Here is a 57671-nt window from a genome sequence, read left to right as displayed (position 1 = left end):
AAACGATCCCTTCTCTTTTACTCGGATCACTATTTTTCGGCCTTCCGTATCGATCTCGACACTCCCCTGACCAATTTCCTGACGTAAAACGGCTGCAAACTCGACCGCTTCTGCCTTCGCCTGCGCCTCGGCTTGCGCTTCGAGTTGTTCTAGAATTTGCTGTAGTTGATCGGTGGTTTCCCCTTCAAGCTTATCCTGAATCTCCGATTCGCCTTCTTTGGTTCTCACATCAAGTGATTGCAAATCATTATTAAGCGTCATTTGCCGCACTTCATTCAACGGCGTAGGCTCTGGTCGACCTGGGCTAAACTCCTGCGCGATAATACTGGTGCCTTTGGGAATATCCTCTACCTTAACTTGATTCTGTACGCCAAAGGCTTCACGCATAGAGCCTGCTAACTGCTTAAACTTCAATACATCCATTTCGGAAAACGATAACAGCAGTACGAAAAAGCACATCAACAGTGACATTAGGTCGGCAAACGTCGCCAACCAACCGGGTAAACCTGCAGGACAGGGAGGGCATTCGAGTTCTTCATCGCTCATCCGTGTATCCCTCTTTAGCCTTGCTCAGCTGCGACTGCTCGCTTAGATTCCGGTAAGTAATTACGTAACATCTGCTCGATAACACGCGGATTCTGACCGGCCTGAATAGCCAGCAAGCTATCGATGATCAGCGCCTGATTAAGGGCCTCTTCATCCTTGCGGATAGAGAGTTTATCGGCAATCGGTAACGCAATCATGGTGGCAATCATCGCCCCATAGAGGGTGGTTAGTAGCGCCACCGCCATCGCCGGACCGATTGATTTCGGATCTGACATATTCGACAGCATCTGTACGAGACCAACCAACGTGCCGATCATGCCCATCGCCGGTGCGACATCGCCCATTGAGCTAAACACGCTAATGCCGGTCTGATGACGATCATTGGTGAGCTTCATCTCTTTATTCAGCAGTGTTTTGACAATATCGGGGTCATGACCATCCACCAATAACTGAATGCCGCGCTGCATAAAATCGCTGCTGACCTGTTTATCTTCCAAGGAGAGCAAGCCGCCTTTACGCGCAGCATCAGCCAGATCAACGGCCTCAGTAATAATGTCCTCTGGGCTGACGGATTTAAACAGAAAAGCCTTGGCGGCAATCTTCCCAACCCCAAGAAACTGACCCAGTGTAAACTTCATCAGCACCACCAGCAGCATGCCACCAATAACAATCAGTAACGACGGTATGTTGAAAAATACACCTGGATCTCCGCCTAGCACCATAGCGGCAATAACAATACCTAATGAACCAATCAAGCCAACCAGTGTTGCTAAATCCACACAAATCCCCTTTACGTATCCGTCATATCAGCAGTCACAGAGACTGATTAGCCTCTTGTTATCGCCCATGTAGCGGTAAAACTTTAACCGGATAATAGCAAAATTTTAACTCGGTTCCCCCTATATCACTCGGTTTAGAGTACAATTTATTCGCTTGTTTGACCCTGACCGGCATGGCCGGTAACTTGTCGCCTTTAAAATGGCTCAAATCGCCGACGGTAAGCTTTATGTGTGCAAAGAAAAAAACACCTGATTTTGAAACTTCTCTCGCTCAACTGGAGAGCATGGTTAACCAACTGGAACAAGGAGAGCTGTCCTTAGAACAGTCGCTGCAAACTTTCGAGCAGGGCGTTCGCCTCACGCGCGACTGTCAATCGATTCTCGCCGATGCTGAGCAAAAGGTGCAGATATTGATTCAACAGAACGGCGAATTACAAGCGACGCCCTTTAGCCTATCTGAGGAATAAGCGGATGGATGCTAAGCCGCTGTTACAGCAATATCAGCGCCGCGTCGAACACCGCTTGCAAACGGTGTTAAGCCGCTCTGGTGATGCGGAGAAAGTCCGTCAGGCAATGCAATACTCACTGTTTAATGGCGGAAAGCGTGTGCGGCCCGTATTAGTGTATATGGCTAATCAGTTACTCAATGGTTCGCTAGAACATGCCGATGCCGCCGCTTGTGCGATCGAGTGTATTCACAGTTATTCGCTGGTGCATGATGATCTGCCGGCCATGGATGATGATGCTTTACGTCGTGGAAAACCCACCTGCCATATTGCCTTTGATGAGGCGACCGCCATTCTTGCGGGTGATGGTTTACACGCGTTGGCGTTCCAACTGTTAGCCGATGAGCACTCACTGCCGGCAGAGATTAATCTGAAAATGCTCAGAACCTTAGCCTTCAATAGCGGTTATCAGGGTATGGTAGGCGGTCAATCTATCGATCTCTGTAATGAAGGTAAACAGATCAATATTGAACAACTCGAGCGGATGCACCGACATAAAACCGGCGCACTGATCAACGCTAGTATCGAGCTAGGCGCATTATCCAGCACGCGCGCCACGGATGCCGATCTGCAAGCCCTGAATACCTACTCCCGTGCGATTGGTCTGGCGTTTCAGGTAAAAGATGACATTCTTGATATCGAAAGTAATACCGAGATACTGGGCAAACCTCAGGGTTCCGATCTATTGCATGAAAAGTCTACTTACCCGGCACTGTTAGGGATGGCGGGTGCCAAACAAAAACTAGACCAGCTCAACCAGCAGGCTCACGCCAGTATCGAATATTTTAACGCGGCCGCCGCACCACTGCATTGGCTGGCCGACTACATTGTTGAGCGCCAGTATTGATCACTATGCTTTATGCCCTACCGGAAACCCGTCCGGACACGCCGTTACTCGACAGTATTAACTCACCCGCCGACCTGCGGAGCCTCACAACGAAACAACTGCCAATACTGGCCGAGCAATTACGCGCCTTTTTCCTCTTTGCCGTCGGTCAGACCGGTGGACATTTTGGCGCCGGCTTAGGTGTGACGGAACTGACTATCGCTCTGCATTACCTGCTCAACACGCCCGATGATCATCTGATTTGGGATGTAGGCCATCAAAGTTATCCCCATAAAATTCTCACGGGTCGCCGCGAAGCTCTACTGACTATTCGACAGCGAGATGGACTAGCCCCCTTTCCTCGAATCAAAGAGAGCGTCTACGATAGTTTTGGTACGGGTCACTCCAGCACCTCCATCAGTGCCGCGCTGGGGATGGCCCTAGCCGACCGACTACAAGGCTTAACCCATAAAACGGTTGCCGTTATCGGTGACGGTGCGATGACCGCCGGTATGGCCTTTGAAGCGCTCAATCATGCGGCACATACGCATGCCGATCTGCTGGTGATTCTGAATGACAATGATATGTCAATTTCACGCAATGAAGGCGGCCTGGCCACCTACTTAGCGAAAAACTTAAAAGATAGCATGGGCGCCACTTCCGCCTCGCTCTTTGAAGCACTCAATTTCCATTATAACGGTCCGATTGATGGCCATGATTTCAACCAGTTATTGCCGGCTTTAGAGCACGCATTAAACAGTTCAGGCCCGCAGTTTCTGCATATTACGACGATTAAAGGCAAAGGCTTTGCCGCGGCAGAAAAAGATCCGGTGGGCTATCACGCGATTACCAAAATCGAACCTATCACTCAGGCTGCGGCGCATCAGCCGACCCCAAAAGCGAAACAAGTAAATTACGCCAATATCTTCGGTCGCTGGATCTGCAATCTGGCCGAGCACGATGCTCGCACCATCGCGATCACACCCGCGATGAGCGAAGGCTCCGATCTTATCGAGTTTTCTCAACGCTTTAATGATCGCTTCTTTGATGTCGCCATTGCCGAACAACACGCTATCACATTGGCTGCCGGAATGGCCTATCGTCAGATGAAACCCGTTGTCGCCATCTACTCCACCTTTTTACAACGGGGTTATGATCAGCTCATTCACGATGTCGCGATTCAAAATCTCGATATCCTCTTTGCCTTGGATCGCGCTGGGCTGGTCGGCGAAGATGGTGCAACCCATGCCGGCAGCTTTGATATCAGCTACCTACGCTGTATTCCCGATATGGTCATCATGACCCCGGCTGATGAACAAGAGCTAGTGAATCTATTACAAACCGGCTATGAACACGCGGGACCAGCAGCCGTTCGCTATCCCCGAGGCAAAGGCCCTGGTAGAGCCGTCAGCACACCTAGCAAGATTCCGTTAGGTAGGGCTCGAGTGTTACGTCAGGGCGTGCAGGGAGTCATCTTAAACTTCGGTCCCTTACTGCAGGAAGCGGAGAGCGCCGCGACACAGCTAAATCTATCATTAGTGGATATGCGATTTGTTAAACCGCTTGATCAGGCGTTGATCGATCAGTTGGTATTAAACCACCCGCTGTTGATTACACTCGAGGATCATGTGATAGCCGGTGGAGCTGGGGCTGCCGTCGGCGAGTATCTCAATGCTCAGCAATACAGCAATTCGCTACTTAACCTTGGCATCCCTGATCGCTGGATCGAACATGCGACCCGTGCCGAGCAATTAACTGAGTGTGGTTTAGATAGTCAAGGGATCGTCGCCGCCATCGCGCAACGTCTAGCGATATTGCCCTCGTAAACGCTTGCCTAACCTAACACCCAGGCAGCCAGCCAATCACTAGCAGACACAAAAAAACCGGCTTCAAGAGCCGGTTTTTTTAACTGTTGGATTCGTCGTCAGGCGCTTCACTTTGAAAGTGATGTTCCGTCATCAGGTGACCGAGCTTACCCATCTTCGTTGCTAAGTAATGTTCGTTATGACGATTTTTACCCACTTGTAAAGGCACTCGAGCGGCGACTTTTAAGCCGTACTGTTGCAACGCTTTCACCTTACGGGGGTTATTTGTCATCAGTTTAACGCTATCGATACCAAGATGAGCCAACATTTTCTCGCACATGCTGTAATCACGCATATCTGCGGCAAACCCTAGCTTCTCGTTTGCTTCAACGGTATCAGCCCCGCCATCCTGTAGATGATAGGCTTTAATCTTATTCAGTAGACCGATACCTCGGCCTTCCTGACGGAGGTAGAGCAACACTCCGCAGCCCTCTTCGGTAATCCGCTTCATCGCTTCCTGCAACTGAAAGCCGCAATCACAACGCAATGAAAACAATGCGTCTCCCGTTAAGCATTCAGAATGAATACGCGCGAGAACCGGTTCTCCTGAACTGAGGTCACCATAGGTCAGCGCCACATGTTCTTTTCCCGAAGCTAGGTCTTCAAACCCAACCATTGTAAAAACCCCCCAAGGGGTCGGCAGCTTAGACGATGCGACATACTTGACTGACACTGAGGTATTCCTTCGAAAAATAAGGCGGCTATTTTAGCAGTGATACGCCGTTTGACATACCCCTGTAATGGGGGCAAAAACAGATTATTAAAGGTATCCGCGATGAATTTAAGCTTGTAGTTGAAGATTCACCTGTCGCGGCAACATCACTTGCACCTCGAGGCCGCCTAGTTGCGCCGAAGATCCCAGCATAAATCGGCCCTGATACTGACGCACAATCTCACTAATAATACTCATTCCCAAGCCATGCCCATTGGTCGATTCATCTAGCCGCTCGCCTCGATTCATCAGCCGTTGACGCGTATCGGCAGCAATGCCAGGGCCATCATCTTCAATAATCAACTCCAGACAATGTTCATCCATATGCGCTTTAATACGAATACGACTGTTCGCCCATTTACTCGCGTTATCCAACACATTACCCATGAGTTCAACCAAGTCGTCCCGTTCGCCGGGGAAATAGCTTTTCGCACTAATATCGAGTTCAAACACCAAGGCTTTTTCCCGATAGATCGCTTTGAGCGTGCGAATCAGTTTCTCCAACTCATCACCGACATAGATCCGCTGTCCGGGTAAGGCCGCCCCAGCAATCCGCGCACGAGTCAGCTCTCGCTCGATCATCTCCCGTAGACGCTGCGACTGTTCTTTAATGCTCAAGCCCTCATCGACTCCCTGCTCCAGCAGGTTATCGATATGCCGATCAATCACTGTCAGAGGCGTTTTTGCGGCATGAGCCAAATTACCCACCGCATTGCGCGAGCGTTGCAGCCGTAACTCCATATTCTGAACCAAATAGTTAATTTCGGTAACTAATGGCTCGATTTCAGCGGTATGCGTGACTGATAATTGCCGAACATCGCCTGTTTTAAGCCGCTGAACATCCTCTTTAACGTCGGTGAGCGCCGCTAACCCACGACGGATAATAACAATCTGCAGTATCAGCAGAATCATTAAGCCGATAATACCCAGGCCAGCCAACAACCAACCCAACTGCTTCAGCGATGCTTCAATTCGGCTAATATCTTCAGCCAGCACCACCTGAATCTCACGGCCCTGTTTCATGAAGGTTTTGGCGTATACCAACGTCGGCTTATCATTCTGTTGAATCAGCCGAATATTCTCCTGACCGATATTCTGCCCCTCTTCGGTCGGGATTTGACCGTCCCACAGCGAGCGGGAGAAAAACCACTGATCATCAACGGCCACCTGAAAATAATGCCCCGACATCGGCTGCTGATACACCGACGAGGTGTTATCAACATTAATACGCCAACCCGCATCAACATCCATCTCGACGGCACGTAACACCGTATAGGCATCACTGGATAGCCGAGTCGCCACAAAATCATAGGCCATCTGTCGCAGAAACCAACTTTGCCCCACCCAAAATAACGTAAACAGCAGCAACGTCACCACAATAAAATTAACATTGAGACGGGATTGAATCGATTTCAACGGGCGGCTCCGAACACGTAACCCTGACCCCGTTTAGTCGAAATCATGTCATGACCAATTTTTTTGCGCAGCATCTTGATATAAGCTTCCACTACATTACTGTCGTTTTCTGCGCCATCATCATACATATGTTCCACTAATTGCAGTTTCGACAAGACTCGCCTAGGGTTATGCATCATATAACGTAATAAACGGAATTCGGTGCCAGTCAAGGCGACCTCCGCGCCATCCCGAATCACCGATTGCGTCTTTTCATCCAGCGTCAAACCCGAAGCTTCTAGCTGTGCGCTGATCTGTTGATTCGCACGTCGTAACAGGGCGGCCATACGTGCCAATAACTCTTCCGTATGAAAGGGTTTCGGCAGATAATCATCGGCACCGGCATCAAAACCATCCACCCGTTCCTGCCATGCACTGCGGGCCGTTAACACCAACACGGGGATATTATTCTTCGCCGCACGCCAGTGACGTAAGACCTCTAAGCCGGAGCGATCGGGCAAACCAAGATCCAAAATGACCAGATCATAGATATCCTCCTTACCCATAATCTCACCATCAATACCATTGACGGCGAGATCTACCGCATAACCCTGCTTAGCCAGCGATGTTTTTAGCTCAGGCCCTAATGCCGCATCATCTTCAACCAATAAAATACGCATCAACTTATCCTTCCTGTCTACTATTGAGAATAGCAGGGTCAACCACCTGACCGTCACGTGCATCAACGTAGAGCATACTCACCATGCCATCTTTAGCAGCAATCTCCATCTCGTAAATATAGACAGATCCTTTCTGTAACAGCTGAGTCTCGATAATTTTTCCCTCGGATAACGTGCTAACCAAGCGCATTAACTCACTCATAGAGAGAATCTCACCCGCTTCAACGAGCATCCGACAAACCTCGACATCGAGTTTTTTGATACCGAAGTCTTCGCTATATAACGGTGTAGAAGCTAACAACAATAAAAATATAATCTTTCTGATCATCGCTTTCATAATATCTCCACTGTTAATACCGCTAGGCTCTGCGTGTTAATCGATAGCTAATTAGGTTGATCACGCGCGATTGCTGAGCCTATTTATCGACTCGATAGCCGATGATGACGCGCTACGGCAACATACTTTTAGCCCAGCAATAGGCCTACCTTAATAACAAGGTAAAAAGATTAACAGGGGTGTCTGAACTCAAACTGAAAAGCATTGCCGCTCACCGATGGGCAGGCGACAGCAACGGCAGGTGTCTAGAGGAAAACAACCAACAACTGTAACACGGCTAGCGCCATCAACCCGGCCAGCACATCATCGAGCATAATACCTAAGCCACCGGCCACTTGTTTATCGGCCCAGCTAATAGGCCAAGGCTTGAGAATATCAAACACGCGAAACAGCACAAAACCGATCACAATCCAGAGCCAACCAGGTGGCGCGGCAAACATCGTAATCCAGTAACCGACAAACTCATCCCAGACAATCCCGCCGTGATCATGCACGCCCATGTCCGTCGAGGTTTTACCACACAGATAGATACCCACCACAAAACTCAGCAGCAGAACGGCCGCATACCCTACCAGCGATAACGGCTGCAGCAGCAAAAACAGTGGAATAGCGGCTAGCGTCCCAGCAGTGCCTGGGGCCCAAGGTGATGCCCCGCTGCCCAAACCAAAGGCCAAGAAGTGGATCGGATTTCGCCATACCGAGGGCGGCGCCTGATTCATCGGCTTATACCTTATGTTTATTAATAAAATGATTATAACCCTGAGGCTCTACCGGCCACACGCGCCCCCCCTCAGAGAATAAAATACCGGGCTTAGCTGAAATTTGCCCAATACAGGTCACCCCCACACGATGATCCCTTAACGCCCAACTCAGCTTCGGCTCAAGTATCGCGGGAACGGTAAAACAGAGTTCGAAATCTTCTCCGCCGGTCAATGCCCACTCTCGGGATTGCGCTGCACCCACCCATTGATGCAATTCCGCTGAAATGGGTAGCTCATCGGGATTAATCATCGCGCCAACATTACTCGCCTCTAGGATGTGATTCAGATCGGCCAATAAACCGTCGGAAACATCAATGGCCGCCGTCGCGTATTCCGCAATTAGCAGGGCGGTATCAATACGCGGCTCGGGTGTATAGAAGCGATGCTGAAGATAGGGTACCTGTGCGCCATGAATATTTTTCAACTGCGTTTCAAGCCCCCCTTTCGAATCCCCCAATGTCCCTGTGACAAAGATCCGATCTCCCGGACGGGCGCCGCTGCGCAACAACGCTTTACCTGGATGAGTCCAGCCATGCACTTGAATGCTCAGGGTTAATGGACCGCGAGTGGTATCCCCACCTATCAGTTGCACGCCATATTGACGCGCCAACTCGGCGAGACGAACACTAAACGCCTGCAACCAGATTGAATCGGTGCTCGGCAGCGTTAGCGCTAAGGTGAAAAAAGCGGGGGTTGCCGCCATCGCAGCCAGATCACTGAGTGCGGCCCCGAATAATCGCGAGGCCACTTTATCCCCACTGGTACCCGCCAAAAAATGGACGCCTTCAACCATGGTATCAATTGAAAGCACCAAGTCTCGATTCGCAGGCGGCGCGATCACGGCGCAATCATCACCCACGGCGAGCCGTACCGAGCCCGACTGATCATACCCTAGATCAGAGAAGTATCGCCGAATCAGCTCAAACTCGCCGCTCACCATGAGTCAATTAACGTCCGCGTTTCTTGGCGTTAATCTCTGTCATACGAACCCGGGCAGCCAGCTTATCCAAGATGCCGTTAACATACTTATGACTTTCCGTAGCGCCGAAAATTTTGGCCAGATCAACGCTTTCGTTAATCACGACTTTGTACGGCACGACAATGCGATGAATCAGTTCAAAGCTACCGATCCGCAGTACCGCACGCTCGATAGGATCAAGATCATCTAACGAGCGATCAAGAAACGGCTCATAGGCACGATCTAAATCCGCACGATTGGCCGGCACACCGTGCAACAACTCGCTGAAAAGATCGAGATCAGTACCAGACATATCATTATCCATGCGGAACTGCAGCTCAATATCGGTAACCGAGTTACCCGACATCTCCCATTGATACAAGGCCTGCAAAGCAAAGCTACGAGCCGCACGACGCATCTCAGTATGAGATAACTTTTTCTGTTTTTTAGGCGTACCAGTGTCGCTCATCTTAAACCTCAAGCTGACGTAGCAAGCTAACCATTTCCAGCGCAGACAACGCCGCTTCTGCACCTTTATTGCCGGCTTTAGTGCCAGAACGTTCAATCGCTTGTTCGATAGAGTTAACCGTCAGAATACCGTTAGCCACGGGAATACCATATTCCAAGCCAACCTGAGCGACCCCTTTAGAACTTTCACCGGAAACATATTCAAAATGCGGTGTACCGCCACGAATAACGGCCCCTAAGGCAATAATGGCATCATCTTTCTTCTGTTCGGCGACCTTCTGTACCGCCAGCGGGATTTCAAATGCACCCGGCACCCGCACCACGCGGATATTTTCAGACGCAACACCGTGTCGCTTCAACGTATCAATAGCACCTTCCAACAGACTCTCAACCACAAAGCTGTTAAAACGACCCACAACAATCGCGTATTGACCATTTCCGGTCAAAAAATCACCTTCAATATACTGCACTGACATATTCTTTACTCTTCGCAAGCAATGTAATCGACAATCTCCAGATCAAAACCTGAGATTGCATTAAATTTCATGGGTGAACTCAGCACCCGCATTTTTCCAACACCCAGTTCTCGTAGAATCTGAGAGCCCGTTCCAACCGTGAGATAAGACCCCGATGCACTAATATTATGCTGACGGATCTTCTTCCCATTGTTCAGCATCTGATTCAAGGCATCACCTAAATCGATCCTAACGCCGGTATCGAGCAACAGCACGACACCCTTCCCTTCGTTGGCCACTTTTTTCAGCGCCCGACGCATTGTCCATTTCAACTCTTCTTCTGGTGCCGCCCCGACGACATCACGGAGGACTTCGGTACGTAAATGAACACGCACAGGTGTCGGCTCTGCTGGGGTAATATCACCCAACGTCAACGCCATATGTGTGCATCCCTGAATTTCGTCACGGAAAGTCACATAATTAAAATCACCAAACTCAGTCGCCAGAACACCTTCACTATCACGTATAACAGTATGTTCATTGATCGTACGATAATGAATCAAATCGGCAATCGTACCAATTTTCAGATCATGCTTTTCAGCAAATTTTTCTAGATCAGGACGACGCGCCATAGAACCGTCATCATTCATCACTTCAACAATCGCCGCCGCTGGAGTTAAGCCCGCTAAGCGAGCCAAGTCGCAGCCCGCTTCGGTGTGACCGGCACGGCTTAAAACACCGCCCGGATCGGCCATTAGCGGAAAGATATGCCCAGGTTGAACAATATCTTCCGGCTTAGCGCTCTCACGTACAGCCGTACGCACGGTATGCGCACGATCGGCCGCAGAGATACCGGTGGTAACACCTTCAGCGGCTTCAATAGAGAGGGTAAAGTTAGTCGCAAATGCAGCGCCATTTGACTGCACCATCAACGGTAACTTCAATTGCTGACAGCGCTCTCGCGTTAACGTTAAACAGATCAATCCTCGGGCATGGGTCGCCATAAAGTTGATATCTTCAGTACGCACCATCTCGGCAGCAATCACCAGATCGCCTTCATTTTCCCGGTCTTCGTCATCCATCAGGATAACCATTTTGCCCTGACGAATATCATCGATCAGCTCTTGGGGAGTATTCAATTCCATTAAACTAAAGCCTCTATAGCCGTATTAGCGGCGGTTCAGGAAACCCGCGGATGCGAGGGTAGCCATACTCACCCCACCAACGGCTTCCGTTGTATTAATATCAGTAGCATCGCTGTAATTAATCAGACGCTCCATGTAGCGAGCGATGATATCAACTTCCAAATGTACTTTTTGGCCAGACTGATAGCTGGCTATTATCGTTTCTTGTGCGGTATGCGGCACAATATTCAGATCAAACACTTGACCATCGACCGCATTAGCCGTCAAGCTGACGCCATCCACGGTAATTGAGCCCTTTGCCGCGATATAGCGAGCAATCACTTGCGGCGCTCGAATTTGGTAACGCACGGAACGAGCATCCGACTCAATCGAGATCACCTCACCCAAGCCATCCACATGCCCCGTCACAATGTGCCCGCCAAACCGAGTGGTCGGCTGCATCGCCTTTTCTAAATTAACTCGCTGGCCCGGCATCAGGCTCGGAAACCGCGTATGTACCAGTGTTTCACGCGACACATCCGCCCAAAAACCATCGCCCGGTAGTGCCACCGCCGTTAAACAAACACCATTAACCGCAATACTGTCACCGAGTTTTACATCGGACAGATCTAGATCACCGGTACGGATATACAGACGCAGATCGCCCTGCACCTCTTCGGCGGCGGCCACAACCCCGACCGCCTCAATAATTCCGGTAAACATCGTTATTTCTCCTGCCGAGGAATCAATGTCAGGCGAAGATCATCGCCCAACACTCGACTATCAATCAGCTTAAGCGGCTTCTGTTGACTCATTTTATCTAGCGGCAACAGAAACATAGGACGCGCATTACTCCCGAGCAACGTCATTGCCTGATATAGCACTAACTCATCCACCAAGCCTTGTGCCATAAAAGCACCGGCTAGGGTAGCCCCTGTTTCGACTAACACTTCGTTACATTCTCGGTGCGCCAACTCTTGCAGCAGTTTCGGCAGATCAATCGCACCATTGATAGCCGGAAGCTTCAACCACTCAACCGCATCATACGCCGCGATAAAGTCCGGCGCATCAACACAGCTAACAATCAATGTGCGTCCCGGCAATCCTAACAGTTTTGCCTGTTCAGGCAGCCGCGCAGAACTATCCAGTACCACCCGCAATGGTTGACGACGAGCAACCTCAGCAGCATGCTCCAGCCCTAATTCGGCGGCGCGCACCGTTAATGAGGCATCATCGCTAATAATGGAAGCAACACCACTCACCACAGCCGAGCTTCGAGCGCGTAAACGTTGTACATCCTGACGCGCCAACGGCCCTGTAATCCACTGACTTTCACCGGATGCCATCGCCGTACGACCATCCAAACTAGCCGCCATTTTAAGCCGCACCAAGGGAATTCCGGTTGCCATACGCTTAATAAAACCCGGATTCAATTGCCGACACTGAGCTTCCATCAAACCACAACGCACCTTGATACCGGCTTGCTGTAGTTTTTTGAGGCCATTACCCGACACCCGAGGATTAGGGTCCACCATGCCAACCACAACCTCAGCAACATCGGCATTAATCAAGGCCTCCGCACAGGGCGGAGTTTTACCAAAGTGACTACAGGGCTCCAACGTCACATAGGCGGTACAGCCCTTGGCCTGCCCAGCCGCATTACGCAGTGCATTAACTTCGGCATGGCCCTCACCCGCTTTACGATGATACCCTTCTGCAATCAGTTTACCATCTTTAACCAGAACACAACCCACACGTGGATTCGGTTCTGTCGTATAAAGCCCCTGCCAAGCGATACTCACGGCTCGGGACATGTAGGTGTGATCTGCAGCGCTCCAGTCGGTCATCCTAATTACTTTGCCTTAACGGCATCCTCTTTCTGTTCTGACAAGCGATCAATCTCTTCTTTAAACTCATTGATATCTTGAAAACTACGATACACCGAAGCAAATCGCACATACGCTACTTGATCCAATTTACGTAATTCATGCATCACCTCTTCACCCACCGTCCGAGAAGGCAGTTCACGCTCACCGGTGGCCCGTAATCGTTGTTTAATACGGCTAATGCAGGCTTCGATCTCTTCAACGCTAACCGGACGCTTTTCCACCGCACGCTGAATACCGGCACGCAGTTTATCTTCATCATAAGGCTGACGAGTACCATCGGCCTTAATCAGACGGGGCATCAACAGTTCAGCGGCTTCATAGGTAGTGAATCGTTCATGACAGGTGATACATTCACGTCGACGGCGAATCTGCTGCCCTTCTGCTACCAAGCGGGAATCAACCACTTTGGTTTCATGTGCATAGCAGAACGGACAGTACATATATCATCCTCAAAGAGCGGGGCTATTATCAGCCTAAAAAGAGCATTTATCATGCTTATATAAACGTTTTCATGCTTCAATTTAACAACGTTTATATAAACAACCGGGGCGCACAAGGCGCCCCGATAGGGGAACTAATCAATCACTCAGCCTATTGTAACGATTTACTTATAAACCGGAAAGCGAGCGCAGATATCCAAAACATTCTGTTTGACGGTGTTAATCACTGCATCATCATCGATGTTATCCAGCACATCGCAAATCCACTGAGTTAGTTGTTCTGCTTCAGCTTCTTTAAAACCACGACGGGTGATCGCCGGCGTACCGATACGTAGACCCGAGGTCACAAACGGCGAGCGAGGATCATTAGGCACAGAGTTTTTATTAACGGTAATATTAGCCCGACCCAAAGCGGCATCAGCATCTTTACCGGTATACTCTTTATCGATCAAGTCAACCAAGAAAAGGTGATCATCGGTACCGTCAGAAACGATTTTAATACCCCGTTCTTTAAACACTTTCGCCATGCTCTGAGCGTTTTTAACCACCTGAGCTTGATACGCTTTCCAATCGTCCTGCATCGCTTCTTTGAAGCAAACCGCTTTAGCAGCAATCACATGCATCAATGGGCCACCCTGAGATTCAGGGAAGACAGCAAAGTTGAGCTTTTTCTGCAGATCTTCATCTGCATTTGCCGACAGAATCAGGCCGCCACGAGGACCACCCAATGTCTTATGCGTTGTCGTGGTGACAACATCAGCGACAGGGACGGGGCTAGGATAAACACCCGCAGCCACCAAGCCGGCCACATGTGCCATATCCACAAACAGGTAAGCACCCACTTTATCGGCGATATCACGGAAACGCTGCCAATCAACCACGCGAGAATAAGCTGAGAAGCCCGCTACGATCATTTTCGGTTTGTGTTCCAGCGCTAGACGCTCAACTTCAGCATAATCGATTTCGCCCGTGTCAGCATTTAAACCATACTGAACAGCATTGTAGATACGCCCAGAAAAGCTCACGGCTGAACCGTGAGTCAAGTGACCACCATGGGCCAAGCTCATACCTAACACGGTATCACCTGGCTGACACAAGGCCATATAAACCGCGGCATTGGCTTGCGAGCCAGAGTGCGGCTGAACATTGGCATAGGTTGCATCAAACAGTTGTTTAGCACGATCAATCGCTAACTGCTCAACCACATCGACATGCTCGCAGCCGCCATAGTAACGTTTGCCAGGATAACCTTCCGCGTATTTATTGGTCAGCTCAGAGCCCTGTGCTTCCATTACTCGTGGGCTGGTATAGTTTTCAGAAGCAATCAGCTCGATATGCTCTTCCTGACGCTTGGCTTCAGCCTGCATCGCAGCATACAGATCTGGATCAAAACCAGCGATAGTCATCTCTTTGCTAAACATTAGCGGTCCCCAAAGTTGAGATTTGCAGCGGCCCAACGATCGCGCCACAACAGCAGCAATTTTCTGGGCCTTGGAAAAGCGGCACATTATAGTCGAATTTATATACAAAGCGTACTTGAAAGTAATGCAGTTCACCGAGAATTTCGCTCATAATATACAGATTGCGGCTCTGCGCAGCGGGTTACAGCGCATTCAGTGATGATGGCGTGACTAATCGATCGTCATCGATGACATTAATAACCGTCGATAGCCGCCTTTTGAGCTATTTTAAAATCACTCCATCACGACAAAAAACTATTTTCTCTAGCCTCTCAACGCAGCCTTTATGAGAGACGCCAACTCGACCGTTCATCCCCCGCTCGGCTCCAGCGCCTCGCGCTTTAAAATACTCGGCGATCGCAGATGAAATTCGCAATAAAGTCTGTGTGAGGCTAAGATATGCGCAGTTTTGAGATAACAGTTAACAGGTTGTGTAATGGCTCAGTACGTTTACAGCATGAATCGGGTCGGCAAAGTTGTGCCACCCAAGCGTGAAATATTAAAAGATATCTCCCTCTCCTTCTTTCCCGGCGCCAAGATTGGCGTTTTGGGTCTGAACGGCTCGGGTAAATCCTCCCTGCTAAAAATCATGGCCGGGCTTGATAAAGAATACCTCGGTGAAGCACGGCCGATGCCGGGCATCAAGGTGGGCTACTTGCCACAAGAGCCTCAATTAGACGACAGTAAAACGGTACGTGAAGTCGTGGAAGAAGCGGTCGCCGATGTCAAAGAAGCGTTGGACGGTTTGGAAGCGGTTTATGCCGCCTACGCTGAACCCGATGCCGATTTTGACGAGTTAGCCAAACAGCAGGCTCGCTTTGAAGATCTCATCGCCGCCAAAGATGGCCACAATCTCGACACCATGTTAGAACGCGCCGCCGATGCGATGCGTCTACCACCTTGGGATGCCGACATTAAAAACCTCTCTGGGGGTGAACGACGTCGTGTAGCGCTGTGTCGCTTGCTACTCGACAAACCCGATATGTTGCTACTGGATGAGCCTACCAACCATTTGGATGCCGAATCGATCGCTTGGATTGAACGCTTCTTACAGGAATATCCCGGTACCGTCGTGGCGATTACACACGACCGCTATTTCTTAGATAACGCTGCCGGCTGGATTCTGGAACTCGATCGTGGTCGCGGCATTCCGTACGAAGGCAATTATTCTAGCTGGCTAGAGCAGAAAGATAAGCGCCTAGAGATGGAGTCGAAACAGGAAGCGGCTCACCATAAAGCCGTGAATGCCGAATTGGAATGGGTACGACAGGGACAGAAAGGCCGTCAAGCCAAATCTAAAGCGCGTTTACGTCAGTTCGAAGAGATGAACTCTCGCGAATTCCAAACCCGTAACGAAACCTCTGAAATCTACATTCCACCGGGGCCACGTCTGGGTGAGAAAGTCATTGAACTACATCATGTGTCCAAGTCATTTGGCGACAAGATGCTGTTTGAAGATCTATCGCTGACGATTCCTCAAGGCGCCATTGTCGGCATTATCGGCGGTAACGGTGCCGGTAAATCGACCCTCTTCAAGATGATTACGGGGTTAGAAAAACCCGATTCAGGCAGCATTGAAATCGGTGACACAGTTAAACTGGCGTATGTTGATCAAAGCCGTGATCTGGCGGGCAATAAAACCGTCTGGGAAGAGATCTCCGAAGGGCAAGACAACATTGTGGTCGGTAACTACACCACCTCGTCCCGCGCTTACTGTGGCCGTTTTAACTTTAAGGGCGCCGATCAGCAGAAATTTGTCAAAGACCTATCCGGCGGTGAACGTAACCGGTTGCATATGGCGAAACTGCTCAAGGAAGGCGGCAATGTGCTGTTACTCGATGAGCCGACCAACGATCTCGATGTCGAAACGCTACGGGCACTCGAAGAAGCCTTACTGGCCTTCCCGGGTTGCGCCGTGGTCATCTCTCACGACCGTTGGTTCCTCGACCGTGTCTGCACCCATATGCTGGCTTACGAAGGTGATTCGAAGGTTGAGTTCTTCGAGGGTAATTACACCGAATACGCTGAAGATTATAAGAAACGTTATGGCAAAGATCATCAGCCAGAACGGATCAAATATAAGCGTATCGCGAAATAAGCATCATTGCTTATCCCGCTATCTGAAACCGGCCTAGGCCGGTTTTTTTATGTTTGCCACAGCGTAAAGCAATTGATGTTCTCTGTAGAAAAGATATTCTTAAGCGATAGGCGGCTCGCAGCTGCGAGGCAGGAGAACAGCATGACTGAAGAACGGCGACACTTTCAACGCATTACATTTGATGCCGCTTGTGAAATTAAAACCGCCGATAATCACTGGCCGGTAGAACTGATTGATATCTCATTTCAGGGCGCCCTGACCTCAATGATTACCTCCACACCAGTACACCTCGGCGATACGGCAGAACTTATCATTCATCTATCTGATGACATTGTGATTCGTATGTCCGTGATATTGCGCCATCATTTAGGTGATCATTTAGGCTTTGAAGCCCAGAGCATCGATATCGACAGCCTTGCACATTTACGTCGACTGGTTGAACTCAATCTCGGCTCCGAAGCATTACTCGAACGGGAGCTAGAACAGCTAACGGCTAAAGCCTAATTCACTCACAGTGCATCCAACGCTTCCGATAGCTGACTCACGCCCACCACGGTCATCCCCTCTGGGGAGCGCTTTGGCACATTCGCCTTGGGCACTATCGCTCGACGAAAGCCGTGCTTAGCGGCTTCTTTAATCCGTTCTTGGCCATTCGGTACGGGACGTATCTCGCCAGACAACCCCACCTCACCGAAGGCAATCAGCTCTTGTGGCAACGCTCGATCTCGAAAGCTCGATACCACCGATAATAATAACGCCAAATCAGCACTGGTTTCTAACACCTTGACGCCGCCGACCACGTTTACAAAAACATCCTGATCACCGGTTTGTAGGCCTCCATGACGGTTCAATACCGCTAACAGCATGGCCAATCGATTCTGCTCTAGCCCCACCGCTATGCGTCGTGGGTTATTCACATGGCTCTGATCCACCAGCGCTTGTACTTCTACCAAGAGTGGCCGAGTGCCTTCCCACACCACCATCACCAAGCTACCGGGACTGGGTTTATCGCCACGACTTAAAAAGATCGAACTGGGGTTTTTTACCTCTTTTAAACCCTGCTCTAACATGGCAAACACGCCGAGCTCATTCACCGCGCCAAAACGGTTTTTATGACTACGCAGAGTGCGAAAACGGCCATCGCTATCGCCTTCCAACTGTAACGAGCAATCGATCATATGCTCCAGCACTTTAGGCCCGGCCAATGAACCATCTTTGGTCACATGGCCCACCAGAAATAGCACCGTGCCCGTTTGTTTCGCAAACCGTGTCAGGTAAGCCGCCGCCTCTCGCACCTGAGAGACACTACCCGGCGCCGATTGCACATCATCGACATGCATCACCTGAATCGAATCCACCACCAGCACTTTCGGCTTAAGCTGTTCAGCAATGGTGCAGATCTGTTCCACACTGGTTTCCGAGAGCATCTTTAAATTGGTCGTCGTCAAGCCTAAACGCTGCGCCCGCAGTGCCACCTGCTGCAAGGATTCCTCCCCAGTCACATATAACGCGGGCATCTGCTGCGCTAAGTGACACATGGTCTGCAATAACAGCGTACTCTTACCTGCCCCCGGATGACCACCGATCAAAATCGCCGAGCCAGGTACCAGTCCGCCACCCAACACCCGATCGAGCTCGCCTGAGCCCGAGGCAAAACGCGGCATATCTGCGAGATTCACCTCCGAGAGATCCTGTACTTTGGCTAGACTGCCTGCACCCGCATATCCCTCAAACCGAGCCCCTCGGGTTGCACTGGGTTTAGCACTACTGAGACGCACTTCTGTCAGGGTATTCCACGCATGGCAGGCACTGCATTGCCCCTGCCATTTAGAATAATCTGCGCCGCAATCATTGCAGACATACGCACTCTTTGCCTTAGCCATCGGGCTCTCCTCTCAAATCAATCCACGCATTCTAGCGGAATGCGCTAACTGCTGGTACAAAAGAGAACTTTATTTCTCCTGCTGAAGGTCTACAATCTAGCGCACAAGAATCGATATAAAACGAAAATAAACGTATTACATTGTTCATGAGGAGCAGCAGATGAAATTGGAAACCATTGCCGTTCACGGTGGTTATAGCCCGGAAGAAACGACAAAAGCGGCCGCCGTGCCGATCTATCAAACCACGTCTTACGCGTTTGATAACGCTCAACATGGCGCCGATCTATTCGATCTCAAAGTTCCAGGCAATATCTACACTCGGATAATGAACCCAACCAATGATGTGCTAGAGCAACGGGTTGCCGCATTGGAAGGCGGTGTTGCTGCACTGGCCGTTGCCTCCGGTATGGCGGCCATTACCTATGCTATTCAGACCATTGCAGAAGTGGGCGATAACATCATCGCCACCAGCGAACTCTATGGCGGCACCTACAACCTGTTTGCTCATACACTGCCCCGTCAAGGTATTGAAACCCGTTTTGCCAACAAAGATGACTTCAGTGCGATGGAAGCCCTGATCGATGAGCGCACCCGTGCCATCTATTGCGAATCGATCGGCAATCCATCCGGTGGCATTGCCGATATCGAAGCCATGGCTGAACTAGCACACAAACACGGCCTACCCTTGATCGTCGATAGCACAGTGGCTAGCCCTGCACTGTGGCGCCCCATCGAGCATGGTGCGGATATCGTGGTGCAATCAGCCACTAAATATATTGGCGGCCACGGTAACTCCATCGGCGGCGTCATTGTCGACTCGGGTAATTTCCCTTGGGCCGATCATGCGGATCGCTTCCCATTGCTGAACACACCCGATATCTCTTACCACGGCGTGGTCTACACCGATGCCTTTGGCCCTGCCGCCTTTATTGGCCGCTGTCGCGTTGTCCCTCTGCGCAACATGGGAGCGGCACTCTCTCCGATGAACGCCTTCCTCCTACTGCAAGGCATTGAAACCCTGTCGCTGCGGATGGAGCGGGTGTGCGAAAACACCCTCAAAGTGGCTAACTACCTGGAAGCTCATGATCAGGTTAACTGGGTGAGCTACGCCGGCCTAGCCAGCCACAAAGACAACGCCTTAGCCAAGAAGTATATGAACGGTCAGGCATCCGGTATCCTCAGTTTCGGTATCGCCGGTGGCCGTGAGGGCACTCGAAAATTCTATGACGCACTCACTATTTTCACTCGTTTGGTTAATATCGGCGACTGCAAATCACTGGCATCAATTCCCGCCGAAACCACTCACCGTCAATTAAACGATGAAGAGCTGAAGTCTGCTGGCGTTAGCGATGATATGGTGCGCCTATCTATCGGTATCGAGCATATCGATGATCTTTTGGCCGACCTAGAGCAAGCACTTCAAGCGGCTAAGTAGCGCCCCACTAGCAAACGTAAAAAAGCCTCGCAACCGCGAGGCTTTTATTTTTGCCAGCAACACAACAGCATTGGCCGCCTTAATTAAACAGCTGCCGCACTCTGTCCCACAAATTTCTCGCGTTATGACCTTTTTCTGAGACCAGCGCTAACTGTCGCAACGCTTCGATTTTACTGATCGCCAGATTGTATTGCGCTTCAACCTCTGCATCCTCGGACGCATTAAACTCTAGATCATTCACTAGGCCATCATTCAAGCCATAGATCCAGCCATGCACGGTGATCTCCTGCCCTGCGGCCCAAGCATCCTGAATAATGGTGGTTTCACAGACATTAAACGCCTGTTCAATGACATTAAGCTCACACAACCGATCGAGCTGCTGATGAGAATGATCCCAAGCCGACAGCAACTCACTGTGCTTCTGATTAACCTTACGTATCTGTCGCAACCAATTATCGATCAATCCATGACGACTACTTTCTAAGGCGGCCTTAACACCACCACAGCCATAATGGCCCACCACCATAATATGTTTAACCTTAAGTACCTGTACCGCATACTGAATCACAGAGAGACAATTCATATCCGTGTGGATAACAAGGTTGGATACATTCCGATGCACAAACAGTTCGCCCGGTAACATACCCACAATTTCATTGGCTGGCACGCGGCTATCAGAGCAGCCAATCCAGAGATATTCTGGCGCCTGTTGCTGCGCGAGGGTTTCAAAAAAATGCGGATCATCTTGGCTAATCTGTTCGGCCCACTGCCGATTACTATCTAAAAGCTGAGTCAGTCGTTTCATGATCTTCCGCTGCATAACAAAAGAGGGCTTTGCGCCCTCTTATTTAACATCGAGTCTGTTAATCGTGATACTGAGCACTGAGCTCATGCACCGCATCAACAAAAATTTTCGGCTGATCCGGATCGACAAACTGATGAATACCGTGTCCGAGGTTGAATACATGGCCGGGACCACTGCCGTAACGCGCCAGAATATCCGCCACTTCGGTACGAATACAATCGGCAGACCCATACAACACAGAAGGATCCATATTACCTTGCAAGGCCACTTTATCACCGACTCGAGCACGGGCATCATCAATATTGATGGTCCAATCCAATCCTAAGGCATCGGCACCAGCTTCGGTCATCGCCTCAAGCCACTGTCCACCGTTCTTAGTAAACATAATCACCGGAACAGTACGGCCGTCATGTTCACGGATCAAACCATTAGCAATCTTCTGCATATAGTTAAGGGAGAACAGTTGATACATTGGACCACTCAGCACCCCCCCCCAAGTATCAAAGATCTGTACTGCCTGCGCACCACTCAGAATTTGCTGATTTAGGTAATCGGCGACTGACTCAGCGAGCTTATCTAACAGTTGATGCAGCACCTCTGGGGTCGCATACATCATCTGCTTGATATGCCGAAAATCTTTACTCGAACCGCCCTCTACCATATAGGTTGCCAGCGTCCAGGGGCTGCCAGAGAAACCGATCAAGGGTACGCGGCCATTCAGCTCAGAACGGATGGTTTTAACCGCATCCATTACATAATCCAGGTCTCGAGCTGAATCAGGTACTGACAGCGCATCAACATCGGCTTCAGTACGAATGATCTTACTAAACTTAGGCCCTTCACCTGCTTCGAAGTACAGACCTAGCCCCATGGCATCGGGGATAGTCAGAATATCGGAAAACAGAATCGCGGCATCAAGATCGTATCGCTCTAATGGCTGAATCGTCACTTCGCACGCCAGCTCTTTATTCTTGCACAGACTCATAAAATCACCCGCCTGAGCACGGGTAGCACGATACTCTGGCAGATAACGACCTGCCTGACGCATCATCCATACCGGTGTCACATCGACAGGCTCACGCATCAACGCGCGCAGAAAACGATCATTCTTCAATTCAGCCATGGCTTTTTCTCGATTCAGATTCAAAACTGGAAGGCATTTTACAGGTTTTTACACATCGGCGCGAACAACTCTCCTGTTTGCTGACCGGTAACATAAAGATAAAAAAAGGCCGCCGAAGCGACCTTTTTCAAACAGGCAGATAATTACACTTTAAGGTAATCTAACATGCCTTCGGCCGCTTTACGGCCTTCATCGATAGCGGTAACCACGAGATCGGAACCACGTACCATATCACCACCGGCAAACACTTTTTCATTGCTGGTTTGAAAGGCAAAGGCTTGATCAACCGAGGTCTTAATACGCCCATCTTGCTGCAGATCAATGCCGAAGTCAGTAAACCAAGGCGCAGGGCTTGGACGGAAACCAAAGGCAACCAATACCGCATCAGCCGGTAAAACCTCTTCACTGCCTTGAATCACTTCAGGACGGCGACGACCATTTTCGTCTGGTTCACCCATCTGCGTTGTCACCACCTTAATGCCGGTGACTTTACCGCCATCTCCCACCACTTCAACGGGTTGACGGTTAAACATGAACTGCACACCCTCTTCACGGGCATTTTCAACTTCACGTTTAGAGCCTGGCATGTTCGCTTCATCACGACGGTAGACACAGGTAACGCTATTGGCTTCTTGACGAATAGACGTGCGGTTACAATCCATCGCTGTGTCACCACCGCCCAGAACAACCACATTTTTACCCTTTACACCGATATAATCGGTCACGTCTTTTTCAAAACCAAGGCAACGATTGACGTTAGAGATCAAAAACGGCAACGCATCATAAACGCCATCCAGTTCTTCACCCGGGAAACCACCTTTCATATAGGTATAGGTTCCCATACCTAAGAAAACAGCATCATATTCGTCGATTAACGTTTGCATCTGGACATCTTGACCGATTTCAGTGTTTAAACGGAACTCAACACCCATCTCAGTGAAAATTTCACGACGCCGTACCATGACATCTTTATCCAGCTTGAACTCTGGAATACCAAAGGTCAGCAGACCACCAATCTCTGGATGACGATCAAACACCACCGGTTTCACACCGTTACGAACCAACACATCAGCCGCAGCCAAGCCCGCAGGTCCTGCGCCTATCACCGCCACCTTTTTATCGGTCACCGGCACCTTGCTCATATCGGGACGCCAGCCCATCGCAAACGCCGTATCGGTAATATGCTTTTCCACCGAACCGATAGTCACCGCACCAAATTCATCATTCAGTGTACAGGCACCTTCACACAAGCGATCCTGTGGACATACCCGACCACACACCTCAGGCAACGAATTAGTCTGATGACTCAACTCAGCCGCTTCAATAATATTGCCTTCTGACACCAACTTAAGCCAGTTTGGAATATAGTTGTGAACCGGACACTTCCATTCACAATAAGGATTACCACATTCCAGACAACGATGAGCCTGTTCCGATGCATCCTCTGACTTAAACGGCTCATAGATCTCAGCAAACTCCTTTTTACGGACATTCGCTGTGATCTTACTTGGCCCCTCGCGTTCTACTTCCAGAAACTGAAAATCATTCTTCAGACGTTCAGACATTCTTCACCCCGCCTAATAGTGTCTGCCCGCAGGCAGACACAGCTATCACTAAACACCTGTTCGATGAACCCATCACTCCGGACGAGAGCGCATATCAGTCAGCAGCTCTCCCAGACTGGCGGCTTTTGGCTTAACCAACCAGAACCGACCGATATAATCATCAAAATTGTCAACCATCTGCTGCCCCCACTGACTACCGGTTTCTTGAACAAAACCGATGATCACTGAACGTAGGTGGTTTTTATATTCTTCCATTTGTTGTGGTGCAACCCGGTGAATATCCACCAACTCATGGTTGTACTTATCAACAAAGGTGTTATCCATATCTAATACATAAGCGAAGCCACCGGTCATACCCGCACCGAAGTTATAGCCGGTTTGACCCAACACGGTGACCAGTCCGCCCGTCATGTATTCACAACAGTGATCACCCGCCCCTTCGATGACCGCATGACAACCCGAGTTACGCACCGCAAAACGCTCACCCGCACTACCGGCTGCATACAGCTTACCGCCGGTTGCGCCGTACAGACAGGTATTACCGATAATCGCGGTTTCATTGCTGGCGTAGGTGACTACATCAGGCTGGCTGATAACAATCTTGCCGCCCGCCATACCCTTACCGACGTAGTCATTGGCATCACCCTTGAGATATAACTCTTGGCCGCCTGCGTTCCAAACACCAAAACTTTGACCCGCATGACCGGTAAAGTTAAAGCGAACCGGTGCATCAGACATACCGAGATTACCGTGAACGCGTGCAATGGCGCCGGATGTACGGGCACCGACCGAACGATCACAGTTGGTAATGACGAGGTCATATTCAGCACCCGACTTATCATTGATCGCCTGCTCGATCAGCGCGAGCATTTTGCTATTCAGTGCCCCTGTATCATAAGGATCATTATGCTCAACCTGACAGGTTTGCGGATATTCAGCGGGAATACCGGCATCTGAGATCAACGGTGACAAATCAAGTTTGCCATGCTTCTCCGTTGTTCCTTCGAGCAGCTCCAGTAGATCAACCCGTCCGACTAACTCTTCCAGTGAACGCACCCCGACAGAGGCCATCCACTGACGCGTCTCTTCAGCCACAAAACGGAAATAGTTCTTCACCATCTCTACGGTGCCGCGATAATGCTTCTCGCGCAGCTCCTCGTTCTGTGTTGCTACACCCGTGGCACAGTTATTCAAATGACAAATACGTAGATACTTACAGCCGACAGCTACCATCGGCATAGTACCGAAACCGAAGCTTTCCGCACCTAGAATAGCGGCTTTCACAACATCTAAGCCCGTTTTTAAACCGCCATCGGTTTGCAAACGAATCTTGCCACGCAAGTGATTACCGCGTAGTGATTGATGCGCATCCGCTAACCCGAGTTCCCAAGGGGAGCCCGCATAGTGAACCGAGGTCAATGGGCTTGCCGCTGTACCACCATCGTAACCGGAGATAGTAATCAGATCGGCGTATGCCTTAGCAACACCACAGGCAATCGTGCCAACACCTGGACGAGAGACCAGTTTGACCGAGACTAACCCTTCAGGATTAACCTGTTTAAGGTCAAAAATCAGTTGCGCCAAATCTTCAATCGAATAGATATCATGATGCGGCGGCGGTGAAATGAGTGTCACACCGGGTACCGAGTACCGCAGTCGTGCGATGAGACTATTGACCTTACCACCCGGCAACTGACCACCTTCACCCGGCTTAGCACCTTGAGCAACCTTAATCTGCATCACATCGGCATTGATTAGGTATTCAGGCGTGACACCAAAGCGACCCGAGGCCACCTGCTTAATTTTTGAACGTCGGTTGGTACCGTGACGAGCAGGGTCTTCACCCCCCTCTCCTGAATTCGAACGTCCACCTAGCTCGTTCATGGCCATCGCCAAGCACTCATGCGCTTCAGGCGAAAGAGCACCGAGCGACATGGCCGCCGAATCGAATCGTTTAAACAGGTTTTCCACCGGCTCAACTTCACTCAACGCAATCGGCTGAACGCCTTTACGTAAGCCCAACAGATCACGAATGGTGGCCACTCCGCGCTTATTCACTAGGTCAGCATACGCCTGATAGTCGGCGGTATCACCACTACGAACAGCCGTATGAATGGTACGAACAACATCGGGGTTATAGGCGTGATATTCACCCCCATGCACATACTTCAGCAAACCACCCTGCTGAATCTTCTTGCGTGCCACCCAAGCTTCATTCGCTAGGAGCTGCTGATCTTTCTGGAAATCGCTGAAATCTGCGCCTTCGATGCGACTCGCTACGCCCGAGAAGCACAGATCTACCACCTCGGAGCTCACCCCCACGGCTTCAAACAGCTGCGCACCACGATAAGATGCAACCGTAGAGATCCCCATCTTCGAAAGGATCTTCATCAAGCCTTTCTTAATCCCTTTACGATAGTTTTCATGGCTATCAAGCCAATCCATCTGCATCTCACCGGTAGCACAGAGATCGGTCAGAACACGATACGCAAGGTAGGGGTAAACCGCCGTTGCACCAAAGCCAAACAGCACGGCAAAGTGATGTGGATCTCGCACGGTACCGGTTTCTACCAGAATATTGGCATCGGCTCGGAGTCCCTTATTGATTAGACGATGATGTACGGCACCGGTTGCCATCGCCGCATGAACCGGCAAGCGGCCCTCTGCAATCGCAAAATCAGACAGAATAATAATAACTTTACCGGAACGAACCAGCGCTTCAGCTTGATCCGCAACTGACTCAATCGCCGCGTGCAAATCCATCTCTGCAGGGTCGTAATTAAGATCAATCTGCGCCACGCCAAAACCATCAACGGTGTTGTTTTTCAGCCGTAAAAACTTACTCGCTGACAAAACCGGTGTGGTCAAAATAACGCGACGCGCATGCGCTGGCGTTTCTTCAAACACGTTTCGCTCTGCACCAATGCAGGTTTCCAGCGACATAACGATCGCTTCACGCAATGGATCGATTGGCGGATTGGTAACCTGAGCAAACTGCTGTCGGAAATAGTCGTAAACAGAACGAACCTTGGAGGACAACACCGCCATGGGTTTATCATCACCCATGGAACCCACGGCTTCCATACCTGACTCACCCAGTGGACGCAGGATTTGATCCCGCTCTTCATAGGTCACTTGGAACATCTTCATGTGTGTTCTGACCTCTTCTGGGGTCATCTCACAGAAAGATTTCGACTCTTCCGTCAAGTTCATGGTTTGCTCGAGTGGTAACGCATTTTCACGCATCCACTGCTTATACGGCTGAGCTTTTTTCAATCGATCATCAACATCGGCAGTATGCAATACTTCACCGGTTTGAGTATCAATAGACAAAATTTGCCCCGGTCCGACACGCCCCTGCGAAACCACATCTTCAGGCTGATAGTTAAACACGCCAATCTCGGACGCGGTACAGATCAAGCCATCACTGGTCATCACCCAACGAGACGGACGCAAGCCATTACGATCCAACATACACACCGCGAAGCGGCCGTCAGTCATCACCATACCGGCAGGGCCATCCCAAGGCTCCATATGCATGGAGTTGTAGTCATAGAATGCGCGTAGTTCGGCATCCATGGTATCCACATTCTGCCAAGCAGGCGGCACAATCATTCGCGCAGCACGGTACAGATCCATGCCACCGACCATCAGGAATTCCAGCATGTTATCCATACTCGAGGAGTCTGAACCAGTGGTATTCACGATCGGCTGTAACTCATCCACATGCGGCAGCAATTCAGTCGCAAACTTACTGGAACGGGCACGCGACCAGTTACGGTTACCCTCAATGGTATTAATCTCACCATTGTGTGCCAACAAACGGAACGGCTGAGCTAACGGCCACCGCGGTGCGGTGTTGGTCGAGAAACGCTGATGGTAAGTACAGATAGCGGTTTCCAGACGTTCGTCACTCAAGTCCTGATAAAACACCGGTAGATCAACCGGCATTGTCAGGCCTTTATAGGAAATAACCTTATCCGATAAACTACAGATATAGAAATCGCTATCTGCACTCAACGCGATCTCAGCCTTGCGACGCGATGTATATAAGCTAACCGCAAATTCACGCTCGGCTTTATCACTCGTCACAAACACCTGTTCAATCAATGGCAGAGTGTCTTTTGCAATCGGTCCCAAACAACTTGGATCCGTCGGCACCACTCGCCAACCGGCAACGGTCAATCCCTGCGCTGCCAATTCATTATTTAACACTTCCCGTGCAGCCGCCGCGAGGGCTGGCTCTTTTGATAGGAACACCATGCCGACGGCATAATTATCCCCCAACTCAACCCCAAGGTCGCTCTTTGCAGCAGCACGAAAAAATGCATCCGGCTTCTGCATCAATAACCCACAGCCATCTCCGGTTTTGCCGTCAGCCGCGATCCCACCACGGTGGGTCATACATGCTAGTGCTTCAATCGCCTTCAACAATACGTTGTGGCTCGGTTCACCTTGCATATGGGCCATCAGGCCAAAACCACAGTTGTCTTTGAACTCACTAGGGCGATACAGACCTATGCTCATAAACGAATCCCACCAAAAAGTTCTTGTTTATCAATATATTGCATCCACAACATTCCAGCTACAATTGTCAATGCAGGGAAAAAGGGACAGGTATTTTACACAGCGAGGGTAGGAAGGACAAATTATAAGCAAGACAGACTATATTTTTGTTTACCGAGGTAAGACAAAAAAATTCTATTTTCTGGTCGCTATATCCGCCTGAATCCCCTGAATCGTCCTCGCCCAAGGCTTCAGCTTAGTCAGTGCTGAAGGGAGTACAGCCACGGCAGTGTGCGCGGCATTACGGTCTTTATACTGACCATAGACTACCACAAACCAAGGCTTATTTTTGTAACGGGTTTGAAACATATAAAACTTTTGCGGCTCTGCCTGAGCACGAATAAACTTCTCTGCACTACTACGCTGCCCCGCACCCAGCATCTGCAAGGTATAACCGGTAGCAGGCCAACTCATCAGCATTTGCTCAGCCTCGGTCAATTTTTCCGCACGAGTAGCGGCGACAGAGGGCTTAGCTGAGGCGACGGTTTTGACTGTTTTAGCCGCCTCAACTTTAGCGATGGGCTCGGCCGAGGGCGTCACTTGAGTCTTCTCCGCTGGCACCGCTGGCTGCGGCGGCTTGATCACCGGCTCTGACGGCTCGACAGCATCGACTTTCGCAACAGAGCTATCAGCCATCAGCGCGCTAGCTGATGCCACGCTCGGCGGCGTCACCTTGGTTACAACATCCTGCTGTTGTGCTGTTGCAGCCTTCGATGCGGCGACAGAGGAGGACGCCGCCAATGTTTCACGATAGCTCGGCTGCGGCTGAATACCATCATCGCTGCCCCATGATTCAGATCCCGCCATCACTGGCTCCGCCTCAACTGGTACCTGAATTTCTACCTGCGTTCTAGTTTTAGCCACGTCACTCTCTGGCCAATACAGCCATAAGCTACTCAACAGCAAGACCAGCATTAGCGCCGCCATACCAGCATAATGGGTACGCGTCAGAGAAACCGATGGCAGCGTTTTTTTCACTGTCCCCGAACGAAATAACTGTTCAGTTTGCTGATTTAGCCTTCCAGGATAGCCTTCGGAGGCCGTATAAATGGCCTGTAGCTGTTTTTCATTGAGAGAGGTCGCAGCACTATATCGTTGCAGCAGATAACTACGGGCTTCGGTGAACGTAAACGGCTCGAGCACCAACTGATGTACCTGAGCGTCTAATAACTCATACTCATCATACGCTTGTAGCTGCGCCAGAAAATCCTCGCCTACCGCCATTAACAGATGAGGTTTGAGCGGTAACCCTTGCGCCTCACTTAACATCTGCAGTAACAACTGAATCGCGGGCTTTTCCAGCTCATCCGCATTATCAATGATAATAACCCATTGAATATGCTCTGCAGCCATCACCTGAGCAAAACTGTAAATGGCATTGAGCATCGCTTGATTATCCGCCTGAATATCAAGCTCAGGACTGAGCTGCTCACTCAACGACACGAGTAAACCATTCAAGCTAGACGTCTGCCGCCCATCGATGGCACAGATCCTTAGCGTACGGTCGCTTTGCGCCGCCTGCAATTGCCGAATCAGTACCGTTTTACCGGCGCCTGAGGGCCCCGACACTAATAACAAAAAATCACTAAAGCGACTCAGATGTTCGAGTTTTTCCAACATCTGTAAGCGCGATGATGGCTCAAAAAAGAAACCCTTCCGCTGCTCTGCCTGCAAGAAAGCATCGGTCAGCGCTGCAACGCTATTTGTTTCAACTTCTGCCATCTGCACGCCCCTTTTAAGCTGTGAAGTGCTTTAACGTTTGTCGCAATGCCTGTGGATCAAATTGATCAGTCACAACCGCCGCTCCCAGTTCGCGCAGTAAAATCAAGCGTAGCTGACCATCAATCACTTTTTTATCCACAGCCATTAACGCCATAAACTCATCGGCCGTCATGCCTTCTGGCGCAGCAATCGGTAGATTCGCCGCTTGCATTATACGTACCACGCGTTGATAAGCGTCATGATTGATCCAACCCAAGCGTCTTGATAGATCGGCAGCCATCACCGTACCGACAGCAACAGCCTCGCCGTGCAACCAATTCCCATAACCTTGACAAGACTCGATCGCATGACCAAAGGTATGACCTAGATTCAAGAGTGCCCGCACGCCGGCTTCTTTTTCATCCTGCGCCACCACTTCAGCTTTCAACTCGCAAGAACGATAGATAGCATGACTCAATAATGCATTATCACGCGCAATCAATCCCTGCATATTATTCTCAAGCCAATCGAGAAAGCCTGCATCATAGACTAGTCCATACTTAATCACTTCTGCCAGCCCCGCCGATAACTCACGATCAGGCAGCGTAGCCAATACATCAACACTCGCCAGTACGACCTGCGGCTGATGAAAAGCGCCAATCATGTTTTTACCTAGTGGATGATTAACACCTGTCTTCCCGCCCACAGAGGAATCGACTTGAGACAGCAAGGTTGTCGGTATTTGTATAAAATTAACACCTCGTTGATAGCTGGCTGCAGCAAACCCCGTCATATCGCCGATAACACCACCACCGAGTGCGATCAGCGTCGTGGTACGATTATGTCGTTGAGTTAATAAGCCGTCATACACTACCGTCAGTTGATCTAACGTTTTAAATTGCTCGCCATCCGGCAGAATAACTTCATCCACCTGAATCGCGGGTAAAACCGCCTTCAATTGATCGAGATACAAAGGGGCCACCGTCTCGTTACTGACGATCAACACCTGATTACCCTTAATATAGGGTGCCAAATATTCACGACGAAACAGGTCTGTGCCAATAAAAATAGGGTATGAGCGATCAGCAAGCTCTACATTTAACGTTTGCATGGAGGGGCTATCTCTATTTGATAATTTGCTGTGCACGAAGCTCCGTCAGTATATCAGTAACCACTGCTTTAGGGTTACGTCGCTCGGTATCTACCACAACATCGGCCACCTGCAAATAAAGCGGGTGACGCTCTTCCATCAATGTTTTTAACACCGTTTCAGGATCAGAGGTTTGCAGTAGCGGCCGGTTTTTATCCCGTGCCGTCCGTTCCAACTGCTGCGCTACCGAAGCCTGAAGATAGACAACGGTTCCTCGGCCCTGAAGGTTTGATCGATTTTCCGAACGCAACACTGCACCACCACCGGTGGCTAACACCTGATTATCTTCAGCACTCAGCTGATCAATAATCTTAGCTTCCCGATCACGAAAGCCGGTCTCGCCCTCAACATCGAAAATCCAAGGAATATCGGCCCCCGCAAGTTCCTCGATGACTTTATCCGAATCTACAAAACTTAATTTTAATTCTTGGGAAAGAAGACGCCCTATGGTGCTTTTTCCAGCACCCATAGGGCCAATTAGAAATATATTCAATACAACAACCTTATTGAGCTGACAGAGACTCTTTTATCAGCTTAGGCGTGATAAAAATCAGCAACTCTGTTTTTGAATTTGACGTCGACTTATTTCGAAACAGCGCACCAAGCACGGGAAGATCGCCCAGCAATGGGGTTTTATTCACCGTATTCGATGTTTCATTCTCAAATACTCCTCCTAACACAATGGTTTGACCATCAGGTACGACAACTGAGGTTTCTAATAGGTTTTTAATGATACTAATTTCACCATTGGACAATGTTTCACCGACGGAATCTTTCTTAATCACTAAGTCCATGGCGATACGATCACCCGGGTTAATCCGAGGCGTCACCTCCAGTGATAGCACGACATCTTTAAACTCGGTATCCGTGTCGCCATCATCATCGGTTGTAACATAGGGGATTTCACTACCCGATTCAATCAAAGCCACCTTACCATTGGTGGTTACAACCTTAGGTTGAGACACTACCTCAATACGCCCATCGGACTCTAGGGCAGATAGTTCCAGCTGCAACAGCGCACTGTTCGATGCCAGTCCAATCGCTACGGACGCTGGCGAGGTCGCGTTAGCCCCCAGATCGACCATTAAGCCACTCGGAATAGTACCTGGTGTAGATACATCTGAAATACTGCTACCGATTGAGATCGCATTACCCGAAGAATCGGTATCCCCGTAGCCAAGCCCCCAACTCACCCCTAGATCTTTTGATACGGTCGTATTGGCTGTCACCAAACGTGCTTCAATCAACACCTGTGCCACTTCAGTATCAAAGCGACGCAAGGTTGAACGAATCTCTTCCATACGACTGGCGGTTTCCCGCACCATCAACACGTTAGTTTCATCATCCGCCAGAATAAGACCTCTTTCTGAGATCAGTTTCGCCTCATTCAGACGCGACACCATATCGGATGCTTTACGAAAGTCCACCTGAATAAACTCAGTTCGTAATGGTGCTAATTCTTCCACCTGCTTACTGCTTTCCAACTCGATACGTTCACGCTCAGAAATCTCTTCAGCGGTACCAATGAGCAATACATTACCCATTTCACGCTTATCGAGCTTGTTGGTATTCAAAATAAGATCCAACGCCTGATCCCAAGGTACATTTTTCAAACGCAGGGTAATATTACCGCCGACATTATCGCTGACCACCAAGTTCATTTCAGCCACTTCTGCGAGAATCTGTAGCACCGAGCGCACTTCTACATTCTGGAAATCCAGATCAATACGTTCGCCATTATACGGGAAGCGCTCTTCTTCGATACGATCCTGTTCTGCCTGAGTAATGGGTTTCAGATCGACTACCAACTGATTATTGGTCTGATAAACCATGTAATCATAAGGCTCAGCTGACGGTTTAATTAAAATAGAAACATTTTCACCCGACGCCATTGAGTCGATAAACATAACAGGGGTTGCAAAGTCTTGTACATCGATACGGTTCTGCATGCCGGCAGACAGATCCACGCCCAGCAAGTTTACGACAACATTATTACCCTCTTCTATAACATCGACACCCGCTCGATCATCCGTCAATGATACAACTACTCGGCCCGCACCGTCAGCGGTACGCTCGAAATCAACACCTCGCACGCGGGTTTTATCAGATTGTACTGGCTGAGCCCTAGAATCCGATGTCACCGCTTGACTAACCTGCGTGGTCTGCTGTTTTAACATCTCACGATCACCAACGGTCAAAAACAGACTATTACCATCAGTGCGACTCTCAAAAGCAGAGGCTTCGAACAGATCCACAACCACTCTCAAGCGACCCGCTACCTGAGCGAAGTTAACCTTATCGACATTACCATTTTCAACGCTCAACATGCGCGTATCTTGAGCATTTTCCACCCCCCACATATCGAGCACTATTCGAGCGGGGCTATTCGTCATATAAGATTTGGGCAACGCGGGCGGCATATCAAAGTCAAAACGTATCTCAAGCTTATTATCCGGCAATGAAACAAAGGAGGATTCCATTAATTTTGCATCTGCGGCCATCGCATTGATAGTCAGCATCCACAACCCGATGACCATTCCCGCCATCTTAGCGAGAGCGGAGTACGTCAGTTTACCCGCCTGAATATTTTTATTCACAGTATTCACCATCATCGTCATCAGTCCATCACCACGCTACGGGGGCGTCTCATCCAACCGCCCCGCCCATTTGTAACAATCTCAATGAGCTCAACATTATCACTGTTAACAGCAACAACTTTGCCGTAATCCAGTCCCATATAATCACCGACAGATATGCGGTGCACTTCTCCCTTCTTATCCTTGATTAGCGCCCAGCGGGAACCATTTGCACTCATATTGATACTGCCAACCATGGAAAGGTTATCCAGTGAGAACGTCTCAAGGTAAGTTCGTTCACGATCGATATCCGGCTTAATACCGCTATCAGCCCCAGCGGTAGCACCCTCTTCTGTATCGATTGTAATGATTGAAATTAATGGCTTGAATGGGCTGCGCATACTCGCCCCTTCATAGACAAAGCTATGATAGGGCTTAAATTCAGGCAACGGCTCCACTTTGGCAACTTTTTTCTGTTTCTCTTGCGCAACAAAGCTACGCAGATCACTGACATCTTCAATCCAGACACAGCCACCGAGAAAGATCGGCACTAGAATCAGAAAACGCAAAACTTTACTTGGTATCATCATAGCGATAAGTCTTTGCACTAATTGTCATATCCAGCTGACCTCCAGCAGGATTTATACTGTAATCATGGAGTGTCACGATCCGTGGGATTGCGGCAACACCACTAACGAACTGCCCCATTTGATGGTATGTACCACTTACCTTGATATTAATCGGCAGTTCGATGAAAATTTCATTGCGCTTCTCACCCGCCAGTGAAATAGACTGAATATCTAAACCACTCGAACGACCAATCTCAGTGATATCTTCTAGCAGCCCTGGCACTTCTTTTTCGGTTGGCAATTGTTTTAAGAGTTCAGAAAAACGTCCCTGCACATCAGCCATCTGCTCACGAAGCTGATCAAGACTCGCCACCTGCATTGTTTTAATCGAAACCTGCTGTTTAAGCCCCGCTTCCTGACGCACTTCCCGCTCTAAATTCTTCTCTTTATCGGTAATGTAAAAGTAGACACCGGCTCCGACGACCAAAGAGAATACCAACAAGTAGGTGATTGCTTTAACACCCACCGGCCAACTGCCGGCCATATTAAAATCAAGGTTATCCGCATCAAACCCTTTAAAACTATTTTTCAGCGCATCCATCGACATAATCAGTTTACCTCTTCCAACGAGGGCTTCAATACGGGAACACTCAGGTTGAATTTTTTCATCTGACCATCATTAGCAACCGTGGAAAGATTCGGCTCACCAAACCAGATACTGGCATAAATACGTCGCATGAGATTGGAAACGTCATCACTTTTCTCGGCCAAACCCGCCAAACTGATAGCGTCGCCAGTACGCTTAAGCGTCAGATAATGCACTCCGTCAGGTAAAACCCTCACCATCTCATCGAAACTTCTCACAATCAAAGGCCGTGTACCTTGAAGCTCTTGAATTGCATTTAATCGATCAATGAGTCGTGCGCGCTGCAATTTTAGTTTTTTAATATCGGCCAATTGCTTATCCAACTGACTAATTTCTTGCTGTAGGAAATTATTCCGTGTTTTTTGTCGATCGGTTTGCATATCGATATAAAAACCGATCAAAAACACCACAACAGCAGCAAAAAATGCAGCAGCGACCAAGTTCACAACAAACTGCTTTTGCCTTTCGGCAGCCAATTCTTCGCGCCAGGCCCTTAAGTTAATCCTTGCCATAGTCGCTACCCTTCAAAACTTCGTAACGCAAGGCCACATGCTTTCACCAGTGTAGGAGCATCCTGACTCAGCCGACCTGCATTTATTTTCGAAGCTAAATCCATTCCTGCAAATGGATTAGCAACCTCAACTTCAACTCCAACTTCAGCTTGCATCTGCGCAGCCAAGCCTTCAATCGCCGCCACACCCCCTAAAATATAAAGTTTACTCAACTCATTATGAGGGCCTGATGAATAGAAAAACTGAAGCGAGCGAGACACTTGTTGCGATACGGTACTACGAAATGGCAAAACAACATTTTGCTTTAACTCATCAGACAGCTCATCATTGCGTAGCAGGTGTTCAACTTCGCCAGCCTCTAAACCCGACTGCTGATGAATCAAGTTACTCAAATCATTGCCGCCAAACGCCTGTTCTCGGTCATACACAATGTTACCGTCTTTGAATACATTCAGCGTGAGTGTGGATGCGCCGATATCAACCAAACCCACCAATCTATCTTCTCGCTCATCGCCTTTTTCCAGCAGCGACACGACTCGCTCGGAAGCAAAGCGATCGACATCAACCACTTCGCACTTTAAACCACTGCTATTGAGAGCGTCTTCGCGCATCTCGACATCATCACGGCGACAGGCAACTAATAAAATATCATTGAGCTCAGGACTCCCCTCCACTGGGCCTAGCACTTCAAAATCTAGGGCAATTTCATTCAGCGGGTAGGGTATAAAACGATCTGCTTCGAGCTTAACCTGCTCTTCCAACTCAAAATCAGTGAAGGCACTATTGAGTTGAATCGTTTTGGTAATAACGGCCGAAGAAGGCACCGCGGCAACGCAGGTTGTTAGCCCACCACCACAGATTTTCAGCCCCTTTTCAACGGCTTCAGCGACCTGCGCAGTATCCTGAATGCTGCTATCAATAACAGCGGATGACGGTAAAGGTACAATCGCATAAGAGTCGAGACGTAATCCCTTACCTCGTCTGGAGAGTGCCACCATTTTTATCGAAGAGGAGCCGATATCGATGCCGACCCATCCTTTTTCCTGTTTGCTAAGAAAGCTAAGCACAGTAAATTATCCTTAAAAAATCCCGCAAAAACCGACCTACATTGACTCTAGCGCGGTTTCATTAAAAATTAAACCACTGTTTCACTAGTGGATGATACTTTCTTACAGATATAATAACTCGGCAACAAAAAAATTAACTTTATATAACTTATACATGAAACTATTGATATCGCTAGTTAAGATCGGCTTAAAATTAACAACATTAGGTGTTTTTATCGGCTGCCTTGCCTTAGCCGCTGCCTATTATTATTACGCACCAAAACTTCCCGATGTCGAAACACTACGCGATGTTCAGTTACAAACACCGTTGCGAGTTTACTCTGACGACAACAAATTAATTTCAGAGTTTGGTGAAAAGCGTCGCTCACCCATCAGCTTTAGTCAAATTCCTCAAGACTATATTAACGCCCTACTTGCCGCCGAAGACCGAAATTTTTTTAACCACATCGGTATTGATATTAAAGGCCTATTTCGTGCTGTTTTCCAGTTAGCCAGCACCGGTCGAATTCAAAGTGGCGGTAGCACCATCACGATGCAAGTAGCAAAAAACTATTTCCTTACTCGAGAACGCTCTTTTGTCCGTAAATTCAACGAGATACTACTTTCTTTACAGATAGAACAAGAGCTAACCAAAGAGGAAATCTTCGAACTCTACATCAACAAAATTTACCTCGGCCATCGCTCCTACGGCATCCAAGCGGCAGCTAATATTTATTACGGCAAAAACATCGATGAACTTAGTTTAGCTCAAATAGCCATGATTGCAGGGCTGCCCAAAGCGCCTTCAGCATACAACCCAATCACTAATCCCGAACGCGCAACGGAACGCCGCAATTGGATTCTGAAGCGCATGCATAGCCTCAGCTTTATTAACGATGAAGACTACAATACAGCTAAAAACGAACCCGTAACGGCAGAGTATCATGGCACACAGATTGAACTATATGCCCCTTTTGTTGCAGAAATGGTTCGCAATGAGCTATATCAATATTTCGACGAAGGCTTATACACCAATGGACTTCGAGTCTATACGACGCTGAATAGCAAGATGCAAGCGGCAGCCAATCAAGCGATGGAAAACGGTTTATTAGCCTATACCGAAAGACATGGTTATTTTGGTGCAGAAAAAACCGCCGCCGTAACCGACTTAAGTGAAGCAAACATTCTCGCAACATTAAACAAACAGCGCACCTTCGGCTCACTACAACCCGCTATCGTTATCAATACCGATCAGCAGCAAGCACAGATATTTATTAAAGATCACGGCTTAACAACTCTCACATGGGACAGCATGCAATGGGCGCGTGAATACAAAGGCCCTAACCGACTTGGCCGTCAACCAACACTTGCCAGCGATATTCTCTCCTCCGGCGACCTAATTAGAGTCCGTCCTGACAGCCAAGATCACTGGTTCCTCACGCAAATCCCTCGAGTTGAAGGCGCCTTCACCGCGCTATCACCTAAAAACGGCGCATTACGCGCGCTGGTTGGTGGCTTTAATTTCAACCATAATAAATTCAACCGAGCAACTCAGGCCAAACGTCAACCGGGATCAAACCTTAAACCCTTTATCTACGCCTCCGCGCTTGAACAAGGCTATACCCCCGCGACATTGATTAACGATGCCCCCGTGGTGTTCCATGATAACAATCTTGAGTCTAACTGGAGGCCACAAAACTACAGCAAAAAGTTTTATGGCCCAACCCGCTTGAGAGAAGCGCTCTATAAATCAAGAAATCTAGTCTCTATTCGTATCCTAAGATCAATTGGCATCGATACAGCGACCGAATTTCTCAGCCGCTTTGGCTTCGACAAAGACCGCCTTCCGAACAACCTATCACTCTCCCTCGGCAGTGCAGATATCACTCCTCTCGAGCTAGTGACCGGCTACGCAGGCCTCGCCAATCAAGGCTTTAAGGTAACGCCGTACTTTATTGAGCGCATTGAAGACAGTGACGGCAAGATACTCTATCAAGCACAGCCTGCCACCGTCTGTACTGACTGCGTTTATTTTCCAAACCCCTCAGCAGCGCCCGCCGATTTCACTCTCATCGCCTCTCAAGCAGACGAAAATAGCGATACCTCAGCCGCAGCAGTCGCCGCTAACGTTGTCACGATGAGCGAATCAACAACGCCATTAACAACGCGAGCAGACGCCGCGCCCACACAACTAGCAGGCCAACAAGTCACTAACCTACCCATTGCCGAGCGCATCATGCCGCCACATGCTGCCTACATGATCTATAGCATCATGCAAGATGTCATCACCCGAGGCACCGGCCGACGCGCTCAGGTACTTAAACGGTCGGATTTAGCCGGTAAAACAGGAACCACCAACGATCAAAAAGATGCTTGGTTCTCCGGCTTCAACCAAGACATTGTCGCCACCGCATGGGTTGGCTTCGATCAACCGACAACCTTAGGTCGTCGCGAATTTGGCGGCACTGCAGCTCTGCCCATCTGGATAGACTTCATGGAGACCGCCTTAGCAAACTCGCCAGACCAGCCAGTCACACAGCCTGATGGACTCGTGAGTATCCGCATCGATCCAGAGACAGGCTTACTCGCTTACCCTGGGCAAGAGAACGCCATCTTCGAAATTTTCCCAGAAAAGAGTGTGCCGACCGAAACCGCCAGAAACCCTCTACAGCCCAACAACATCGGTACAACCCGAACGGAAGACATCTTCTAAGCAGCTAAATAGGTAATATGAGGACACAAAAAAACCGGCATTCGCCGGTTTTTTTATTACCACCATCGCTTAACGCTTAAGTAACGCATCAACCGTGGTCAGTGGATAATGAGCGGGCAATGGCAGACGCGCAACACCCGAATCGATCGCCGCTTGCGCCACCGCTTCAGAGACAACGCCCAGCAGGCGCGCATCGGTTGGCTTAGGAATAATGTACTGAGGACCAAACTCCAGAGCATCCAGTTCATATGCATCCAGCACATCCTGAGGAACTGGCTCTTTAGTCAGCCCAGCCAAAGCAAGAACGGCGGCCGCTTTCATCTCTTCGTTGATAGCCGATGCACGTACATCCAGCGCACCACGGAAGATGAATGGAAAACCTAATACGTTATTAACCTGATTAGGGTAGTCAGAACGACCGGTCGCCATAATCACATCATCACGTACAGAGTGAGCCAATTCTGGCGTAATTTCTGGGTCAGGGTTAGCACAGGCAAACACGACCGGTGTTGGTGCCATCTTAGCTAACTGCTCTGCACTCAGCAGATTAGGACCGGACAGACCAACAAAAACATCCGCACCGTCAATCGCATCATCCAACGTACGCTTATCAGTCTCAGACGCGAACGCCGCTTTCTGCGGAGTCAGGTTTTCACGACCGGAGTGAATCACACCGGTGCGATCGATCATATAGATATTTTCAACCTTAGCCCCCATATTAACGAGTAACGTCATACAAGCATTGGCTGCGGCGCCTGCACCCAGACAGACAATTTTAGCGTCTTCCAGTGTCTTACCAGCGATTTCTAGTGCGTTAATCATACCCGCTGCCGTAACGATCGCAGTACCGTGCTGATCATCATGGAAAACCGGAATATTACAACGCTCGATCAAAGCGCGCTCAACCTCAAAACACTCAGGTGCTTTGATATCTTCAAGGTTAATACCGCCAAAAGTATCGGCAATACGTGCAACCGTGTCGATTAAGGCTTGAGGGCTCTCAGAATCAACTTCGATATCAACAGAATCAATTCCGGCAAAGCGTTTAAAGAGTAGCGACTTTCCTTCCATAACCGGCTTGGATGCCAGCGGCCCAAGATCACCAAGACCCAAAATGGCAGAACCATTCGTAATAACAGCTACCAGATTACCTTTAGCCGTATAGCGGTAGGCATTATCAGGGTTTTCTGCAATAGCGCGCACAGGCTCAGCAACACCGGGGCTATAAGCCAAGGCCAAATCACGAGCAGACTCAGCAGGGGTTGTCAGTTCAACACTGATCTTACCTGGGTGAGGGAACTCGTGATAATCGAGTGCAGCTTGTTTCATATCTTCAGACATGGTCGCGGTTCCAACTTAGTTATAGAAATTCGGACTTGGGATCATATAGAAAAGATTCCCGCCCCTCAACCGGCTAAATAGCTCATATCCCTGAAAAATTATCGATATTCAGTGCATTTAGTACTACTTTAGCGCCATTGAATAGAACAAATACAAGAAAAAACGCGTTAAAAAAGGTAATATAACCAGTTATTTTAACGTTTAGTAAAAATCAGCCTAAATTGATCAGAAACAAAAAAGGCATCCCAAAGGATGCCTTTTTAGTTACAAAGTCGGTATTACTTTTTAAGGCCACGGCCGCCGAAACGCTTGTTGAAGCGATCAACACGACCACCGGTAGTCGCATCTTTCTGCTTACCGGTATAGAACGGGTGGCACTGACTGCAAACATCGAGATTAATATCTTTAGCAACAGTCGAACGTGTTTTAACAACGTTACCACAAGAACAGGTTGCACTGATCTCTACGTATTCTGGATGGATATCTTTTTTCATTGGAACCTCAGTTGTTTTGTATGCCGCCACCTGATCTATTGCCAGGCACCGCATGCAGGCTGCGCCGATTAAGCAAAGCCTTATAGGATTAAGGGCGGGCATTATACGCACAGTTTTATGCCCCAGCAAGCGTTTACTCAAAGATAGCAAACGCACTAGTTAACAGCGAAAACAAAAAGCAATACACTGTGCCATCTAACTTTGATGCGAGCCTCCTTTATTTATGCCTTACCTGCGACTTGCCATACCCTCCCCCTTGCGTCGGCTATTCGATTATCTGCCACCGCAGGGCTGTGAAACAGCAATCTTGCAACCTGGGGTGCGTATCAAGGTTCCATTTGGCCGCCGTGAGGTGACGGGTGTACTCATGGAGGTCGTAGATACCACCGAGGTGCCGTTAAACAAACTCAAAGCCGCGATTGCCGTCATCGATACCACCCCACCGTTACCGGCCACGGTGCTCAAACTCGCGCGCTGGGCCGCTAACTATTATCAACACCCGCTAGGTGACGCCTTAAGTCAAGCGCTACCGGTACTACTGCGTAAAGGCGCGCCCTGTGAATATACTCATCAACATCTCTGGCGAGCGATGCCAGATGCCGATATCGCTCAGCTCGGTAAAACCGCGGCGCGTCAACGGGAGCTATTATTATTACTGCTGGAACATCCTAACGGTATCAGCGAAGGCGCCATTCGCGCCGAAGGTGGCCAAACCGCGCTGTTAAAGAAACTGCTCGACAAAGGTTTAGCAGAATCCTTTATTCACACCCCCAATCATACCGAGCATAATGATCAGCCGCTGCATGAAGCGCCCCTCACTCTGAACGCCGAGCAACGCCATGCCGTGCAACAGATCACCACAACACAAGGCTTTCAAACGTTCCTCTTACAAGGTGTGACTGGCTCAGGCAAAACCGAGGTGTATCTTCAGGCGATTGAACACTATATTCGTCAGGGTAAGCAGGCGCTGATTTTGGTACCCGAGATAGGGCTGACACCACAAACCGTCAGCCGCTTCAAGGCACGCTTTAATCTACCGGTGGTGGTTTTACACTCCAATTTAACCGACAATCAACGCCTCGATGCTTGGCTACAAGCAAAAGAAGGTATCGCTCGCATCATCATCGGTACCCGTTCGGCTATGTTTACGCCGCTGCGTCATCCGGGTGTTATTTTTATTGATGAAGAACACGATACCTCGTTTAAACAACAGGACGGATTTCGCTATAACGCCCGTGATCTCGCCGTCATGCGTGGTAATTTAGAACAGATTCCAGTCGTACTGGGTACCGCAACACCGGCCATCGAAAGCCTCTACAATGCTCAACAGGGACGCTATCAATGGTTAAAACTCAATCAACGTGCCGGCGATGCGCTACCACCACAATTTGAACTCTTGGATATGCGTCAACTGCCGCTACAGGACGGCTTATCCGAACCGTTGATTCAACAGATCAAAGGCCATCTACAGCAGGGCACTCAGGTGCTGATATTTCTCAACCGGCGTGGTTTTGCACCGACACTGATGTGTCATGATTGCGGCTGGCTAGCCGATTGCCGTCGCTGCGATGCACACATGACGCTGCACCGTAAACCATTGCATCTACACTGCCACCATTGTGATAGTCAGCGTCCCGTACCTAATGTGTGTGATCATTGCGGCAGCAGCGATCTTAAACCCGTCGGCGCAGGTACCGAGCGCACCGAAGAACGATTACAGGCTCTGTTTCCCGATGTGCCCGTTATTCGCGTGGATCGTGACACCACGCAACGCAAAAACGCAATGCAACACATCATGGATCGGGTTCATCAAGGCCACCCCTGCATTCTCATTGGTACGCAAATGCTCGCGAAGGGGCATCACTTTCCCAAAGTTACCTTGGTCGCGATTCTTAATGCGGATAGCGGCCTATTTAGTGCTGATTTTAGAGGCATGGAGCGCACCGCTCAGCTGATTTTACAGGTAGCGGGGCGGGCAGGCCGAGCCGATCACCCCGGCAAAGTCGTTATGCAGACTCACCATGCCGATCATCCCACCATCACCAGCTTAGTTACCGAAGGCTATCAAGCCTTTGCCGAACAGGAACTCAGTCAACGTATCGCAGCCCACTTACCACCGTCGATCTATTGTGCGATGTTCAGAGCAGAGGCCAATCATCCAGGTCAAGCCGAACGCTTTCTCGGCAAATTGCGTCAACTAATGGCCAATGACATCCTTCAACCTCAAGGAATTCAGTGGCTCGGCCCACTTCCCTCTCCGATGGAAAAACGCGCCGGTCAATATCGTGCGCAACTGGTATTACAAAGCCATGATCGCAAAGCCCTCCACCAACAACTCAACAGTATTATCCATCAAGTAGAGAGCGACACTGAAGCGCGTAAAGTTCGCTGGTCAATCGATGTTGACCCTGTGGATATGTTTTAGCCACAAATAAACCCAGCAGGGGTTAACAAAAGGCGGTCGAAAAGGGATAATGTGCGGTCTTTTTTACGGACAACTGCGCAGTTCGGGCTATATAATCCCTGAATCGTTTTTTAGCACGGCCTTTAAACCTGCGCCTTTGCATCTGACTCCAGCATTCAACCCGGTATCTTTTGAGCATGAAACAACACATTGCGGATCTGATTAGTACTGCCCTGACCTCGCTGATTGAAAATGGCACCCTACCGGCCGATACTCAGCCTTCCATCATGGTGGAAAACACCCGCGACAAGTCTCACGGAGATTTCGCCTCAAATATTGCCCTGACGCTGGCTAAAGCCGCCAGAAGCAATCCGCGCGAATTATCACAAAAGATATGTGCAGCCCTACCCGCTTCCGATAATGTTGAGAAAACAGAGATTGCCGGCCCTGGGTTTATCAATTTCTTTGTCAGCGATGCCTCAACCGGTAACCTGATTAAAACCATTCTGCAAGCCAACAACCGCTACGGGCGTAATAACGACGGCGCCGGTAAAAAAGTACAAATTGAATTTGTCTCCGCTAATCCGACAGGCCCCTTACATATCGGTCACGGTCGCGGGGCGGCGGTCGGCGATTGTCTCAGTCGATTAATGGAAGCGACCGGCTGGGATGTCACTCGCGAATTTTATTACAACGATGCCGGTCAACAGATCAATAATCTAGCTCTATCTGTTCAAGCGCGCTGCAAAGGACTCACACCGGAAGACCCTAGCTGGCCAGAGAATGGCTATCGTGGTGATTACATTACCGATCTGGCTAACAGCTTTATGCGCGGCGATACCGTTGAATCCGCCGATCAAAGCTTCACCGGCACCCAAGATGCAGATGATCTTGAAGGCATTCGCCACTTTGCCGTGGCCTATCTGCGTCACGAGCAAGATCTCGACCTGAAAGCCTTTGGCGTTGATTTCGATGTCTATTTCTTAGAATCCTCGCTATACAATGAAGGCAAAGTCGAAGCCACCGTACAAACCCTGATCAATAACGGCTTTACCTATGAAGACGGCGGCGCACTGTGGTTACGTACCACCGATTTTGGTGATGACAAAGATCGCGTGATGCGAAAAACAGATGGCGGCTATACCTACTTTGTGCCCGATGTTGCTTACCATATGAACAAATGGCAACGCGGCTTCGATAAGGTTATTAATGAGCAAGGCGCGGATCATCACAGCACCATCACTCGCGTTCGCGCAGGTTTACAAGCCCTCAACGCGGGCATTCCGAAAGGCTGGCCTGACTATGTCCTGCATCAAATGGCCACTGTCATGCGCGGCGGAGAAGAAGTTAAAATATCTAAACGGGCTGGGAGTTATTTAACCCTACGCGATCTAATTGAAGAAGTGGGCCGTGATGCCACGCGATTCTTCTTGGCGGCCCGCAAATCTGACAGCCATCTGAACTTTGATATCGATCTCGCTCGCTCTGAGTCTGCCGATAACCCGGTCTACTATATTCAGTACGCGCACGCCCGCGTTTGCTCCATTTTCCGCAAGTTAGCCGAGAATAAACAGCAATGGGATGAAGCGACCGGTTTACAGGTATTAGAGCGACTGGAATTGGAATCAGAGAAACGTCTAACCATTAAACTGGGGCGCTATCCTGAAGTCGTTAAACGTGCCGCGGATGTGCGTGAGCCTCACCTAATCGCTACCTATCTATATGAGCTGGCCAGCGATTTCCACACCTATTACAACTCAGAGAAGACTCTCGTCGACGATACTGATCTGCGTAACGCTCGACTCACATTGGCAGTAGCGATACGTCATGTCTTAGCCAATGGCCTAGACCTCCTCGGCGTTACCGCGCCGGATCAAATGTAATAAGGCAACACGATGGCGCGCAGAGACTTCGCAAAAAAACGTAACAGTGGTTCGGCGGCCAGCCGTGCCACGCGTAGCAATAGTAAAAACAACCGCGCGCCTAGCAAACAACCGTTCCCTTGGGTGCGCAGCGTCATCAGCCTCGGTTTTCTTATTGGCTTTGTTTATCTGCTTTGGCAACTTACATCGGTTAGGCCTGATAACGGCGCAAGTGCGCCGGCATCACCTGCTGCGTCAACGCCGAGTAAAGCCGACATTAAAAGTGCCGCTAAGCCAGCACCTCAAAGCACCTCCAAAGCCAAACCGACGCCATCAAACAGCAGCGGCAGCCAAAGCAACAACAGTGCAATACCGCCGGTAGAAGAGCAATCGGAGCGCTTCGATTTCTATGAAATTTTGCCGGAAAGCGAAGTCGATACCGCGAATGTCGAACCGTATAAATCGACGCCCAAAAGTGCCAAACCCAAACATACTTACGTGCTCCAAGCCGGTTCATTCCAAAGCCATCAGGATGCGGAGCAATTGCGCGCGCGCCTCATTCTAGAAGGCTTACCCAATGTAAAAACACGTAGGGTCACCAACAGCAACGGTAGTATCTGGTACCAAGTCCTAACAGGGCCATATACAAACCGCTCAATGCTAAGCAAAGCCGAAGACCGTTTAGTCAGCATGAATATTCAGCCACTCGTGCGGCAAATAGACTAAATCCTTTTTTTATCATCGATTATTCATAACCTTGAAATAACGCCCAGCGCTCCCATATCTATACTCATTGCAAATTGAGTACACCTATTCGGGAAAGCACACCCATGACCACAATTGTTTCTGTACGTCGCGACGACCAGGTCGTTGTTGGCGGTGACGGCCAGGTATCCCTCGGCAACACCGTTATGAAAGGCACCGCCCGCAAAGTTCGCCGACTGGCGAAGCACGACGTTATTACCGGTTTTGCAGGCAGTACTGCCGATGCGATCACCTTACTCGACCTCTTTGAACAGCAACTCGAAAAACATCAAGGTAACATCTTCAACGCCGTTGTCAGCCTAGCGAGAGAATGGCGCGGCGATCGAGTGCTGCGCAAACTCGAAGCCTTGATGCTGGTGGCAAACAAAGATAAAACCTACCTAATTTCCGGCAGTGGCGATATTATCGAACCAGAAGATGGCGTTATTGCGATCGGTTCCGGTGGTAACTATGCCTTAGCCGCCGCCCGCGCGTTGGTTGCGAATAGCGAGCTTAACGCCCGAGATATTGTCGAAAAGAGCTTACAGATTGCCGCCGATATCTGCGTATTCACCAACGCGAATCTCACCATTGAGCAGCTGCAATCCACCGCAGCCGAAGCCTGAAAGAACAGCCAAAGAGAGCTTACTGATGTCCAATATGACACCCCGTGAAATTGTTTCCGAGCTAGATCGACACATTGTCGGTCAAGCTGATGCCAAACGCTCTGTCGCGATCGCCCTGCGTAATCGCTGGCGACGGATGCAGCTAGATCCTGAGCTGCGCGCCGAAGTATCACCGAAAAACATTCTCATGATCGGTCCTACCGGTGTCGGTAAAACCGAAATCGCTCGTCGCTTGGCCAAGCTTGCCAACGCACCCTTTATTAAAATTGAGGCGACTAAATTTACCGAAGTCGGCTATGTCGGCCGTGATGTGGAAACCATTATTCGTGATTTGATCGATATGGCGATCAAAATGCTGCGCGAGCAGGAGATGGATAAGGTTAAATTCCGCGCCGAAGATGCCGCGGAAGAACGTATTCTCGATGCGTTACTGCCACCGGTTCGCCCCACCAGCCTAGATGAGCAGCCGGAGCAAAAATCCGACAGCGCCACACGTCAACTGCTGCGCAAACAGCTACGGGAAGGTAAACTGAATGATAAAGAGATCGATATCGATTTGAGTCAAGCGCCGGTGGGCGTCGAAATCATGGCCCCTCCCGGCATGGAAGAGATGACCAGTCAGTTACAAAGCATGTTTTCTAACATGGGTAACAGCAAAACCAAGAGTAAACGCATTAAGGTTAAAGATGCGCTGAAACAGGTGATCGATGAAGAAGCCGCTAAAATGGTCAACGATGACGACCTCAAGCAAATGGCGATCGATGCGGTTGAACAAAACGGTATCGTCTTTCTCGATGAGATCGATAAAGTCTGTAAACGCGAAGGCACCGGCGCAGATGTCTCCCGTGAAGGCGTACAAAGAGACTTATTGCCGCTGATCGAAGGCAGCAATGTTACGACTAAATATGGCACCATCAAAACCGACCATATTTTGTTTATTGCGTCTGGCGCATTTCATCTATCCAAACCATCCGATTTGATTCCTGAGTTACAGGGGCGTTTGCCCATCCGCGTCGAGCTACAAGCCCTAACGCCGGATGATTTCCGCCGCATCCTCACAGAACCCAATGCATCACTCACAGAGCAATACCGTGCGCTGCTGGCCACTGAAGGGGTCACCGTTGAATACGCTCAAGACGGTATTGATCGCATTGCCGAGCTGGCGTATCAGGTCAATGAGAAAACCGAAAATATTGGTGCCCGTCGCTTGCACACCATGATGGAGCGGCTACTGGAAGAGATTTCATTTAGCGCATCGGATCAGGCCGGTACAACGATTAAGGTTGATCGAGCATTTGTCGATCAATATCTAGCCGAGCTAAGCCAAGATGAAGATCTCAGTCACTATATTCTTTAATTAATCGTCACGATGACAGAGCCTCGCGCTCTGTCAGCGGAGTATCCTCATGCACGCGGTACCGCCTAAAGACATTAAGCTACATGCAAAATCGAAGACCCTGGAGTTGATCTACAGTGATCAACAGCAGTTTGAACTGAGTGCTGAATATCTGCGGGTTCATTCGCCGTCTGCCGAGGTCCGTGGTCACGGCGTCGGCAACGGTGTATTGCAGACAGGCAAACAGCTCGTTGGTATCAAAGGGCTAGAAGCCGTTGGCAATTACGCACTCAAAATCACCTTTGATGATGGCCACGATAGTGGCTTATTCACGTGGGAATACCTGCTCGACTTGTGCCAACACTATGATAGCTACTGGAATCGTTACCTCGCGGAACTGTCTAAAGCAGGTAAAACTCGGCATGCTAATATGATTGCCAAAGGATAAACGGCGCAATTAAGCTTAAACATCTGTTTTCACTGAAGACAGATCAGTTGATGCCGCAAGAATAAAGACAATTGCCGACTGCAAAGGTAGAATGCGACTACGCGAATTAGGCAGATGACAGGTTTCCCATGACTGACCAGAAAGAATCTCAGGACAATACCCACTTCGGCTTCGAACAGGTAAAAGTCGACGAAAAACAGGACAAGGTTGCTGACGTTTTTCACTCTGTCGCCAGCAAGTACGATATCATGAATGATCTGATGTCAGGCGGTATTCACCGCATCTGGAAACGTCAAACGATCGAACAAAGCGGTGTACGACGCGGCCATAAAGTGCTCGACATTGCCGGTGGTACCGGCGACTTAACCATGCGTTTTTCCCGCTTGGTTGGTGCTGAAGGTAAAGTCGTACTCGCCGATATCAATGATTCTATGTTAAAAGTGGGTCGTGACCGCCTCATGGATCGGGGAATTACCGGCAACGTCGAGTTTGTCCAAGCCAACGCCGAAGCACTGCCGTTTCCCGATAACACCTTTGATTGCATCACCATCGCCTTCGGTCTGCGCAATGTCACCTTTAAAGAAAAAGCCTTAGCATCGATGGCACGGGTACTTAAACCCGGCGGTAAAGTCATGGTATTGGAGTTTTCCAAAACCAATAACCCTCTGCTCACCAAAGCCTACGACCTCTACTCATTCAGTCTGCTGCCTAAAATTGGTAAATTAATCGCAGGAGATGAGGAAAGCTATCGCTATCTGGCAGAATCCATCCGCATGCATCCCGATCAGGAAACCCTGAAAGGCATGATGCAAGAAGCCGGACTGACGCAGTGTAAATACCAGAATATGACCGGCGGTATTGTCGCCCTTCATACCGGTATTAAGCCGTAATCGACGATGAGCATCGAGACCCTCTACGCAACCCTATTGACCTTAGCAGAAGAGACGCTTAACCGTCTCCTGCTACTCAATCCAGACACTGTTACGCAGTTACAGCAACTCGATGGAAAGGTTATCGCGATTCAGCTCACAAGCGCCAACCTAGCGCTTTCACTGCAGCCTAGCGCGACCGGCATACAGCTGGATATGATCGAGCGAGAAGATGCCGATGTGACACTCAGTGGTAGCCCGACAGATTTTTTACGCCTGTTAAGTGCGGCTGACAGTAGTGAAGCCATGTTTGGCAAAACCATTACCGTGAGCGGTGATAACGCACTGGCCACACGCTTCAGTCAAATATTGATCGATACTGCCTTGGATTGGGAAGGTCTGCTAGCACAAGTGCTAGGCGATTTACCGGCTCATGAATTCGCGCGGTATCTAAAATGGAAAGCGTCACTGTATCTGCATGCCGGCAACAGCCTGAAACGCAATATTGAAGAGTATGTGACAGAAGAGTTGCGCTTGCTGCCCAGTCGCCCGGAAATAAACCACTTTACGGCCGCCACCGACAGCCTTCGCCAAGAAACCGAACGAGCAGCCGCTCGAATCGAACGGCTACGGCAAAAAATCAACGCTTAACCAGCGTTCAATCTCGCTTAGAATGGTTTAACCACCACGAATATCAGAATCGGTATGAAAATCAGCAGCGGTAACTCATTGAAAAGGCGAAAATAGCGCCCCGTCCGCGACAAGGTTCCGGCGCGCGCCTTCTTCAGATAGCTAAAGCACCAAGCGTGATAGCCAATCAATAAGCCGACAAACAACAACTTCGCATGTAGCCAGCCACCGGTAATGCCATAGCCAAGCCAAAGCCACAAACCTAAACCTAAGGTAAATACCGCCATAATCGACATAAAGCCGAATAATTTACCGGCCATAATCTGTAACCGCGCGACATCCTGCCCCGCTTCACGCCCTTCAACATAGTGCACAAATATACGCGGCAGATAGAAAATACCCGCCATCCAACTGGTCATCGCCAGAATATGAAACACCTTAACCCACAACATCCGTCTGCTCCCTTATGCTTAACAATGATCTGCAGCGCTGTATTCAAACCGCTTGAGTCTCAACCCGTAAACGATCGCCCAACTCAACCACCAACTTATCACCAGGATTCACCGCACCGACTCCCGCAGGTGTTCCGGTGAGCACCACATCACCCGGCAATAAGGTAAAATAATGACTCATATAAGCGATCAACGGATACACTTTGTTGAGCATATAGCTGCTATTACCGTTTTGACGAATCTCACCATTAACCGTTAAGCGAATCTGTTGATTTTGCAGATCACCTACCGCTGAAGGCTCTAAAAAAACCGATAACGGGCATGCACCATCAAACCCTTTGGCCTTTTCCCAAGGGTGGCCCTGCTGCTTCAGCTTACCTTGCACATCCCGCAAGGTCAGATCAAGGCCAACGCCCACCCCCGCAACTGCCGCTTCAATCTCGTCATGGGTAGCATTTTTCAACGGCTGACCAATCAAAATCGCCATTTCCGTTTCAAAATGAACCGAGCCAAAATCGACTGGCACAGCAAACGGCTCAGCCATCGGCACAATGGCCGTCGAAGGCTTAATAAATAACATCGGCGTCGTCGGTATAGGATTATTCAGCTCTGCCGCATGGTCTGCATAATTACGGCCTACACATACCACTTTACCAACCGGAAGGTCAGCGCTAACGCCATCTACATACTGATGTTTATACTGAATAATCAAGGCTTTATCCCCTTCAGGAAGTCTGAAAATAAATTCGGCATTGCCGCACAAAAGATTATCGAAACAGCTTAACTAGCGTGTTTCACTGAGTTTTGATCATACCTCTGGCACACAACGAGCTCAATGCTAAGGTTAACGACAAGGTCAACAATAAAACGATAAGCGAGCCTAACACCACCCCCTCCCAAGCTAACCATTGCCAAAAGGGATCAAGATAAAAACCACCGCTACTGGCCCCTAAATAATAAAAGACCAGATATAACGATGAAGCACTGGCCCGCGCATAGGTTGCTTGACGGCTGACCCAACTACTGGCACTCGAATGAGCAAAGAAGAAACCAAAGCTGTTGATAAAAAAGCCTAACACGATCCACCCTAAAGCATCGCTTAACGTTAATAAGCTACCGCTCATTAAAATCACAATCCCCGCTTTAATACAGTTGAGCTGCCCAATACGTTGCGCTACTCGCCCCGATAACGTCGACCCGACCGTACCGGTCAAATAAGTCAAAAACAGTAAGCCAATCCAAACGGGGCTCAGATGATACGGCGCATCGGACAAGACAAAGGTGATATAACTGTACTGATTGATAAAAATAAAAAAGTTCAAACCACCCACCAGATACACCAGCAACAATAGTGGATTCGTCAGATGGCCTTTCAAACGCTGTAGCATGCTCGGCAAATGTAACGGCTGTGGCGTGAACTGTTGAGAGGCCGGTAATAACCACCAAAATAGCAACCAGCAAACTACACTCATCAACCCCATCACCAGAAACAGGTCGGCCCAACCCAGCCAATCACTGACAAAACCACCAATCAATCGCCCCGATATGCCCCCAATAGAGTTGCCACTGATATACAAACCCACAGCCAACAGCAATGCTTTACGTGAATATTCATCCCCCATGTAAGCAATGGCAATGGCCGGCAGGCCACCGAGAAAGAAACCTTGCAGCCCTCGCAGCACAATAAGAGAGGTAAAACTATTCGCTTGTGACAATAGCAAAGTACATACACAGACACCCGCCATGCTCAAGAGCATCAACAAACGCCGCCCCAATGCATCCGATAAGGGGCCATAGAACAGTAACGACAATCCGAGCATCAGGGTCGTGATCGTGAATGACCAGCCAACCTCCAGCGTCGTCAGCATAAACTCCTGTTGTAGCTCAGGTAGAATGGGCTGAGTGACGTAGACGTTGGAAAAAATCATAAACGAGCCGATGCATAACGCAATGGTGGCTCGCCAGAACGGTTTGGTACCCGCTTCGATCATGTTGCTGCTCTCAGGGTGTCAAAAAAGTAGACTAAGACTAGCAGTTGACAAACAATCACAGAAACATATAAAAGTGATAATATTAATCAATTTTTGTGATATCACATTCACATCAGTTATCAAGCCGTCGCCCTGCACGGCTTGATTAATCGCTGCCACCATTCGCTACTCAGGTAATGCCATGGATATACGTTCACTACGCAATTTTCAAATGGTCGCTCGGGAAGCCAACTTCACGCGGGCAGCCAAACAACTGCATTTAGCACAGTCGGCCGTGAGTATGTCCATCAAACGCCTAGAGGAGCAGTTAAATCTGACACTATTTCATCGAACGGAGCGCCGTATCACGCTGACCGATGAAGGCGAGAGGCTGCTATTACATGCTGACAAGATACTGCAGGCGGTCACCGATGCCGAACTAGAAATGCAAGAACTCACCGGTCTATCTCGTGGTCAAGTCAGGGTGGGGATCCCGAGTATGCTCGGCTCTTACTATTTGCCTGAGTTTCTCATGGGCTTTCGTCATAGCTATCCTGACATTCAATTATCCGTAGTCGAAGGAGGTACCTCCCATATCCGTCAACAGATTGAACAAGGAGAGCTCGATATCGGTATCGTTGTCGATGATGGCAAACCCGATGAGCTGGAGAAAATTCACCTGCTGCAAGAGGAAATTCTCGTGTGCGTCAGCGCAGATCATCCTTTAGCTCAACAAGCTAGCGTCAGTTACACCGAGTTCCTAGATGAAGAGTTAGTCCTATTTAAAGAAGGCTTTTTTCATCGACAAGTCACGGAACAACTGGCTCAAAATTATCAGGTCAAACCGAAAATATCGTTTGAGACCAATCTCATTCCTCTGATTCAATCCGTTGTCCGACACGGCTTTGGCATCTCGGCTCTACTCAGGCCCGCCATCGATGATGCTCAAGACTTGATCGGCCTGCCCTTTGAAACCCCATTACGTTTTGATCTGTGCATCGCCTGGCGACAGCAGAGTTATCTTTCCAGAGCCAATCAAGCCTTTGTTGACTACCTACTTAAGCATTCACCCAACACCGCAAACAGGTGACAATATCGCTAAAGATATCTACTATAGCGCTCCCATTTTATAGGAGTAATAATATGCTAACCGTGAACGAATACTTTGATGGTGCGGTAAAATCTATCGGCTTTGAAAACGCGGAAGGTAAAGTCACTTCCGGTGTGATGGCAGCAGGCGATTATGAGTTTGGTACCTCTGAAAACGAACTCATGAAAGTCATCAGTGGCGAACTGCGGGTTAAACTCCCCGGCAACGATGCGTGGCAATCATTTCCAAGCGGCACAGAGTTCCGTGTTGCCGCCCATCAGACATTCCAATTACAGGTTGCACAACCGACAGCCTACCTCTGCATCTATAGCTGATTCAGCGCATATACGGGCGAAAAACATGAATCCGAATCACGATCTTTAATGCTAAGTGATTTCGATTCATGTTTGTCTGAATAAAAATTCAGCATCACCGCCCCTCACGCCTCACCCTTTTACCATCACACTGTGTTAACATAGCGCCCCTTTCTTTTATCGGCTAACCCGGGGATACCTGCCACACACAGGGTTATCCCACTTAAAAAGAGATCCATATCATGAGCCCAAAAACCTCTCTGGAAAAAAGCAAGATTAAAATTCTGCTGCTGGAGGGCGTGCACCAGTCAGCACTGGATACCCTGAATGCCCACGGCTACACCAATATCGAATACCTGACCGGCTCCCTGCCTGAAGAAGATTTGATTGAACGCATCAAAGATGTTCACTTTATCGGTATCCGTTCTCGTACTCAGCTGACCGACAAAGTCTTTAAGGCCGCCAAAAAACTCATTGCCGTTGGTTGTTTCTGTATTGGTACCAATCAGGTGAATCTGACTGCAGCAACCATGCGCGGCGTGGCTGTTTTCAATGCGCCTTTCTCTAACACCCGCTCAGTCGCTGAACTGGTGATCGCTGAAGCGATTATCCTGTTACGTGGCGTCGCCGAGAAAAATGCTAAAGCGCACCGCGGTGTATGGCAGAAGTCGGCTAAAAACTCCTATGAAATTCGCGGTAAGAAACTCGGTATTATCGGTTACGGCAGCATTGGCTCACAGTTAAGTGTCATCGCTGAATCCATGGGGATGCATGTTTTTTTCTACGACATCATTACTAAACTGCCACTGGGTAACGCCACTCAGCTAGGCACGATGAAAGAACTATTAGCCACCTGCGATATTATCACCCTGCATGTGCCTGAAACACCATCAACCAAAGATATGATGGGCGCTGCACAATTCGCCGAAATGAAGCAAGATTCGATCTTTATCAATGCCGCTCGCGGCACCGTGGTCGTGATTGATGATCTATGCGAAGCACTGGCCGAAAAACGCCTATTGGGTGCTGCGGTTGACGTATTCCCAACCGAACCACGCTCCAATGATGATGAATTCATCTCTCCGCTACGCGAATTTGATAATGTGATCCTGACCCCGCATGTCGGTGGTTCTACCTTGGAAGCGCAGGAAAACATCGGCTATGAAGTATCTGATAAGTTAATCAAGTACAGTGATAATGGTTCATCAATCACGTCCGTTAACTTCCCTGAAGTTGCCTTGCCGGAGCATCCTGATGTGCACCGTTTGTTGCATGTTCATGAAAACATTCCAGGCGTCATGAGCTCAATCAACAGTGTCTTTTCTGAAAATGATCTCAACATCACAGGTCAATACCTGCAGACCAACGAGAAAGTCGGTTATGTCGTTATCGACGTTAATGCTGAGACCTCTAAGGTTGCGCTGAGCAAACTGAAACAGGTGAAAGGCACGATTCGCTGCCGTCGTTTGTTCTAACTCGCTCATTAGCCGTTCGATGAAAAAAGGCAGCGCAAGCTGCCTTTCGCATCATGGGCTTAGCTTAATGTTGCTTCGTTACCTGCGACGTTCAGGGATTGCTCAATGAGCTTAAATACCTGCAAACGAAGCGCTGTACTCTCATTCACTAAATGATGTCGCGCGTGTTGTAATAACTTAATTTCTAATCCTGGATAAAGCCGTCCGATCACACCTAAGTTATGCCGCCATTCCACTGTTGTATCCTCCACGCCTTGAATACACAAAGGCTGAGTGGTTAAGCTAGCAGACTGTTCAACCTCATCAATCCAACGTAACATAGCACCGATCCAGCGCACCGGAATACGCCGATGCTGTAATGGATCTTCATAACGAACAAAATCCAAAAACGCCTGATCTCCCGAGCTCAAACTATAGCGACGTGGCACAGAACGTCGTAAAAATCTTAACCAACGATACTGACTGGCTATCTCCTGCCAACCACAAGGTCGCACCAACGGCGCTAAAAACACCTGTTGCTTTATTGGCCAATCATAAAAACCAAACTTCAACTGCTGTTCCATCAAGATCGCAGCCCCCGTGCTTTGACCTATTAACACCCAAGGCCCAGTCAGGTGCTCTTTACGACTATTCAGCAGCGCCGTTAACTTTTCTGCGTAGGTCGTAAAACTCTCGATGGCGAGCGGCGGCCCTTGCGATAGGCCATGACCAGGCAGATCGAAGATCAGGACGTTCCAACCAATTTCAAGCAAATATGAGATTAGATGACGATACAAACCACTGTGATCAAAATAGCCATGTACCACCACGGCCGTACCTCGACTTGTATCACGACAGCTGTAATGCTGTACAAACAACGCACAGCCCTGCACGACCTGCTGAGAGGCCGACAATCGATGGCCTGCATGAATAATCGAGTTTAATTGATAGCAGTTCAGATACTCTGTCAGCAACTCACAACTACTGATGCCTGCCGCTTGATTGAATACCGGCAAGCTATTACGTAAGCATTTAGCATCTAACATCCGCATAATATATTTCCTTAAACTGAGCCAACGGAACAGCGTATAAAACGGCGGCCTACTTATAATCTAGGCTAGATTCACAACTTATTCCTTGTGCTATGACAATTGCTGTATATAGTAAATTGCATCACCTTAAGGCCTAATGTATGCGACTACTCATTCTCTTTGTTATCTTATTCAGCCTTAAAGGGTTCGCAGCAACCCTTGATACTCAAGCGGATTTAGAACGTTTTCAAAGCCAACAACAATCGCTTGAGAATGATCCGGACAACCCGCTCTATAGCGCCTATCAAGTGGCTATACAGCAACTACAAGATGTCCTCTTACTGGAACAACAAGCGCAAAATATTCGCTCAGAAATTGCCACGCAAGCCCAACAGTTGGAACAGGCACGCACAGCCGCCGCACCTATCGAGTTAACACTGCCCGATCACGCCTTAACTGAAGAAGAGCTGCAACAGTTATTGGTAAAAAACAAAACGAAACTGATCGATCTCGAAAAAAATCACAACGATCTGCAACAAATCATTCGTGATAGCGATACCTTACTGTTAAGCAAGCGCACTAAACTGGCAACATTGCAACAACAGTTGAACGATCTAACAACGGATGCCGAGACACAACCGAGCACCGATTTACAGCAGCTACGTGCACAGACCCGTCAATATCAACAACGGGAAATTGCATTACGTTTGGAAATAACCGAACTAGAAATTGTTGCGCTACCGGGTCAGGTTGAACTGGCAAATCTAAAACTAACAAACCTACAAAAACAGATTCAGTCTTACGACAACTGGATCAATGCCGCCGAACAACATCAGCAACAAGTCGACCGCGCGGCAGCCGAAAAAGCCCTCAGTCAGGTTGAACACTCGGACACCGATAGCAATCCGATCTTACAACAAGCACTCACCCGCAACAGCGAAACCGCTAATATCATTCGACAAGCATTAGCAGAAACCGAACAAATCGCACAACGCCGTAAACAACTGGAACAGCAGT

53 protein-coding genes (2 of these 53 cut by a window edge) are annotated in these 57671 nt (G+C 49.2%); 19 read left to right on the top strand and 34 right to left on the bottom strand.

Annotation, left to right across the window (positions count from 1 at the left end; all coding sequences use genetic code 11):
• Both Q4488_RS06675 and pomA read right to left on the bottom strand, forming a co-directional pair.
• Positions 1-546 carry the 5' portion of a flagellar motor protein MotB gene (locus tag Q4488_RS06675; RefSeq protein ID WP_303579700.1) on the bottom strand. 408 nt of this gene lie to the left of the window's left edge, so only the first 546 of its 954 coding nucleotides appear in the window; the start codon lies at positions 544-546; its stop codon lies beyond the left edge, outside the window.
• A 14-nt stretch (positions 547-560) separates the two neighbouring features.
• Positions 561-1325 (bottom strand): flagellar motor protein PomA, encoded by a 765-nt coding sequence (pomA, locus tag Q4488_RS06670; protein WP_303579699.1) that lies wholly within the window; start codon positions 1323-1325, stop codon positions 561-563.
• A gap of 227 nt (positions 1326-1552) precedes the next feature.
• Here pomA and Q4488_RS06665 point away from each other — a divergent pair, with 227 nt between their 5' ends.
• From Q4488_RS06665 to dxs, 3 genes are read left to right on the top strand one after another with little or no spacing between them, the layout of a single operon-like run.
• Positions 1553-1792, top strand: coding sequence for an exodeoxyribonuclease VII small subunit (locus tag Q4488_RS06665; RefSeq protein WP_303579698.1), 240 nt, complete (start codon positions 1553-1555; stop codon positions 1790-1792).
• A 4-nt stretch (positions 1793-1796) separates the two neighbouring features.
• Positions 1797-2678: a polyprenyl synthetase family protein gene (locus Q4488_RS06660; protein ID WP_303579696.1), complete on the top strand. Its 882-nt coding sequence runs from the start codon at positions 1797-1799 to the stop codon at positions 2676-2678.
• Positions 2679-2683: 5 nt separating this feature from the next.
• A complete protein-coding gene (gene dxs, locus Q4488_RS06655; RefSeq protein ID WP_303579717.1) occupies positions 2684-4483 on the top strand; it encodes a 1-deoxy-D-xylulose-5-phosphate synthase in 1800 nt (599 codons plus the stop codon).
• A gap of 79 nt (positions 4484-4562) precedes the next feature.
• On the opposite strand, the gene ribA is transcribed toward dxs, so the two are convergent.
• The 13 genes from ribA to glyA all read right to left on the bottom strand — a co-directional run bounded on the left by ribA (position 4563) and on the right by glyA (position 15162).
• Positions 4563-5195: a GTP cyclohydrolase II gene (gene ribA, locus Q4488_RS06650; RefSeq protein ID WP_303579695.1), complete on the bottom strand. Its 633-nt coding sequence runs from the start codon at positions 5193-5195 to the stop codon at positions 4563-4565.
• Positions 5196-5303: 108 nt separating this feature from the next.
• The gene (locus Q4488_RS06645; RefSeq protein ID WP_303579694.1) at positions 5304-6650 is read right to left on the bottom strand and encodes a sensor histidine kinase; all 1347 of its coding nucleotides are present in this window, start codon (positions 6648-6650) and stop codon (positions 5304-5306) included.
• Positions 6647-7309: a response regulator transcription factor gene (locus Q4488_RS06640; protein ID WP_303579693.1), complete on the bottom strand. Its 663-nt coding sequence runs from the start codon at positions 7307-7309 to the stop codon at positions 6647-6649. Before Q4488_RS06640 ends, Q4488_RS06645 begins: the two co-directional genes overlap by 4 nt.
• 4 nt (positions 7310-7313) lie before the next feature.
• The gene (locus Q4488_RS06635; RefSeq protein WP_303579692.1) at positions 7314-7646 is read right to left on the bottom strand and encodes a PepSY domain-containing protein; all 333 of its coding nucleotides are present in this window, start codon (positions 7644-7646) and stop codon (positions 7314-7316) included.
• Between the two features lie 245 nt (positions 7647-7891).
• Positions 7892-8365: a phosphatidylglycerophosphatase A gene (locus Q4488_RS06630; protein WP_303579690.1), complete on the bottom strand. Its 474-nt coding sequence runs from the start codon at positions 8363-8365 to the stop codon at positions 7892-7894.
• 4 nt (positions 8366-8369) lie between these two features.
• Positions 8370-9344, bottom strand: a complete 975-nt coding sequence (gene thiL, locus Q4488_RS06625; RefSeq protein WP_303579689.1) for a thiamine-phosphate kinase — start codon at positions 9342-9344, stop codon at positions 8370-8372.
• A 10-nt stretch (positions 9345-9354) separates the two neighbouring features.
• Complete coding sequence (gene nusB, locus Q4488_RS06620) at positions 9355-9834, bottom strand: transcription antitermination factor NusB (protein WP_303579688.1); 480 nt, start codon at positions 9832-9834, stop codon at positions 9355-9357.
• Position 9835: 1 nt separating this feature from the next.
• Complete coding sequence (ribE, locus tag Q4488_RS06615; RefSeq protein ID WP_303579687.1) at positions 9836-10309, bottom strand: 6,7-dimethyl-8-ribityllumazine synthase; 474 nt, start codon at positions 10307-10309, stop codon at positions 9836-9838.
• A gap of 5 nt (positions 10310-10314) precedes the next feature.
• Positions 10315-11433 (bottom strand): bifunctional 3,4-dihydroxy-2-butanone-4-phosphate synthase/GTP cyclohydrolase II, encoded by a 1119-nt coding sequence (gene ribBA, locus Q4488_RS06610; protein ID WP_303579685.1) that lies wholly within the window; start codon positions 11431-11433, stop codon positions 10315-10317.
• Positions 11434-11457: 24 nt separating this feature from the next.
• Positions 11458-12135, bottom strand: coding sequence for a riboflavin synthase (locus Q4488_RS06605; RefSeq protein WP_303579683.1), 678 nt, complete (start codon positions 12133-12135; stop codon positions 11458-11460).
• A gap of 2 nt (positions 12136-12137) precedes the next feature.
• Complete coding sequence (gene ribD, locus Q4488_RS06600; protein ID WP_303579682.1) at positions 12138-13259, bottom strand: bifunctional diaminohydroxyphosphoribosylaminopyrimidine deaminase/5-amino-6-(5-phosphoribosylamino)uracil reductase RibD; 1122 nt, start codon at positions 13257-13259, stop codon at positions 12138-12140.
• 5 nt (positions 13260-13264) lie between these two features.
• A complete protein-coding gene (gene nrdR / locus Q4488_RS06595) occupies positions 13265-13741 on the bottom strand; it encodes a transcriptional regulator NrdR (RefSeq protein WP_303579681.1) in 477 nt (158 codons plus the stop codon).
• A 164-nt stretch (positions 13742-13905) separates the two neighbouring features.
• On the bottom strand, positions 13906-15162 hold the full coding sequence (gene glyA / locus Q4488_RS06590; RefSeq protein WP_303579680.1) for a serine hydroxymethyltransferase: 1257 nt from the start codon (positions 15160-15162) through the stop codon (positions 13906-13908).
• Positions 15163-15637: 475 nt separating this feature from the next.
• Between glyA and ettA the strand changes: the two genes are divergently transcribed.
• Positions 15638-17299, top strand: a complete 1662-nt coding sequence (gene ettA / locus Q4488_RS06585; protein ID WP_303579679.1) for an energy-dependent translational throttle protein EttA — start codon at positions 15638-15640, stop codon at positions 17297-17299.
• A gap of 141 nt (positions 17300-17440) precedes the next feature.
• The gene (locus Q4488_RS06580) at positions 17441-17803 is read left to right on the top strand and encodes a PilZ domain-containing protein (RefSeq protein WP_303579678.1); all 363 of its coding nucleotides are present in this window, start codon (positions 17441-17443) and stop codon (positions 17801-17803) included.
• 5 nt (positions 17804-17808) lie between these two features.
• Here Q4488_RS06580 and radA read toward each other — a convergent pair whose 3' ends face one another.
• Positions 17809-19182 carry a DNA repair protein RadA gene (gene radA, locus Q4488_RS06575; protein ID WP_303579677.1) on the bottom strand — a complete coding sequence of 458 codons (1374 nt, stop codon included), beginning with the start codon at positions 19180-19182 and terminating at the stop codon, positions 17809-17811.
• Between the two features lie 160 nt (positions 19183-19342).
• Here radA and Q4488_RS06570 point away from each other — a divergent pair, with 160 nt between their 5' ends.
• Positions 19343-20617 carry an O-acetylhomoserine aminocarboxypropyltransferase/cysteine synthase family protein gene (locus Q4488_RS06570; protein WP_303579676.1) on the top strand — a complete coding sequence of 425 codons (1275 nt, stop codon included), beginning with the start codon at positions 19343-19345 and terminating at the stop codon, positions 20615-20617.
• Between the two features lie 79 nt (positions 20618-20696).
• Here Q4488_RS06570 and can read toward each other — a convergent pair whose 3' ends face one another.
• The 12 genes from can to pilM all read right to left on the bottom strand — a co-directional run bounded on the left by can (position 20697) and on the right by pilM (position 36897).
• Positions 20697-21422, bottom strand: a complete 726-nt coding sequence (can, locus tag Q4488_RS06565) for a carbonate dehydratase (RefSeq protein WP_303579675.1) — start codon at positions 21420-21422, stop codon at positions 20697-20699.
• 58 nt (positions 21423-21480) lie between these two features.
• Positions 21481-22545, bottom strand: a complete 1065-nt coding sequence (hemE, locus tag Q4488_RS06560; RefSeq protein ID WP_303579673.1) for a uroporphyrinogen decarboxylase — start codon at positions 22543-22545, stop codon at positions 21481-21483.
• 143 nt (positions 22546-22688) lie between these two features.
• Positions 22689-24110: an FAD-dependent oxidoreductase gene (locus Q4488_RS06555; RefSeq protein ID WP_303579672.1), complete on the bottom strand. Its 1422-nt coding sequence runs from the start codon at positions 24108-24110 to the stop codon at positions 22689-22691.
• Between the two features lie 72 nt (positions 24111-24182).
• Positions 24183-28637 (bottom strand): glutamate synthase large subunit, encoded by a 4455-nt coding sequence (gene gltB, locus Q4488_RS06550; RefSeq protein WP_303579671.1) that lies wholly within the window; start codon positions 28635-28637, stop codon positions 24183-24185.
• Between the two features lie 174 nt (positions 28638-28811).
• Positions 28812-30398: an SPOR domain-containing protein gene (locus tag Q4488_RS06545; protein ID WP_303579670.1), complete on the bottom strand. Its 1587-nt coding sequence runs from the start codon at positions 30396-30398 to the stop codon at positions 28812-28814.
• A 13-nt stretch (positions 30399-30411) separates the two neighbouring features.
• The gene (gene aroB, locus Q4488_RS06540) at positions 30412-31488 is read right to left on the bottom strand and encodes a 3-dehydroquinate synthase (protein ID WP_303579669.1); all 1077 of its coding nucleotides are present in this window, start codon (positions 31486-31488) and stop codon (positions 30412-30414) included.
• Positions 31489-31501: 13 nt separating this feature from the next.
• Entirely contained in the window at positions 31502-32020 is a 519-nt protein-coding gene (aroK, locus tag Q4488_RS06535) for a shikimate kinase AroK (RefSeq protein ID WP_303579668.1), read from the bottom strand.
• Positions 32021-32030: 10 nt separating this feature from the next.
• The gene (gene pilQ, locus Q4488_RS06530; RefSeq protein WP_303579667.1) at positions 32031-34124 is read right to left on the bottom strand and encodes a type IV pilus secretin PilQ; all 2094 of its coding nucleotides are present in this window, start codon (positions 34122-34124) and stop codon (positions 32031-32033) included.
• Positions 34125-34144: 20 nt separating this feature from the next.
• Complete coding sequence (locus Q4488_RS06525) at positions 34145-34693, bottom strand: pilus assembly protein PilP (protein WP_303579666.1); 549 nt, start codon at positions 34691-34693, stop codon at positions 34145-34147.
• Entirely contained in the window at positions 34677-35279 is a 603-nt protein-coding gene (locus tag Q4488_RS06520; RefSeq protein WP_303579665.1) for a type 4a pilus biogenesis protein PilO, read from the bottom strand. Before Q4488_RS06520 ends, Q4488_RS06525 begins: the two co-directional genes overlap by 17 nt.
• Before the next feature lie 2 nt (positions 35280-35281).
• On the bottom strand, positions 35282-35830 hold the full coding sequence (locus Q4488_RS06515; protein ID WP_303579664.1) for a PilN domain-containing protein: 549 nt from the start codon (positions 35828-35830) through the stop codon (positions 35282-35284).
• 5 nt (positions 35831-35835) lie between these two features.
• Complete coding sequence (gene pilM, locus Q4488_RS06510) at positions 35836-36897, bottom strand: type IV pilus assembly protein PilM (RefSeq protein ID WP_303579663.1); 1062 nt, start codon at positions 36895-36897, stop codon at positions 35836-35838.
• 154 nt (positions 36898-37051) lie between these two features.
• Here pilM and Q4488_RS06505 point away from each other — a divergent pair, with 154 nt between their 5' ends.
• A complete protein-coding gene (locus Q4488_RS06505) occupies positions 37052-39589 on the top strand; it encodes a penicillin-binding protein 1A (protein ID WP_303579662.1) in 2538 nt (845 codons plus the stop codon).
• 69 nt (positions 39590-39658) lie between these two features.
• On the opposite strand, the gene Q4488_RS06500 is transcribed toward Q4488_RS06505, so the two are convergent.
• Together Q4488_RS06500 and rpmE are read right to left on the bottom strand one after the other, a co-directional pair.
• Complete coding sequence (locus Q4488_RS06500; protein WP_303579661.1) at positions 39659-40930, bottom strand: malic enzyme-like NAD(P)-binding protein; 1272 nt, start codon at positions 40928-40930, stop codon at positions 39659-39661.
• A 278-nt stretch (positions 40931-41208) separates the two neighbouring features.
• A complete protein-coding gene (gene rpmE, locus Q4488_RS06495; RefSeq protein ID WP_303579660.1) occupies positions 41209-41424 on the bottom strand; it encodes a 50S ribosomal protein L31 in 216 nt (71 codons plus the stop codon).
• A gap of 223 nt (positions 41425-41647) precedes the next feature.
• Between rpmE and Q4488_RS06490 the strand changes: the two genes are divergently transcribed.
• The 8 genes from Q4488_RS06490 to Q4488_RS06455 all read left to right on the top strand — a co-directional run bounded on the left by Q4488_RS06490 (position 41648) and on the right by Q4488_RS06455 (position 50364).
• Positions 41648-43849 carry a primosomal protein N' gene (locus Q4488_RS06490; RefSeq protein WP_303579659.1) on the top strand — a complete coding sequence of 734 codons (2202 nt, stop codon included), beginning with the start codon at positions 41648-41650 and terminating at the stop codon, positions 43847-43849.
• A 176-nt stretch (positions 43850-44025) separates the two neighbouring features.
• Positions 44026-45711: an arginine--tRNA ligase gene (gene argS / locus Q4488_RS06485; protein ID WP_303579658.1), complete on the top strand. Its 1686-nt coding sequence runs from the start codon at positions 44026-44028 to the stop codon at positions 45709-45711.
• A 12-nt stretch (positions 45712-45723) separates the two neighbouring features.
• Positions 45724-46416, top strand: a complete 693-nt coding sequence (locus Q4488_RS06480; protein WP_303579657.1) for an SPOR domain-containing protein — start codon at positions 45724-45726, stop codon at positions 46414-46416.
• A 104-nt stretch (positions 46417-46520) separates the two neighbouring features.
• Complete coding sequence (gene hslV, locus Q4488_RS06475) at positions 46521-47060, top strand: ATP-dependent protease subunit HslV (RefSeq protein ID WP_303579656.1); 540 nt, start codon at positions 46521-46523, stop codon at positions 47058-47060.
• Positions 47061-47085: 25 nt separating this feature from the next.
• The gene (hslU, locus tag Q4488_RS06470; protein WP_303579655.1) at positions 47086-48417 is read left to right on the top strand and encodes an ATP-dependent protease ATPase subunit HslU; all 1332 of its coding nucleotides are present in this window, start codon (positions 47086-47088) and stop codon (positions 48415-48417) included.
• Between the two features lie 49 nt (positions 48418-48466).
• Positions 48467-48844: a DUF971 domain-containing protein gene (locus Q4488_RS06465; RefSeq protein WP_303579654.1), complete on the top strand. Its 378-nt coding sequence runs from the start codon at positions 48467-48469 to the stop codon at positions 48842-48844.
• Between the two features lie 128 nt (positions 48845-48972).
• Positions 48973-49734, top strand: a complete 762-nt coding sequence (ubiE, locus tag Q4488_RS06460) for a bifunctional demethylmenaquinone methyltransferase/2-methoxy-6-polyprenyl-1,4-benzoquinol methylase UbiE (protein WP_303579653.1) — start codon at positions 48973-48975, stop codon at positions 49732-49734.
• Between the two features lie 6 nt (positions 49735-49740).
• Positions 49741-50364, top strand: coding sequence for an SCP2 domain-containing protein (locus Q4488_RS06455; protein ID WP_303579652.1), 624 nt, complete (start codon positions 49741-49743; stop codon positions 50362-50364).
• 17 nt (positions 50365-50381) lie between these two features.
• On the opposite strand, the gene Q4488_RS06450 is transcribed toward Q4488_RS06455, so the two are convergent.
• The 3 genes from Q4488_RS06450 to Q4488_RS06440 all read right to left on the bottom strand — a co-directional run bounded on the left by Q4488_RS06450 (position 50382) and on the right by Q4488_RS06440 (position 52786).
• Positions 50382-50795: a CopD family protein gene (locus tag Q4488_RS06450; RefSeq protein WP_303579651.1), complete on the bottom strand. Its 414-nt coding sequence runs from the start codon at positions 50793-50795 to the stop codon at positions 50382-50384.
• A 43-nt stretch (positions 50796-50838) separates the two neighbouring features.
• Positions 50839-51501, bottom strand: a complete 663-nt coding sequence (locus tag Q4488_RS06445) for a fumarylacetoacetate hydrolase family protein (RefSeq protein WP_303579716.1) — start codon at positions 51499-51501, stop codon at positions 50839-50841.
• A gap of 88 nt (positions 51502-51589) precedes the next feature.
• Entirely contained in the window at positions 51590-52786 is a 1197-nt protein-coding gene (locus Q4488_RS06440) for an MFS transporter (protein ID WP_303579650.1), read from the bottom strand.
• A 181-nt stretch (positions 52787-52967) separates the two neighbouring features.
• On the opposite strand from Q4488_RS06440, the gene Q4488_RS06435 reads away from it, so the two are divergent.
• The 3 genes from Q4488_RS06435 (at position 52968) to serA (ending at position 55644) form a co-directional block, all read left to right on the top strand.
• Positions 52968-53855, top strand: coding sequence for a LysR family transcriptional regulator (locus tag Q4488_RS06435; protein WP_303579649.1), 888 nt, complete (start codon positions 52968-52970; stop codon positions 53853-53855).
• Between the two features lie 53 nt (positions 53856-53908).
• On the top strand, positions 53909-54190 hold the full coding sequence (locus Q4488_RS06430) for a pyrimidine/purine nucleoside phosphorylase (protein WP_303579648.1): 282 nt from the start codon (positions 53909-53911) through the stop codon (positions 54188-54190).
• Positions 54191-54411: 221 nt separating this feature from the next.
• The gene (gene serA, locus Q4488_RS06425) at positions 54412-55644 is read left to right on the top strand and encodes a phosphoglycerate dehydrogenase (protein ID WP_303579647.1); all 1233 of its coding nucleotides are present in this window, start codon (positions 54412-54414) and stop codon (positions 55642-55644) included.
• A gap of 59 nt (positions 55645-55703) precedes the next feature.
• Here the strand turns inward: serA and Q4488_RS06420 are convergent, their stop codons facing one another.
• Positions 55704-56675, bottom strand: coding sequence for an alpha/beta hydrolase (locus tag Q4488_RS06420; protein WP_303579646.1), 972 nt, complete (start codon positions 56673-56675; stop codon positions 55704-55706).
• 140 nt (positions 56676-56815) lie between these two features.
• Between Q4488_RS06420 and Q4488_RS06415 the strand changes: the two genes are divergently transcribed.
• On the top strand, positions 56816-57671 hold the 5' portion of the coding sequence (locus tag Q4488_RS06415; RefSeq protein WP_303579645.1) for a mechanosensitive ion channel domain-containing protein. It continues 2330 nt past the right edge of the window; only the first 856 of its 3186 coding nucleotides appear in the window; it begins with the start codon at positions 56816-56818; the stop codon falls past the right edge of the window.

Origin of the sequence: Amphritea sp. 1_MG-2023, from assembly GCF_030547545.1 — a bacterium.
In the GTDB taxonomy this organism is placed as follows: Bacteria; Pseudomonadota; Gammaproteobacteria; order Pseudomonadales; family Balneatricaceae; genus Amphritea.
This window is presented reverse-complemented; position numbering and strand designations above follow the sequence as displayed.

Coding starts and splice junctions, on each gene's coding strand:
- serA (WP_303579647.1), top strand. CDS start 54,412: ATGAGCCCAAAAACCTCTCTGGAAAAAAGCAAGATTAAAATTCTGCTG.
- glyA (WP_303579680.1), bottom strand. CDS start 15,162: ATGTTTAGCAAAGAGATGACTATCGCTGGTTTTGATCCAGATCTGTAT.
- argS (WP_303579658.1), top strand. CDS start 44,026: ATGAAACAACACATTGCGGATCTGATTAGTACTGCCCTGACCTCGCTG.
- gltB (WP_303579671.1), bottom strand. CDS start 28,637: ATGAGCATAGGTCTGTATCGCCCTAGTGAGTTCAAAGACAACTGTGGT.
- Q4488_RS06435 (WP_303579649.1), top strand. CDS start 52,968: ATGGATATACGTTCACTACGCAATTTTCAAATGGTCGCTCGGGAAGCC.
- Q4488_RS06430 (WP_303579648.1), top strand. CDS start 53,909: ATGCTAACCGTGAACGAATACTTTGATGGTGCGGTAAAATCTATCGGC.
- Q4488_RS06420 (WP_303579646.1), bottom strand. CDS start 56,675: ATGCGGATGTTAGATGCTAAATGCTTACGTAATAGCTTGCCGGTATTC.
- radA (WP_303579677.1), bottom strand. CDS start 19,182: ATGGCTAAGGCAAAGAGTGCGTATGTCTGCAATGATTGCGGCGCAGAT.
- Q4488_RS06440 (WP_303579650.1), bottom strand. CDS start 52,786: ATGATCGAAGCGGGTACCAAACCGTTCTGGCGAGCCACCATTGCGTTA.
- Q4488_RS06660 (WP_303579696.1), top strand. CDS start 1,797: ATGGATGCTAAGCCGCTGTTACAGCAATATCAGCGCCGCGTCGAACAC.
- Q4488_RS06490 (WP_303579659.1), top strand. CDS start 41,648: ATGCCTTACCTGCGACTTGCCATACCCTCCCCCTTGCGTCGGCTATTC.
- dxs (WP_303579717.1), top strand. CDS start 2,684: ATGCTTTATGCCCTACCGGAAACCCGTCCGGACACGCCGTTACTCGAC.
- Q4488_RS06505 (WP_303579662.1), top strand. CDS start 37,052: ATGAAACTATTGATATCGCTAGTTAAGATCGGCTTAAAATTAACAACA.
- nrdR (WP_303579681.1), bottom strand. CDS start 13,741: ATGTACTGTCCGTTCTGCTATGCACATGAAACCAAAGTGGTTGATTCC.
- Q4488_RS06605 (WP_303579683.1), bottom strand. CDS start 12,135: ATGTTTACCGGAATTATTGAGGCGGTCGGGGTTGTGGCCGCCGCCGAA.
- Q4488_RS06480 (WP_303579657.1), top strand. CDS start 45,724: ATGGCGCGCAGAGACTTCGCAAAAAAACGTAACAGTGGTTCGGCGGCC.
- can (WP_303579675.1), bottom strand. CDS start 21,422: ATGAAACGACTGACTCAGCTTTTAGATAGTAATCGGCAGTGGGCCGAA.
- hemE (WP_303579673.1), bottom strand. CDS start 22,545: ATGGCTGAATTGAAGAATGATCGTTTTCTGCGCGCGTTGATGCGTGAG.
- ettA (WP_303579679.1), top strand. CDS start 15,638: ATGGCTCAGTACGTTTACAGCATGAATCGGGTCGGCAAAGTTGTGCCA.
- hslU (WP_303579655.1), top strand. CDS start 47,086: ATGTCCAATATGACACCCCGTGAAATTGTTTCCGAGCTAGATCGACAC.
- Q4488_RS06635 (WP_303579692.1), bottom strand. CDS start 7,646: ATGAAAGCGATGATCAGAAAGATTATATTTTTATTGTTGTTAGCTTCT.
- Q4488_RS06570 (WP_303579676.1), top strand. CDS start 19,343: ATGAAATTGGAAACCATTGCCGTTCACGGTGGTTATAGCCCGGAAGAA.
- Q4488_RS06630 (WP_303579690.1), bottom strand. CDS start 8,365: ATGAATCAGGCGCCGCCCTCGGTATGGCGAAATCCGATCCACTTCTTG.
- Q4488_RS06525 (WP_303579666.1), bottom strand. CDS start 34,693: ATGATGATACCAAGTAAAGTTTTGCGTTTTCTGATTCTAGTGCCGATC.
- ribD (WP_303579682.1), bottom strand. CDS start 13,259: ATGACCGACTGGAGCGCTGCAGATCACACCTACATGTCCCGAGCCGTG.
- Q4488_RS06520 (WP_303579665.1), bottom strand. CDS start 35,279: ATGTCGATGGATGCGCTGAAAAATAGTTTTAAAGGGTTTGATGCGGAT.
- Q4488_RS06665 (WP_303579698.1), top strand. CDS start 1,553: ATGTGTGCAAAGAAAAAAACACCTGATTTTGAAACTTCTCTCGCTCAA.
- ubiE (WP_303579653.1), top strand. CDS start 48,973: ATGACTGACCAGAAAGAATCTCAGGACAATACCCACTTCGGCTTCGAA.
- hslV (WP_303579656.1), top strand. CDS start 46,521: ATGACCACAATTGTTTCTGTACGTCGCGACGACCAGGTCGTTGTTGGC.
- Q4488_RS06640 (WP_303579693.1), bottom strand. CDS start 7,309: ATGCGTATTTTATTGGTTGAAGATGATGCGGCATTAGGGCCTGAGCTA.
- Q4488_RS06500 (WP_303579661.1), bottom strand. CDS start 40,930: ATGTCTGAAGATATGAAACAAGCTGCACTCGATTATCACGAGTTCCCT.
- Q4488_RS06555 (WP_303579672.1), bottom strand. CDS start 24,110: ATGTCTGAACGTCTGAAGAATGATTTTCAGTTTCTGGAAGTAGAACGC.
- Q4488_RS06465 (WP_303579654.1), top strand. CDS start 48,467: ATGCACGCGGTACCGCCTAAAGACATTAAGCTACATGCAAAATCGAAG.
- Q4488_RS06515 (WP_303579664.1), bottom strand. CDS start 35,830: ATGGCAAGGATTAACTTAAGGGCCTGGCGCGAAGAATTGGCTGCCGAA.
- Q4488_RS06450 (WP_303579651.1), bottom strand. CDS start 50,795: ATGTTGTGGGTTAAGGTGTTTCATATTCTGGCGATGACCAGTTGGATG.
- Q4488_RS06580 (WP_303579678.1), top strand. CDS start 17,441: ATGACTGAAGAACGGCGACACTTTCAACGCATTACATTTGATGCCGCT.
- ribE (WP_303579687.1), bottom strand. CDS start 10,309: ATGTCAGTGCAGTATATTGAAGGTGATTTTTTGACCGGAAATGGTCAA.
- aroB (WP_303579669.1), bottom strand. CDS start 31,488: ATGCAAACGTTAAATGTAGAGCTTGCTGATCGCTCATACCCTATTTTT.
- Q4488_RS06545 (WP_303579670.1), bottom strand. CDS start 30,398: ATGGCAGAAGTTGAAACAAATAGCGTTGCAGCGCTGACCGATGCTTTC.
- rpmE (WP_303579660.1), bottom strand. CDS start 41,424: ATGAAAAAAGATATCCATCCAGAATACGTAGAGATCAGTGCAACCTGT.
- nusB (WP_303579688.1), bottom strand. CDS start 9,834: ATGAGCGACACTGGTACGCCTAAAAAACAGAAAAAGTTATCTCATACT.
- ribBA (WP_303579685.1), bottom strand. CDS start 11,433: ATGGAATTGAATACTCCCCAAGAGCTGATCGATGATATTCGTCAGGGC.
- Q4488_RS06455 (WP_303579652.1), top strand. CDS start 49,741: ATGAGCATCGAGACCCTCTACGCAACCCTATTGACCTTAGCAGAAGAG.